Consider the following 40,450-nt stretch of genomic DNA (forward strand, 5'->3'; position numbering starts at 1 on the left):
TGAACCGGGTGCGAAACCATGACGACGTGCGAGGCGCCCTTCACCACCACGGTCTCGCGCGCGCCTGCCCGCTGCGCCATGAACTGCATGGCGGCCGGGGGAATGTTCCGGTCGGCATCGCCATAGACGAACCACGACGGCACATGCTTCCACGCCGGAGCGGTCGAGGGCTCGGACAGCGCCTTATCCGCCACGGGACGCTGTCCCACCGCCATCAGCCGCGCCTGCGCTGCGGGCACGTCGGCCGCGAACTGGGCGGGGAAGAGTGCCTGCCGGATGTACAGGTCGTTTCCCCCGCCCGCCAGCGGGACCGGCGGGGCCAGCGTCGGGGCCAGCGTGCTGCCCGGGAACTTGCCGGTCAGGCCGAGCGCCGTCTCTCCCGCGTCGGGTGCGAAAGCGGCGACGTAAACCAGTGCGGTGACATTGCCCGCCCCTTCTGCCGCCTCGCTGATCACCGATCCGCCATAGGAATGGCCCACTAGCACGACCGGCCCGGCGATGGCTTTCACCACCCCGGCCACGACGTCGGCATCGGCACGCACGCCGCGCAAGGTGTCGGGCGCGGCGACGACGGTGTAGCCGTCGTGCTGAAGCGCGACGATGACGCCGTTCCAGCTTGAGGAGTCGGCAAAGGCGCCGTGGACCAGCACCACGGTGGGTTTCTGCGGCTCCAGTGAAGTCTGCACCTGCGCCTCAGCGCTCGGCGCAAGCAGCCCTGCGGAAAGCGCCAGTGCGCTTGCGATGATGGTTCTCATGGATGTTTCCTTTCGCTTCAGGCCGCCAGCGCCACGACGGTTTCGATGTTGCCCTTCACCGCCTTGGAATAAGGGCAGGTGCGATGTGCCGCCTCGATGATCTGGCGCGCGAGTTCGGGAGCGAGGCCCGGCACATGGACGTCGAGACGCGCGGCCAGCGCATAGCCTTCCGCGCTGTGACGCAGTTCCACGCGCGCGTCGATCGCCAGCGCCTCGGGAAGATCAATACCCTTCGCCTTGGCTGCGATCGCCATGGCTCCTTCGAAGCAGGCCGACCAGCCGGCCGCGAACAGCTGTTCGGGATTGGTGCCCGCGCCCGAAGTGCCAGGAGTGGACAGCTTGAGGTCGAGGCGTCCATCGGAGCTGCGCGCGGCACCTTCGCGCCCTCCGGTGACGTGGACGTGCGCGGTGTAGAGGGTCTTGCTCTCGGTCATGTGTCTTCTCCTTGGAAATGATGGGGTCAGCGCAGGGAACGGAAGGCGGCGCGCACTTCGCGGGCGAACAGCGCAGGCTGTTCCCAGGCGGCAAAATGGCCGCCGTCGCTCGCTTCGTTGAAATAGAACAGGTTGGTGTAGCATCGCTCCGCCCAGCTTCGGGGGGCACGGAAGATCTCGCCGGGGAACACGCTCACCGCCACCGGCAGGTCGATCACTCCGCGCGCATTGAAGTTGTTGGAGTGGTCTTCCCAGTAGATCCGGGCTGCCGACGCGCCCGTCCCGGTCAGCCAGTAAAGCGACATGTCGTCGAGGATTGCGTCGCGGCCGAGCACGCGCTCGGGCTGACCGTCGCTGTACGTCCACTGCGCGATCTTCTCGTACATCCACGCGGCCATGCCGACGGGCGAATCCACCAGCGAATAGCCGATGGTCTGAGGGCGCGTGTTCATCATCGCCGCGTACGCCGCATTGTCGCGATAGAACGCTTCCAGTTGATCGAAGGCGGCGCGCTCCTTGCCGGAAAGGCCGAGGGGGGGCGGATCGCCTGCGGCAAGGGTGCGCGCGATGTCGGCCGGCACCACCGCAGGCATGTTGAGGTGGATGCCCAGCAGTCCCGGCACTGTCTGCAAGGCCATACGCTGCGAGATCACCGATCCGCAGTCACCGCCCTGGCTGACATACCTGTCGTAGCCCAGCCGCAGCATCAGCGACGACCATGCCCGCCCGATGCGGTCCGATCCCCAGCCGGGCACTTTCGGCTTCGCGGAAAAGCCGAAGCCCGGTATCGAGGGAATGACGAGGTGAAACGCATCCTCCGCACTGCCGCCATGCGCGGCGGGATCGGTGAGCGGGGCGATGGCGTCAAGAAACTCCAGGATCGACCCCGGCCAGCCATGGGTCAGGATCATCGGCAAGGCATTCTCGTGGCGGGAGCGAACGTGAATGAAGTGAATGTCCTGCCCGTCGATCTCGGTCATGAACATCGGCAGGGCGTTGAGCCTGGCCTCCACCTTGCGCCAGTCGTAGCCATTCGCCCAATAGCTCATGAGCGGTTGCAGCGTCTGGCAGCGCACGCCCTGACCGTCGTCGCTCACCGGCTGGGGATCGGCCCAGCGGGTCTCGGCGATGCGGCGCTTCATGGCGGCGATGTCCGAGCCGGGAATGGCGATGCGGAACGGGCGTACGTTCCCGCTCGCCGTCGCTGCCCGCGCCATGCCGGGCACGGCGGCCATCGCTCCGGCCAGGGCGGTTGCAGCAACGAAGCTGCGCCGGGATGTGGAATGTCCTGCAAACATGAATCTGTCCTCCACCGATCATTCGATCCGATGGCGGCAGGATATGAGCGATGCCTGCGGGACGCCCGTTAGCTGGCGTAATGCCGTGTTAGCGCCTGACTGGTCGCGGTCCGGGCACCGCAGCTGTCAGGTGCTAACGCCGCCCGTCAGCATCTGGCGTGAAGCTTCGTACGGGGCGCCGTAGATTGCCTGCATTCGCAAGACGCAGAACCGAAAAAAGGCATCCGCCATGACTACGAACCGCTCCACAGGCTTCATCGCCGCCGCCCTGCTGGCAGCCGTCGGCACCACCGCCGCATGCTGCCGCGAAGCCTTTGCCACGACACTCGCCGGTGAGGACGCGATCACTTCCGCGGCCGCCGATGCCGCGCCCCGCCCGGTGCAGGTGCTCGAAGGCGCCAAACCCTGGCTGACGGGAAGCGCGCCGTCGCTGCGGGGCAAGGTGGTTCTCGTCAACTTCTGGACGTATTCCTGCATCAATTCGTTGCGGGCGCTGCCCTATCTGCGCGCGTGGAACGAACGGTACGGGGACAAGGGCCTCCAGATCGTCGGCGTCCACGCACCCGAGTTCACCTTCGAACGCGATCCGGCCAAAGTCCGCACGGCCACACGGGACCTGGGCGTCGATTATCCCAACCTCCAGGACAACGGCTATGCCGTCTGGCAGGCTTTCGGAAACGAAGGCTGGCCCGGTTTCTACTTCATCGACGCCGCGGGGCGGGTACGCGGCTACCGGGTCGGCGAAGGCAACTATGCCGAGGCGGAAGGGCTGATACGCAAGCTGCTGGCCGAAGCCGGCCATGACCTGTCGGCCGTTCCGCCTGCTTCGATCGCTTCGACCGGGGTGGAAGCACAGGCAGACTGGTCCCAGCTGCGCTCGCCCGAGACCTACATCGGCTATGCCAAGGCGCAGGGGTTCGCCGCTCCCGGCGGCACCGCGCGCGATGCCCCGCGCGTCTATCAGCCCGTGTCCTCGCTGTCCCTCAACCATTGGGACCTTGCCGGAAGCTGGACCGTGAAGCGTGAATTCGCGCGGCTAGACAAGGCGGACGGCGCCCTCCGTTTCCGCTTTCACGCACGCGATGCGCATGCAGTCCTTGGCGCGCCTGCCGATGGACAGCCGGTCCGCTTCCGGGTGACGATCGACGGCAAGGCGCCCGGCGCCGATCATGGCACCGACACCGACGCCGAGGGGTGGGGTGTGGTCCGTCAGGACCGTCTCTACCAGTTGGTGCGCCAGCACGGCCCCGTCATCGATCGCACGGTACGCTTGGAATTCGCCCGCCCGGGTGTGCAGGCCTATTCGCTAACCTTCGGGTGATCCGCCCCGGTTCTCGACCCACGATTGCCCCTCCCATGCCCGGCGGCCATCGTATAGATAGCCACATCTTGCCTCCTTGCGGCAGGATAGCGCGTGGCATTGGGGCAGATCGACATAGTGGCGGACTTTGAAAGTCAGGGACTCGGCGAACGGATCGCTTTCGGTCGTTTCTGCGTTCATCCCGGCAAACGCCTTCTCACGAAGGACTCCCGGCCCATGGAGATCGGCGGGCGCGCGTTCGATCTGCTCATGGCCCTGATCGAGCAACCCGGCCGCGTACTGTCCAAGCGCGAACTGCTCAAGCGCGTGTGGCCTGACGTCGTCGTGGAGGACGGCAGCCTGCGGTTCCATATGGCGGGCCTGCGCAAGCTGCTGGGCGAAGGTTCGGACGGCGGCGACGCCCGCTTCATCGCCACGCAGGTAGGGGTGGGCTATGCCTTCGTGGCTCCCGTCGAGCGGCTTGGACTGGAACCGCCACTGCCGGACCGTGCCGTCACCATGCCAGCGCCGCCCGAGGCGCAGGTCGGCGGGACTACCAATATCCCTCCGCCGCTACCGCACCTGATCGGCCGCGAAGGGGACCTCGATCTGCTGATCGCCCGCGTGGCCGACATTGCGCTGTTCACCGTCGTCGGCCCGGCCGGCGTCGGCAAGACCTCGCTCGTGATCGAGATCGGGCACCGGCTGACCGCGCGATTCAACGGGCGGGCCGTCTTCGTCGATTTCAGCATGCTGGAAAACCCGGCGCTCGTCCCGACGATGATCGCGGGAGCCATGGGCGTATCGGTGCAGAGCGGCGATCCGGCCGCGGCGATCATCGGCCATTGCGGCAGCGACCCGTTCCTGCTCCTGCTCGACAATTGCGAACATGTGATCGACGAAGCCGCCCGGATCGCCGAGCGCATCGTCGAACAGGCGCCGCACGTCCGCATCGTCGCGACTTCGCGCGAGCCGCTGCGGGTTCGCGGCGAGCACGTCCATCGGCTGGATGCACTCGATTATCCGCCGGACACGGACGCACTTACGCGCGAACAGCTGCTGGCCTATCCCGCGCTCCAGCTGTTCCACGAACGCGCGCGCGCTGCCGACAGCGCCTGGGAGATCGACGGGAACGAAGCCCGTCTGATCGCGGACATCTGCCAGCGACTGGACGGCATGGCCTTGCCGATCGAACTGGCCGCCGTGCGCGCCGCCACACACGGCATCGCCGCCACCGCCCGGCAAATCGGTGAGCGGTTCAGCCTTGCATGGTCGGGCCGCCGCACCGCGCAGCCGCGCCAGCAGACCCTGCGCGCGGCGCTGGACTGGAGCTACGATCTGCTCTCCTCGCAGGAGCGGGTCGTGCTCGACAGGCTGGCGGTCTTCGTCGGCCCGTTTTCGGTCGATGCCGCGCTGGAGGTGGTGTCCGACGCCGCGATCGGTTCGGACGAGGCTGCCATCGCGCTGGACGAACTTGCCGCCAAATCGCTCATCTCCGCCAATCGCGTTCGCGGCGCGGGCACGTACCGGCTACTGGAAATGACCCGTGCCTACGCGCGAGAGAAGCTGGCTGCACGCGGCGCCGACGATCATCGCACGGCCACTCGCCGCCATGCCCTGTTCTTCCTCTCGGAACTGGAAGCCCTGGCCGCGCAGGACAGCGCCGCATTCCAGGACGCCCGCGCCCTGCGCCCGCAACTCGGCAACATCCGCAGCGCGCTGGACTGGAGCTTCGGGCCGGCTGGCGACATCGGTCTCGCGGTGCGGCTTGCTGCGGCGAGCATGCCGGTGTTCCTCAATCTCTCGCACCTTGCCGAATGTCGCACCTGGGCGACCCGCGCGATCGCCGCGCTGGAACCGGCCCAGCGCGGCACGGTGGTCGAACTGGAATTGCAGGCCTCGCTGGGCATCGCCCTGATGTTCGCGCACAGCAACAGCCCCGAAGTGGGCAAGGCGCTGACCCGTGCGCTCGACGTCGCAGCCCTGATCGAAGACCATCGCAGCAGCCTGGGCATCCTGGCGCGGCTGCACATCTTCCATGAGCACGTCGGCGACTATGCCCGGACGATGGCTTGTGCCGAGCAAGCCATCGCCGTTGCCCAGGCGCTGGCCGACCCGGAGGCGCTCGCGATCGCCTACTCGCTTTCGGGCATCTCGCATTACCAGACAGGCGACCAGATCAGCGCCCGCCGCGATCTGGAACTGGCGCTGGAGAATAGTTCCGCCTCGCAGGGCGGCCGCTCGGTCGCCCACGGGTTCGACCATCGCAACCGCGCGAGCATCGCGCTGGCGCGCGTACTGTGCCTGTCGGGCGAGCCGGAGGCGGCGCGGCGCCTGGCGGAACGGACCGTGGCGGAGGCGGCCGCTCTCGACCATCCGGTCACGCATTGCATCGCGCTCATCTGTTCGATGTCGATCGACGTGTGGATGGGCGCGTTCACCCGCGCCCGCGAGACCTTGCCGGTCCTGCGCGATTGCGCAAGGGCCCATGCCCTGGCCCCGTATATCGCGGTGTCACAAGGCTTCGACGGCGAACTGGCACTGGAATTCGGACGTCACGCCGAGGCGGTGCAACTGCTGGAGGACAGCCTCCGGCAATTGCACGAAGCCCGATATGATCTGCTCACCACGCGCTTCTCGCTGGCGCTGGCGCGGGGTCTGGCCGCCGTGGGCAGGCTCACCGACGCGCGCCGGGTGGTGGACACATCGATCGCACGATGCATCGATACCGGCGAACGTGTCGCCCTGGCCGAACTGCTCAGGATCAAGGCCGCCGTCGCCAGCGCAGCGGGCGCCGTGGATGAGGCGCTTGCGCTGCTGGACGAGGCCGCGGCCATCGCCCGGTCGCAGGGCGCTCGCGCCTGGGAGATGCGCGTGGCCGCCGACCGGGCCGGGATGCCGGCCGGCGCGATCAGTCCGGGCGGTCCGGCAGCAGCGCGCTGAGCGCCTCGCCTTCGGGACCGCCGAAAACGGTCGCGCTGCTGACGTCCAGCCACCGCGCATGCGCAGCGCGGCGCTCGCCTTCCGCCTCGTCGAACGAAGCCAGCGCATCCGTGCCCAGCACCAGGTGGGCTGGCACATCCTCGCGCCTGGCCAGTTCGAGGATCACCTGCGCGATGCGGGCCGGGTCTCCCACCTCGTTGCCCGCGTAGGCCCTGATCCGCGAGAGCGTCGCGCCCACGCTGTCGGCGTAGTCGGGCAGCACTGCCGCGGCAGCGCCATGGCCAGCGGTCTGCGCCCAGTCCGTCCGCATCCCGCCCGGTTCGAGCGCCGTGATCCTGATGCCGAGATGGGCGACTTCGGCCCGCAGCACTTCGGTGAAGCCGCCGACCGCCCATTTCGCCGCCTGATAGGCCGACACGCCGGGCGTGCCTACCCGTCCGCCAACGGACGAGACGTTGAAGATGTATCCTTCGCGGCTGCGTCGCATGAACGGCAACACCGCGCGAGTCATGTTGACCACGCCGAACAAGTTGGTCTCCACTTCGGCGCGAAAATCGGCAGAGGACTTCTGCTCGAATGCCTCGAAGTGGCCATAGCCCGCGTTGTTCACCAGTACGTCGATACCGCCGAAGACCGCGACGGCAGCGGCAGCGGCCTCGGCAGTGCCCGTCTCGTCGGTTACATCGAGCGCGAAGGGCTCGAGGCGCTCGCCGTAAGTGATCTTGAGGTCAGCAAAGCTGGCCACATCGCGCGCGGTGGCGAGCACATTGCCGCCGCTTTCCAGCACAGCCGTCAGGACGGCGCGGCCAAGGCCGCGCCCGCTTCCGGTGATGATCCAAGTTTTTGTCATGTTATTTCCTTTTCGATGGCGGGGAATATTCAACGAGCAGGCTTCAGAATCGCGCGCGGTTCGAGGTACGCGTCGAGGCCATAGGCCCCGATCTCACGCCCGAGGCCGGATTGCCTGAAGCCGCCGAATGGTGCGTGGGGATCATGCGGCGCGCCGTTGATGACGACGCGTCCGGCCACCAGTTGCCGCGCGACCCGCATCGCGCGATCCTCGTCGGAAGACAGGACATAGGCCTGCAATCCGAAGTCGGAATCGTTGGCGATTGTCACGGCGTCGTCTTCGTCGTCATAGGCGATGACGCTCAGGACCGGGCCGAAGATCTCCTCTCGGGCGATACGCATGGTGTTCGTCACGTCGGTGAAGATCGTCGGCTTGGCGAACCAGCCTTTGCCCAGCCCCTCAGGTCGTCCCTCGCCGCCGGTCAGGAGCGTTGCGCCTTCTTCCTGCCCAAGCCGGATGTAGGACTGCACGCGCTCCCAATGCGCGGCGTTGGCCAGCGGACCGATGCGCACTTCCGGATCGGCCGGCGCGCCGACCTTGAGCCGTTCCGCTTCCACCTTCAGCCTTGCGGTGATCTCCGTCTCCCGAGAACGGGGCACGAGGATGCGCGAGCCTGCAACGCAGGCTTGTCCGCTGTTGGCGAAACCGCTCATCAATGCGGCGGGGATGGCGGCGTCCAGATCGGCATCGTCGAGTACGATGGTCGGGCCCTTGCCGCCCAGTTCCAGCACCAGCCGCTTCATCGTTTCGAGGGCGCTACGCTGGATGACCCTTGCCGCCGGGGTCGACCCGGTAAAGGTAATCAGCGCCACGTCGGGGTGCGCGGTCAGCGCCGCGCCGACCTCAGGCCCGGTGCCGTTCACGACATTGAGCACGCCCCTTGGCAGCCCCGCTTCGTGCAGGCATTCCAGCAGCACCTGCGTCTGGATCGCACTCTGCTCTGCTGGCTTGATCACGATGGTCGATCCCGAGCCGATCGCATGGGCCAGCTTGGTGGCAATGAAGCCGAAGTTGCTGTTCCACGGCGTGATCGCGCCGACGACGCCCAGCGGCAACATCGTTACCACGCTGGAACCTGCCGTCCGCTCGAAGGCATAGTTTTCGACCGAAGCGGCCATCACTTCGAAGATGGCGGCAGTGTTCTGCACCGAGAAGCCGGTGAAATAGGCCGGCGCGCCGTATTCCTCCGTCATTGCGGCGACAAGGTCGGCAGCGCGGGCCTTCACCGCGTCGCGCAGGCGGTGGAGCATGGCGATCCGCTGCGCCTTCGAAGTGCGGGACATGGCCGGAAACGCCCGCTTGGCCGCCGCCACCGCAATGCGCAGATCCTCCGCGTCTCCCAGTCGCACCGTGCCTATCCGCGCTTCGGTGGCCGGGTTGAAAAGGTCGAGGCATCGGGTGCCGTGCGGCGGCACGAAGGCGCCGTCGATGTAGATCCTGTCAATAGTGCGCATTGTCGTCTCCATTCGTCATCGACGATATGGCGCACGCCTCATGATCCGATTAGAAGCGCAATCGTAGACAGGCTGATGAGAGATATTGCGCAATGCCGAAAGCCAGTCTTGCCGAGCTGGAAGCCTTCGCCACGGTCGCACGCAGGGGCGGCTTTCGCGCCGCCGCGCGCGAGTTGGAGGTTTCCTCCTCCGGCCTGAGCCACGCGATCGCCGCGCTGGAAGAGCGCATGAACGTGCGGCTGTTCAACCGCACCACCCGCAGCGTCGTGCTGACCGCAGCAGGTGCGCAGTTCCTGGAGGAAATCCTCCCAGCCCTTGCTGCGATCGACGGCGCGATCGAAAATGCCGGAGAGCACGTCGGCGAGCCGTCCGGCGTGCTGCGGCTGAACATGGCCGCTGGCGCTGGACATTTCGTAATGGAGCCGTTGATCCAGGAGTACCTGAAGCGTTTCGCCCGGATGCAGGTGGAGATCGTCACCGAAGCCGCTCTGGTCGATGTCATCGGCAAGGGCTTCGATGCAGGTGTCAGGCTGCTGAATGCCATTCCGCCGGACATGATCGCGGTTCCCATCATACCGGACCTTCGCTTGGTTGTGGTCGGCGCGCCGGCCTATCTGCAGGGCCGTGCACCGCCCCTCGTCCCGCGCGACCTGCTGTCGCATGACTGCATCCGCTACCGTCTGGGCAGCGGGCGCATCTACCATTGGGAATTCGTACGAGACGGCGAGCGGATCGAACTGGATGTGCCCGGTCGCCTCATCGTCGATGACAGCGGCCTGATGCTCGACGCAGCCCTGAACGGCATGGGACTGGCCTACCTAGCGGAGCAAACCGTAGCGCCGCACGTCGAGGAAGGACGGCTGACCCGGCTTCTGGCAGACTGGATGCCAGCGGAACCGCCCTTGTGCCTCTACTATTCGGGGCGCCGCCAAGTCCCCGCCAAACTGCGCTTTTTCATCGATCTTGTCCGCAGCCATGCCAGGGAACTGAGACGTGCCTGACAGCGGCCTCGTTGCATCCTTTCGGTGATACTTGACTGATCGTTCCATAACCCCTATCTCGCACAGCATGGCAAGACCAAGGGAATTCGATCAGGACAAAGCGCTGAGCGCGGCCATGGCGGTATTCCGTGAATATGGCTTTGAAGGGACGTCGGCCGGGATGCTGGTCGAAGCGATGGGCATCGGGCGGCAAAGCCTTTACAACACGTTCGGCGACAAATGGCAGCTCTACCAGATGGCCCTGCGCCGTTATGCTGCCGATGAAACGGGCGAGCATATCGCCATGCTGCAAAGCAAGCCACGTGCTCTCGATGGCATAGTGTCGATGGTAGATCGCGTCGTCGCCAATGCCCGGGATGCCTGCTTGGGGGTCGGCTCGATTTGCGAGTTCGGCCGCAGCCGCCCAGAACTGGTGGCAATCCGCGACACGGCTGACCGTGCCATGCGGACGGTCCTGACCGCTACCATAGCGCGGGCGCAGGCCGAGGGTGACGTGGCTCCGGATTTGGCGCCCGATACCATAGCCTCGTTCATCGTTATGAGCTTCTCGGGTTTGCGGATTGCCGCGCGCGCCGGCGCAAGTAACGAAGACTTGCGTACGCTTGGCGATCTGGCCTTGCGCGCCTTGCGATAGGCGCGGGCGCGCCTTTTTATTTGCCTTATTATGGAACGCTCATTCAACAAAGGAAACTGGCATGCAAGCGATTATGATGACCGGAACGGGAAGCGCGGAAGCGCTCGAACTCGTGGATGTACCAGAACCGCATCCGGCGCCCGGTCCGGGCGAGGTTCTCGTTCGGATTGCCGCTGCGGGCGTCAATTTCATGGATATCGGCGTCCGCCAGGGCATGGCCTGGACGGAGATGCCCAACCCCAAGATCTTGGGTGTGGAAGGCGCGGGACACATCATCGCGGTAGGACCCGACGTTTTTATGGCGGTGGGCCAGCGTGTCGCTTGGGTCTACGCGCCGGGCAGCTATTCAGAGAAGATCATACTGCCCGAAGCGGCACTCGTGACGATCCCTGATGAGGTGGACGACAGAACCGCGGCCGCGGTCATGATGCAGGGGCTCACGGCAAGCCATTTCGCCACCGATTTCCACCCGATGCAAGCGGGTGAAATCGCCCTCGTTCATGCGGCGGCAGGGGGAGTCGGGCTGCTGCTGACACAGATCATCAAGATGCACGGAGGGAGCGTCATCGGCCGGGTGTCGAGCGCCGACAAAGTAGCAATCGCGATGGAAGCGGGCGCGGACCATGTGATCGTGGACACCAAAGGCGATTTCGCTTCGCAGGTGCTGGCACTGACCGGCGGCGAAGGCGTGCATGTCGTTTACGACGGATCTGGGCCAACGACGTTTCAGGGATCGATCGATTCCCTGCGCCGCAGCGGTACGTTCTGCTGGTACGGCCCCGTCCTGGGCGGCCCGGGCCCACTCGACATCATGAGCCTGCCGCGAAGCATCAAGCTCGGCTACGCGACTTTCTTCGACCATATCCATAGCCCCGAACTGCTTCGCGAGCAGGCCGCGCGCCTGTTCGATTGGGTCGTGCGCGGAGATCTTAAGGTCCGGATCGGCGGCATCTATCCACTGGCGGATGCCTCTCGCGCGCACCGCGACATGGAAAGCCGGGGGACCACCGGCAAGCTGCTGCTGATCCCCTGATTTTCCCAAGCATCATTTTCCAGAAAGGAACTGCCATGAATATCGAACCCAATACCAAGACGGCTCTTGTCTTCGGCGGATCACGAGGCATCGGAGCCGCTGCCGTCAAGAGGCTGGCGCAGGACGGCTATGTCGTCGGCTTCACATATGCCAATAGCAAAGAGCAGGCCACGGCACTGGTCGAGGCTATCGCGTCCAAAGGGGGCGAAGCCCTGGCGGTCCGCGCCGACAGTGCGGACGCTAGCGCGATATCCGCAGCGGTGGTGCAGTTCATCGACCGTTTCGGAAAGATCGACCTCGTGCTCGTCAACGCAGGCCTGTTTCGCATGAATACGATCGATGCAGTCGGGCTGGATGAACTGGACAGCATGCTCGCCGTGAACGTTCGAGGCGTCTATCTCTCGATCCAGGCCGCCGCACCGCACATTGTCGATGGCGGCCGCATCGTCACGATCGGCAGCAATGTGGCGATCCGAACCGGCTTTCCCGGATCGAGCGTGTACCAGATGACGAAAGGCGCGGTCGCCGCCATGGTCAAGGGCGTGGCGCTGGATCTGGCGCCTCGCCGGATCACGGTCAACAATATCCAACCGGGTCCTACCGACACCGACATCAATGCGGACTCCATCGACATGCTGTCCCAGATGAGCCCGCTAAAACGTGTGGCAAAGCCGGACGAAATCGCTGGATTGGTGTCTTATCTGGCCCGCGAGGAAGCAGGATATCTGACTGGCGCCAGCCTGACAATCGATGGCGGCTTTACGTTGTAAGTGGCGTTTATCGGCCGCTTCGCACCCGTGCCTCAAGAAATGTGCCGGGCGTCAGCACCCGGCACTCACATTCCAAACATTTGCACGCATGAGTGCCCGCTCAAATCCGAGACACGCTGTTTTCGAAGTGTTCGCAAACGACCATTTTTCCTAAGCCCAGCCCATCACAGCCGACCCTTTGTGGCCGTTCAGCCATCGAATTTGCGTTCCCAGGTGCGGTCGGTCTGCTTACCCTGCTTGGACGCCCACGATGTGGTCGAGGAGAGACTGACAGGTTTACGTCGGATGGCCCAATGTGGCTACCGCTATAAGAAACACCTGATTTTCGTGCTGTGTCGCAATGACGCGCAATTTTCAGCTGTCCTATCTCTCGCGATGGCACTTTACAGATGATCCCAGAGTGCCCGCGTGGGTCGCCGACCCGTCGGGCGCGAACTGAGCCCCGCCCGGCGTAAGGTGCCATCGTTGCGCGGTCGGGCCAGATCAGCCTTCGGGTGGGGGCGATGCCTCGAGGGCGACACGGGCCGCCGCCCCTGTAAGATCGTGGCCGGACATGCCTTCGGCCACGAACTTGTCGAGCGCCGCCCACATGGCGGGCATCAGCGTGATCGCTTGCCCGCCACGACCGGACAACATCAAGAGGCCCATCGCCTGGGCATCGCGCAGCATCTGACGCACATGCGTGCGCGAGATGGCAAAGCGGCGCGAAAGGCCCTCGAACGAGGTCGGCCGCCCATCTTCGCTATCGAGCACAAGCTGGGCCAGTACCAAAAATCCCGCGTCGCGTGTGGCGAACAGTAGGATGGCCGGATTGCCCAGCAGCACCGTGGCCGAACGCGGGATGAAGGCAAAGGCAATGCGTCGCTGCGCCAGCTGAAAGGCACGGTCACGCGCAAGCGGGCGGCTATGGTCGTCTTGCGGATAAAGCAGGGCGAGCGGCCGATAATGAGCCAGCAGCCAGGCTTCGTCGTGGGCGAGCATGGCGGGCGAAGGGGTTAGCAGGCGCACACGCGCGTCGCCGGTCAGCGCGTTCTTCTCAACGAATCCCACTGACGCAAGCCGGGCAACAAGCTGCTCGATCTTGCGGTCGCTCGACTGGCCAAAGGGCTTGAGCACGCGTTTGAGGTTGGCAAGCGTGGGCCAGGTCGTGCGGTCGGCCGTATCGTACGCGGCCAGCAGGCAGATCAGTGCCCCGAACACCACCTGCCGCGCCCCTTCGAGCAGCAGTTTGTTGAGAAAGGCATCCTCGCCGTATAGCGCCAGGAGGCTTTCGAGATAGAGCCGGCGCGCCTGGGCGAAGTCGGGATGGGCCAGGATCGCTTGGGCGGTGCGATAGGGCACGCCGAATTCGGCATCATGAATGTGGTCGAGAGCAGGCTGACGGGTCATGCATGACTTTCTTTTCAAGACCGGCGTGTCAATTGCGGCCGCGCAGATGCACGCAATAATCTCCATTTCGCCCAGTGGTAAAGACGATTAGCAATATCGGGACACACGGCGCTTGAGCCTGCGCGCCTCGTGGGGGAATAGTCATGAATGTCCATGAAATAGCGCCGACCCAGGCAGGGCGGCGAATAGATACGCTCGACCTTTTGCGGGGTTTCGCCATCTGCGGCATCCTTCTGATGAATATTCCCGTCATGGGGGGTATCGGCTTTTCGCAAGGGTTGCCCAGGCCCATGCACTGGAATGCCGACTGGATTGCCATGGTTCTCCAGTTGCTGTTCTTCGAAGGGACGATGCGTGGGCTGTTTACGGTGCTGTTTGGCGCTGCGATGCTCCTGATGCTGCGTGGCGCCAATGGTGCAGGTTCCGACGGTGAGGAGCCGGAGGCCAGGCGCTTCGATGTCTGGGCGCGCCGCTGCCTGGCGTTGATGCTGATGGGTGTCGTGCAGTGGGCGGTGTTCCTGTGGCCCGGTGAGATCTTGTGGAACTATGGCCTTTGCGGCCTGTTACTGCTGGGTTTCCGGACTCTGCGGGTGCGTGCGTTGCTGGTCTGGGCCGGGGTGTTCCTGGCAGGCCTGTCTCTGGTGACCGCCGTTACGCGCTATGAGCAGGCCGATCTTCAGCGTACCAGCCTTGTCGCACAGGAAGCCAAGGCCGCCGGCCATGCCCTGAGCGAAGAGCAGAGCGAAGCGATCAAGCAAGTCGCAGCGATGCGTGCGATGATCCATCCCGATGCGGCAGCGGCCAAGGCCGAAGTCGTCCAGCGCACCAGTCTGCCGGGGGGCTGCGCTGGTCGCTGAACATGTGGGCTGAATTCAATCTTTCGGCGAAAGGCTGGGAGACGGTGGCCGAAAGCCTGGGCTTCATGTTGCTGGGCATGGCGTTGTTGCGCACCGGCACCCTGAGCGGCCAGGCGCGACCGGAGCTGTATTGGCGACTGGTGGCGATCGGTTATCCGCTAGGGCTAAGCTTGCGCGCGGTGGGACTGGCTTATTCGGCGCGCATGGGATTCGATATCGAGCCGGAGATGGCAATCCCCCTAGCCAACGCGCTCAGGGGCGGCTTTTATGAAGTTGCGCGTCTGGCGATCATGTTCGGGCACCTGGGGCTGATCGTTGGGCTTTATCAACGCGGCATGCTAGGCTTGGCTTGGCCGGTGCGTGCGATGGGGCGCATGGCGCTCACGATCTATTCGCTCCAGTCGATCCTGACCTCGCTGCTGTTCTACGGGTTCGGGCAGGTCGGTCATTTCGGCTTTGCCGCTATGGTGGGCATCGCGGTGGCCATCTGGCTGGTTACTTGCGCCTTTGCCGTATGGTGGCTTTCGTTCAACGCCATGGGGCCGGCAGAATATGTGCTGCGCCGCCTGGCCTACGGCGCGCGGCTCGGCCGCGGGCGCCAACTGACGGGGAGAGGCATGGAACCGGTCCATGCCGCCTAGAGCGGGCCAGGCCTGACAGGCTAATTAGTTGCGGAGATGGTTCCCACACACCTCAATGGCCATGACCCCTGAATGCACGAGATAGTTTCTACCAGCTTGCTTACTTGACAATAGATAAACTGCCACTCTGTACACATGAGAATAGGGGGATATTCATGCAGACCGATCGCCGAACCTTTCTGATGGCCGGTGGAGCAGCCCTTGCCATTTCGACGACCGGCCGGTTGATGGCGATGCCGGTCGCAACCAAGCCCATGGTCGCGCGCATCGAGCCGGCAACCGACAATTATTGGGGTACCAAGGTCACCGACAATTACCGTTGGATGGAAAACTCCAAAGACCGCGACTGGCTGCCTTTCCTGCGAACGCAGAATGATCATACCCGCGCGATGATCGATGCCATTCCCGGCCGCAAGGCGCTGGGCGAGCGCATCTCGGCCCTGTCCGGCGATGCCGCCACTACGTCGAAGGTCGTGCCAGCGGGCGACTGGCTCTTCTACGAGCAGCGCCCCGTGGGTGCGGACAATTTCAAGCTGTTCCTACGAGGCCCCGACGGCAACGTCCGCACTCTGATCGATCCCACCGTCATGAAGGTCGGCGACGCCCATGTCTCCCTCGACTGGTGGGAGCCTTCGTTCGATGGCAAACATCTGGCCTATGGCCTTTCTCCCGCCGGCTCCGAAGCGTCTGTGCTGCACATCATGGAGGTGGCGACCGGCACCATCCTGCCCGAACGGATCGAAAAGACCGATTGGGGCGTCACTGGCTGGCTGCCCGATGGCAGCGGCTTTTTCTACATCGCGTTCGTCAATGAGCGCGGCACGCCGCAATTCTACCTCAATGGCGAAAACCGGCTCCACATTCTGGGCACGGACCCCAAGACCGACAAGCTGATGGTGAAGCGCGGTCAGTGGCCGCAAATCCCGATGGAGGAGACACAGGCCGCCTTCATTGCAACAACCGAAGGCTCATCCTCAGTTCTGATCGCTGTGTTCGATAGTCGCACCGAAAAAGCACTGTGGACAGCGGACCTCGCTGATTTCATCAGCGGGAAGGGCTTGGTGAAGCCGGTCTGCGGCTTTGCTGACCTGATCGTCGCCCAGGCGGTCGACAAGGACGACCTCTATTTGTTGTCGAACAAGAGCAATGACCGTGGCCGCCTGCTCCGAACCTCGGCCAAGGCACCCGACCTCACCACCGCACATGAAGTGGTACCAGAGGGCGCGGCGGTGCTGGAAGACGTCCATGTGGCGCGCGACGGGCTATTCCTGTCTTTCATGGATGGCGGTATTCAGAGCCTGTCGCGTCTATCGGGGAATAAGGTGACGCCCATCGCCATGCCCTTTGATGGGGCGATCGACGGCGTGTTCACCAGTTCGGCGTTGGACGGCGCCTATCTCCGTCTGGCGGGCTGGCTGGAACCCAGCGGCATCTGGCGCATCGACACAGCGGGCAAGGTCACCGACACCGGCATCACGCCCCGGCCGCCCATCGACACCAGCCCTTATGAAGCAAAGCGCTCTTTCGCGACCGCAAAGGATGGGGTGAAGATTCCTTACACGCTCATCTATCGCAAGGGTATGAAGCGCAGCGGCGCCAATCCGGTGCTGGCGACCGGCTATGGTGCCTATCAATATTCGGCAACGCCGCGCTTCGGGGCCAGCCTGCTGCCTTTCCTCGATGCGGGCGGCGTCTATTGCAATGCCAATGTGCGCGGCGGCGGCGAATATGGGCGGGACTGGCACAAGGCGGGACAAAAGGCGACCAAAGCCAACACCTGGCGGGATCTGATCGCGGTGTGCGAAACGCTGATCGCCGACAAGGTCACCAGCCCAAAACATCTGGCAATCAGCGGCACGTCGGCTGGCGGGATCACCGTGGGCCGCGCGCTGACCGAACGACCGGAGCTGTTTGCGGCGGCGATTTCGGACGTGGGGTGGACCAACCCGATCCGCTATGTCGCGGAACAGAATATTTTTGACATCGACGAATGGGGGCCGATGGTGGACGCCGCCAGCTTCAAGATCATGTACGACATGGACGCCTATCAGGCGATAAAGCCCGGCACGCCTTATCCGGCGGTGCTATGCGTAACCGGCGCCACCGACCCCCGTGTAGCCCCTTGGCACGTCGCCAAGTTCGCCGCCCGTCTGCAGGCCGCAACATCCAGCCGCAACCCGGTGCTGCTGCGCGTCGATTTCGATGCCGGACATGGCGTGGGATCGACCCGCACCCAGCGTGATGCACTGGCCGCGGATATCTATTCCTTCGTGCTGTGGCGCGCAGGGATCAAAGCGTTCCAGCCGGTCTGAGGGAAGCCACGGGGACGACCGCGCCAACACTTCCACGGCTCCCAAAACTGATAACATTCCCGTTGAAACGACCCTTGTCGGTCGCTCGGGTGCCGATCTTAAATCCTTAGGTGCAGACAGTCCGCTATTCTACGTCGTCAACTTCGTTCGCTTTTTTTGCGGCGATCTTAGCGCTCTCGGCCTTTAGCGGGCGCGAAACGGGGCATACTTCCTGCGCGTAAGTGTTGAGCGTGTTGAGCAGATTGTCTGGCACCAGCCGGTAGAACACGAACTGCCCCCGCTTCTCGCTGCTGACCAGTCCGGCATTTTCCAGCACGGCGAGGTGCTGGGATACCGCAGGCTTGGACATTTCGAAGCGCGAAGCGATATCGCCGGCGCTGAGCTCGGCATGGCTCAGGTACGCCAGAATCTTGCGGCGCGGGGTGGAGGCCAGAGCTTCGAACACTTTCTGCATGAGGCGTATTTAAGGAATGAGCTAATCACTTGACAAGGCCTCTCGATTAATTAAGCAATGAGTTAATTACCTCGGAGATTGCAATGCCCGATGTGTCCCCCAGCCAAGCCCCATCCGCTTCTTCCGAAACGACGGTGAATAGCCTGACCGAAATCGCCGGCTGCAGCCCGGTCGAAGGGACGGTGCGATGGGATCCGGTCCATTCGATCTGGAACGGGGGCATGCTGATCATATCGCTCGTCCTGGCCCCGATTTTTATCAGTTGGTCGGCCTTGGCCGTATTCCTTGTGCTGACGGGGGCATCGCTTCTGCTGGGGCACAGCATCGGCTTCCATCGTCTTTTGATCCATCGCAGCTTTGCCTGCCCGCTCTGGCTGGAGAGAGTGCTGGTGTGGATCGGCACGCTGGTCGGCATGAGCGGGCCGTTCTGGATGATCCGCACGCATGACCTGAGGGACTGGGCGCAGCGGCAGTACGATTGCCACGATTACCTCGCGCATCGGCGCCCAATGCTGATCGACGCGTGGTGGCAGCTCCATTGCCGTCTGGAACTGGTGGCCCCTCCGGCGTTCGACCTCGGGCGGGCCGGGAAGGACCGCGTCTACCGTTTCCTTGAGCAGACCTGGATGGTTCAGCAGCTTCCGGTGGGCATGGCGCTGTATCTCGCCGGAGGCATGCCGTGGGTGATATGGGGTGTGTGCGTTCGGGTCAGCGTTTGCGTCTCCGGCCACTGGTTCGTAGGGCACGTCGCCCACCGGCGAGGGCCGCAGTCATGGCTCGTGGAAACCGCGGGCGTGCAGGCCCACGATGTGCCCTGGGCGGCAATACCAACCATGGGCGAGGCCTGGCACAATAATCACCATGCCTTCCCGGGCTCTGCGCGGATCGGCCTTTACCCCGGGCAAAGCGATTGGGGCTATCGGGTGATCGAAGGGTTGGTGAGGATGGGCCTCGTCTGGGACGTCGTCACGCCCGAAATTATGGCCGAGCGCAAGGAACTGCGGCCGGCGGTATCACAAGGCCGGCCCGAAAGACGGCTTTCGCAAGCTGCGACGGCCTGAGCCATGCGCAAGCTGCTCTCCTTCGACGGGCGTATCGCACCGCTGGCCTATGTGCTGGCGGCGCCGATCCTGCTGCTCTTGCAAAACCTGATGGTCGCGCTCTGCTATCGCTGGCAAGGCGCGGCGCTGAATGCTGATGCTTGGTTCTGGCTTCTTCCGCTGCGTCGTCTGGCACAGATGCCAGGTGTCACCGCCACGCAGGCCGCGACGGTATTCGCGCTGGCATTCGTGATCGCCTGGGCATTGGCGGCCCTTTCGGTTCGCCGCGCGAACTGGTCCGGGCGCGGGTACAGGCTGAGCCTGTTCGCCATCTTTCCCGTGTTTCAGATCATCGTCGTCACAATCCTCTGCGCGATGCCACGGCTGTCCGAAACTTCGGAGAAGCAACAAGGCGATGAGGTTGATCGGGCGCTGGTCCTGCAAGGCGTTCTGGCGGGCGTAGCGATCATCGTCGTCGCCGTCCTGATCTCGGCACTGACGCTTGGGGCCTACGGGTGGGGCCTCTTTGTTGCGACGCCCTTCGTGGTCGGAATGACGACCGGCTATATCGTGAACCGCCGGGTCCCGCAGACCGGAGCGCGGACCATGGCGCACGTCCTAGCGGCTGGTGCCCTGGGCGGGCTTGCCTTGCTCATGTTCGCCTTGGAAGGGTTCATGTGCATCGTCCTGGTCGCACCGCTCGGCTTGGCTGCGGCAGCGCTAGGCGGCGCTGTTGGCCGGGCGATCGCTTTGCTCGGACATGACGGCAGCAGGCCCGTGATGTCCGTCGCGATACTTCCAGCCCTGTTCGCGCTTGAAGCAAGCATGCCGCCCGCGGTGCCCATCGAAACGATCGAGAGCATAGATATCGCGGCATCGCCGGACGCGGTGTGGCATGCGATCACCAGCGAAGCGCCCATCGGCATGTCGCCGGGCCTGCCCGGAGTTGCGGGGCTGGCCTACCCTGTCCGCAGCAGTCTTATGGGCGAAGGCGTAGGCGCCACGCGCCTTGGCGTGTTTTCGACAGGGACTGCCGTGGAACGTGTGACCGAATGGAAGACGGGCCGCGTGCTGGCCTTTACCGTCCTTTCACAGCCTCCGGCCATGGAAGAGATGAGCCCCTATCGCCATCTGCATACCCCGCACCTGACGGGGTATGTCGTCACCGGAGACACCAAGTACGTCCTCTTGCCCCTCCGCAACGGCGGCACGAGACTTACGCTGGAGGCGCAGACCGTGCTGCGTATCGACCCGATCGCCTATTGGGAGCCGATCGCCCGTATCGCCTTCCATTTGAACGTTCGGCGGGTGCTCAAGAGCGCCAAAGTAGAGGCCGAGCGGCCAATTATCGAATGAACGAAAAGCCGTTGCCGGGGTAGGCCGGTTCGAGACGTGATCGATGGTATCGGCGGCCCGCGACCCTTGTCGGTCGCTCAGCGCTCCAGTTTCGCCCCCCAACAACGGACCGGCCGCTTACCCATCGTCCTACCGAGAGGATGGCCGTGAAGAGACCTCCGGTTTCGGGCGCTTCGCACTAGTCAGGGGCTGTCTTTCTGGTCAGGAATCCCTGCATAGAAAGCCACGCGATGAATTCGTCTAGCACGAGCGTGGTCGTGGTGTTTGGCTTTCCGAGCCCGAAACCATGGCTCCCCTGCTGGTAGCCATGAATTTCTACCGGCCGCTTGGCTGCGAGCCAGGCCTGCGCAATCGGAAAGCCCATGGAGGGAAACAGGGGATCGTCGAGAGCGATTGCATCGAACATCGGCGATGCGTCTCTCGGAACGTCGATCTTTGCCTGCGGGCCATAGATGTACCCGAAGAAAGCAGGTCGTTCGCCCGACTTCGCGGCAAGGACGATCTGGAGCGAGGTCATGGCGCCAGCCGAAAAACCGATCATGCCGACGCGGGCGGGGTCGACGCCCCATTTGGCGGCATGTTCGCGCACCATCTTCAGCGCGGCAAGGCCATCTTCAGTCGCCTGCGGATTGGTCAACACCGGTTGCTTGGTCGGATCGGGAATGCCCTCCATCATCTTGGCCCAAACATATTTGCCGGCTTCGGCTTCGTCCTTGGGGGTTGGCAGGAGGCGATATTTAAGAACGAACGCGGCAATACCGCGGTCTGCAAGGGCCTGAGCTACATCCCAGCCCTCGTGCGACATGGAAAGCGCCATGAAAGCGCCGCCGGGCGCCACGATCACAGCGGCGCCGGTCGCTTTGGCGGGATCGGGAAGAACAGGGGTCAAGGTGGGCCGAGTGACATTGCGGACCGCATAATCCTTACCGAAGTATCGGGCCCAGTTCTCGTTGGCGGCAGATCCGGGCGTCTTGGCGCCATAGAGCGGGATGGCGCCTGTCTCGACCGGCGCGCTTGCCGGAGCGGGGGCAGGATAGTCGGCGGGCTGCGCAGCAGCACTCCCTGCTGCTGTTACGCATACGGTTGCCATAACAAAATATGCGGATTTGCCAGTTGCCATCCACGATCTCCCCTGTTGTTTGGGAGGTGAATGACATCTAGAAACGTAAAAGGTCAAATACGCTTTTTTTGCAATTCCATAGTAATTTCCTATACCTTCGGGCCTTGCACAGATGCTCGCCGGTCGGCTGTGCCAACACTGCGTCGTCAAACTTCGCCAGGCATCACCAAGCTACGACGCGGCAGAGCTGCATTGTAGATTTCCCGCTTCGTTACACAGTAACTATTCGGGGGTCGCCATATGAAGAACGACCCTTTAAAGACGCTCAGCCGCCGATTTTTCGTTCCCAGATGCAGTCGTTCTACTTCCCCCTCTGTATTCCGAAAAGTGGCCGTAATGGACCGGAGGATGCCCGGATGCTAACTCCGGATCGTCCTCATTCGCTTGGGTTTAGCCCACCTCGCGAGTGATCGTCATCTTCTAGGTGATGAGCGCGAAGCGCGATCTGTAAGAGCCGTAACCGAATTCCGGCCCCCGCCACGCTGGGGGATCCGGATGGCCTCGACTCTTCTCCAAGCCAATCAGGCTGCAGTCTGCAGCCCGGATTGGTCGTCCAGTTTCGCGCCCCGCATGGCCGCCGGGCGGTTTCGGCAACGCTCGACATAGGCATCAAGCGTATCGTCGGCCGGAAAGGCGTGACGACCGAAGGCAAGCGCGCTGCCGATGAGCACGTCAGCCACAGTGAAATCGGCGCCCATCACATAGGGCCCTTGCGTCAGTACGGTGCGCAACCGCGCTAGCACGGCGTCACGATTGCGCTGCGGCTCCGGCGCTCCTTGGAGAGTGCCTGAAAGGCCCGCGAACAGCGCCTGCTCGAACTCTGTCGCATACCAAGCGATCCAGCCAAGATACTCGCCGCGGCGCAGATCACCGATTGCCGGCGCGAGTGCCGCCTGCACAAACGCGTCGGCTAGGTAGAGCGCTATCGCCACGGATTCCGTGATCAGCGCGCCGTCATGAAGGATCGCGGGCACGCGCTTGTCGGGATGTGGGTTCGCTGGATCGGGCTGCCCTTCACCGGTCATGGGCCGGAAGATTGTGACCGGCCGGATCTCGTAGGCGGTCCCCAATTCCTCCAGCAGCCAGATGATCCGGGAAGACCGCGATTGCGGAGCGTGGAATAGAGTAATCATAGATATCTCCTCAACGAGCATTCGCCCCGACGACCAGCGCGTTGAGGCATTTCCACTTGTACGGCAGCCCTGCTGCCAGCATTCTGTCAGCAGGAGACCGACCCCGTGCGCAGAGCAGACAGATTGTTCCAGATCATTCAGATATTGCGCCGCTCTACCCGGCCGGTAACGTCGGGCGAGATCGCCCAAGAACTGGAAGTTTCACAGCGCACGGTCTACCGCGACATCGCGGATCTGATCGCGCAGCGCGTGCCGGTGCGAGGTGAGGCCGGTTTCGGCTACATTCTGGACGACGCCTTCGACATGCCACCGCTTATGCTGACGCCGGACGAAATCGAGGCCGCAGTGCTGGGCGCACAGTGGGTCGCCGGGCGCGGCGATCCCGCGCTGGCGAACGCAGCGCGCGATCTGATCGCCAAAATCACCAGCGTCGTGCCCGAACGGCTCCGCCCGATCATCGCCCATCCCGCGATCGGAACACGGCCCATTACAGCCCCGGCATCGGACCGCATCGATCTGGCGCAAACCCGCTTATGGATCAGAGACGGCCGCAAGATCGAGATCGACTACCTCGACCAGCACGGCGTCAACACCGTGCGCATGATCTGGCCAATCATCCTGGGCTTTCTTGACGACACCCGCATGCTCGCAGCTTGGTGCGAACTGCGTCAGGATTTCCGTCACTTTCGCGCTGATCGAATAGTGGCGGCCAGATTTGTCGATGAACTCTACGACAGTCGGCCGGGAACGCTCCGCCAGCGTTGGAAACGGGATATGGAGAAGAGGCGAAATCTCGAGGGCAAAAGTCGAGCCGCAAGCGCTGCAGAACGCTCCGCCAGAACGTATTAACCCAAGTCAATTCTACCTGAGCGCACCTTGCACCCGTCAGACTGCAACCCACCTATTGTGCAGCGCAACATAAATGGGCGCAGTTGCACCGGAACAGCGGCCCTGACCCGAAGGAATTGGCATGCGGAAGATTTCCGACACGATCAACAGGCTCGCAGCTCTGCGCTTGGCTGGAACCGCAAATGGTTTTTCCGCAGTGAGCAGCCGCCTGACGCCATTGTCGGATTTCGGCTCGAATCCCGGCGCATTGAACGGACACGTCTACATCCCCCAAACGCTGGCACCGAACTCGGCGCTCATCGTCGTCCTGCATGGCTGTACCCAGAATGCAGGAAGCTACGACATCGGCGCGGGATGGTCGGATATGGCGGACCAGCACGGGTTTGCCCTGCTTTTCCCGGAGCAGCAGCGCCAGAACAACCCCAATCTATGCTTCAACTGGTTCTCGCCGGGAGACAACCGGCGCGATGCGGGCGAGGCGCTCTCGATACGGCAGATGGTCGCCGCCGTTACTGCTCGGCACGAGTTGGACCCCGCTCGCGTTTTCGTGACTGGCCTGTCGGCAGGCGGTGCGATGACGTCGGTCATGCTTGCGGCCTATCCGGAGATCTTCGCAGGCGGCGCGATCATCGCTGGTTTGCCCTACGGATGCGCCAGTACAGTCCCGCAGGCGTTCGACCGAATGCGCGGGCACGGTATGCCGAGCACTTCGCAGCTGTCGGCGCTGGTTCGTGCGGCTTCGGACTACAAAGGAACGTGGCCCACCCTCTCGATCTGGCATGGAACCGCCGATGCGACCGTGAGCTACGGCAATGCGCAGGCCATCATCGACCAGTGGCGGCCGTTGCACCGCACGCGCGCGGCGCCCGACCATGTCGAGGTTATCGGCGGCCATGGGCGCCGCGCCTGGACCGATGCATCCGGTCGCGAAGTGATCGAGGAATACACCATCCAGGGCATGGGCCACGGAGTCCCGCTCGACACCCTGAGCGAAGATGGTTTCGGAATGAGCGGTGCCTACATGCTGGAGGCGAACATTTCCTCGACGCTGCACATCTGCCGCTTCTGGGGACTGGTTCAAGCGAATGGCAAAGGGGCTGCCAGGATTGTAACGAAGCCTGCGCCCGCCCCGCGCGAGCAGGCAGTGGCTTATGACGCGATCAGCAATGCAATGCCGCCGATTTTTGCACGTGGCACCTTCACCCATGGCCGAGATACCCATCGCGCCGGCGGCGTGCGCAAAATCATCGAAGACGCACTGCGGAGCGCAGGATTGATGCGATGATGGTCGGTGACCTGATAAACGCGTTCCCCCGAAGCGATTGATCAGGTCCAACGCGATCAACCCATCCACGGAATCAGAGCAAGGGCCCCAAAATCCGTAATGTCGGCGACTTCAAGCTATGGGATCAGTCGGCTGTCACGATCGAATGTTCAAGTCGCATGTCGTCGAGCAGATGTTCGATCGCAGCGCGCTGCGCATCTGTGCCGCTGGGCCTGAACTCCCAATTGCAATGGGGATGGGTCTTCGTATCTCGCACGATGACCTTTCCAAGCGCATGCCGCCATGTCTGCGAGGTACCCCCCCTTTCCCGGATAAGGCGAGCTACAAGCAGGTGTTCAAGATCGGATGCCGTCATACCGACCGCTTAGCCGCTGTAGGCGGCTAATCAACCAGGGCTTTTCACGCGGACTTGACGGATCAACTGCAGGCATCGAGGACAAACTGCGGAACCGCAAACGTCGGTCCGGTCGGCGGTACCGTCACCGCAATTGGCTATCTTTACTGCCTCGTCGGTTGATGCGGGAATGGACGACAGTCTTATCGCGTAGCCCTTGGCAGGCTACGCAGGTCCGTGCGCCCGGCAGGGCCTCGCGCCGACGAGCTGGGATGCTTTCCCCACAGTCTTCGCAATGCTCCAGCCCCTCACCAGCGGGCATTCGCGCGCGGGCGCTGAGGACCGCGTCACTTACGGTGTCATCAATCTGATCTTGCACGGCGCCATCGCGCGACCATCCACCGGCCATAACCGTTTCCATTCATTTTCTTGGCCTGACGTGGGAACCCAAAGCGTGTGGTTCAATGCTGGCTCGTCATTGCGCTCCAGCTACCGGGTCATGGCGATGGCAAGCGGTGGCCTCTTCGGCAACAACCGCCGTCAGGTTTTTCTGCAACGCTGCCGCGCTTATCCGGTGTGGATTGGCGGCACGCACAGTTCTAAAATCGTATTGATCAAAGTTAATTTCGGCGGTTCCGTCGCTTCGCTTCTCTTCTCCCGGAGTTACCTCAATGTCCGGACGATAGTCGTTCCGACTTTTCGACAGGAATGACCATGAACGAGACCTCTCACGATATTTCGACGCTCAACACGCTGATCGCGACCACCATCGACAGCGTCGAGGGATACACTGAAGCAGCCAAGGACAGCGACAGCGGGCGGTTTGGTTCTATCTTCACGAGCCGCGCGAGCGAGCGGCGCGAAGTCGCGTCTCGGCTGCAGCAGGAGGTTGTCCGCCTGGGCGGCCGGGCGGAAGACGACGGTACGATGCTGGCAGGTGCGCATCGCATGTTCCTCAACCTCAAGGCCTCGATGACCGGGCACGACGACAAGGCGATCGTCAACGAGGTCGAGGCTGGCGAAGACCACATCAAGGCCAAGTTCGAGGATGCCCTCGGCGACCGTCAACTGTCGCCCGAAGTTCGCCAGTTGATCGAGGCCTGCTATGCTTCGGTCAAGGCGGGGCATGACGAGATGCGCGACATCAAGCACGCGATGCAGCGTTGAATGAAGGTGGGCCGACGAGCAAGTCCCGTCGGCCTACACCTTTTCGTGGGCGTTTTCAGACAGCCATGCGCGCCTGAGCGATCTCGGCAACAGTCGGATCCCTGAACACGTGGATCGAGCCAGCCGTCACCGCAATCAGTCCCATCTGTTCGAAATCGGCAAGCCAACCGCACATGGGCCACTGCCTCCATCTCGCCCGGAATATCCGCGCATTGCGGATGATGTCTTGAAAATGCTGCAGCGGTGGATCGAACGTATCGTGAAATTGATGGAAAGCACCCGGACCACCCATGAAGACCAGCGGTAGATCCGCCTCGCGTGCGCGGAACCCGAAATCGGTATCCTCCGCTCCGTAACCGGCGAATGCTTCGTCAAACCCTTCAAGGGCCATGAAAGTATCTCGCCGAATCCCGAACACCAGCGACCAGAACAGTCCCGCGTCAGACACGTTACGCAATCCACTCTCGGGGAAGCAGCGCGCAGGATGGTCTGATGATCGCCGCAGCAGATCGGCCTCCTGCCACGGCGATCGGGTATCGCCGGGGCCAAGATAGCGAACATGCCCGCAGATGAGAGCATCGAGCTCCTCAATGCTCTTGGCCATCGCTTCCACAAGCCCCCGCATTGGAATGCAATCAACATCCAGGAACAGCAGCCCATCACCGCTTGCGGCTTGAGCCGCAGCATTTCGTGCGGCTGCCAGCGGCAGCCCGCTCCCTTCACGCCGCAGGACCTGCACTGGTAATGGTAAATCCGCGACATCGACCGGCGCCGTGCTTCCCATGTCGACGACGATCAGTTCCTTCGGTGCGATGCCGCTTCGCCGCAGCCCCACCACCAGCTCAGCCAGATGCGCCGGCCTATCCTTGACGATCGTCAAGACGCTGAGTGTCATGACCGGCGTCGCCACAGGTTTAGCCGATACAGCGGCATGCGCTCGTCAGTGAGCACCACCACTCCATCACCAAGCATGGTCCGCAGCTTTTCTACAGCGTCGTCCCCGCTCTGAGGATAGTCGGTCGCCCCGGTCCAATGGACCAGCAAGATGTCGCCTCCGGAGCGAACGTGCGAGCCCAGCCATGCGGACACACGCTTCAAATCTTCATCTGCCCAGTAATAAGCAACTTCGGACAGGATCACGAGATCGAACGAGCGGGCCGGCATCAGTCGGGGAACCGCCATATTGGCGAACGAGACGTGCTCGAGCGGCACGCACCGCGCGCGCGCCGCGCGCAAGGCGATGGTGCTGACGTCAACCGCAAGAAGGTCGCGGCAGGAAGGCGCGAGCTGTTGCGTCAGAATGCCTTTGGCACACCCTATCTCGAATGCGTTCATGTAAATCCGCCCTCCGAGAGCACGGACGGTATCGGCATATTTGGCGCGCTCGTAGTCGCTCGATTCCAGATCCCAGGGATCTTCGGTGTGCTCGAACATCTCCTCGAAATACATCGGGGCAAGGCTCTTCAGTGGACGCATCATCGTGATCTCCGCAGGAACAGAGTGTCGCTGGCTGGCATGCGCTGGCGATCTGCCGGCAGACGGAAGCCCGGGCCACAGGATGTGGTAAGCTGGCTGCGATGCGCACTCAGCGCCTGCCGCCGCCTGCCGGCAGACATGGGGGAAGTCTTCAACCGGATATGGCTGCGCTCGGACGGCGGCGCCGACCAGACGCAGTACTCGACCAACCGCAGACGCCCCCTGGCGTTCGCCTGGATCGCATGTGCGAGGCGCGCGGCGGCGGAATGATCACAATGAGGTTCGTGGGACGCGGTCACTGCAATCGCACCGACATGAAGCCGGCGGCACAAGCTATCCAAGACGGCGACGGAGCGGACAAATTCCGAACTCGCCGGAATTCCTGGATGGGCGTCTTTCCAGTCTAAATGGATGGGTCGTGGCAGGCGGCGACCCGTCAGCCGGAACAAGGCCAACGCCGCTTCCCGGCGGCGCACGGCCGTCAATCCTCTGACATTCTCATGAGAGCCTGAGCCGTCAGTAAGGTACACGAGAGCCCCAAGTCGGCCAAAGCAGGCAGCCTGATGGATGAGCGCTCCTGCTCCCAATGTCTCGTCATCCGGATGAGGGGCGAGAACCAGCCAGCGGACATGTCGCCACGGCCGTTCAGTGAGCGAGCGCATTACCACAAGCGATCCCCCTCGCCCCACGCATCGTGGTCGAGCCACGCCAGAGCGGCCTGATCGCGCGCGTAATCAGGACCGGCCTGACGCAGGTAAAGCGCAAGGTCGCGGATGATCTTGTCGATGCGCTCGCCATTCATGGCGCTGCGGGTGCCGACGATGCGGGACGACAGTTCCATCACGTCGAGCGCGGCGCGCTCGACCACGCCGCGCGTCAAGCGGGCGAATGCGGGTCCGTCCGGGTCATCGCGCGCCGCACGCAAGGCGCATTCGCGGACCCAAAGATACGCGGTACGGGTTGCCACGACGCAATCGGCGAACTTGGCCCGGTTCAAGGGATCGCCACGGGCCGCCTCCGACATTGCCAGGCGTGTCTCCGCGAGAAGCGCCTCGATGCCGCCGAGTTGGACCGCGGTGAAACGCCACGCCCCGGTCGTGAAACGGGGATCGCGATCGTAGTCGCCCGGCATCCCGAGAAGATCGATGTCTTCGACGACAATTCCGGTAAGATCATAAAGGCCGCTGTTGGTCGCCCTCATCCCCCGTACCCGCCATTCCGAAACGTCGGCACGGTGGCCATCATTGGCAGGCACGACAACGAGACGGCGTGCACCTTTCGCCGGTTGCGCGGTCACGAGTGCGAAGGCCAGCCCACCTGCGCCGCTGGCGAAGCACTTGCCTCCATCAAGAGTGCTCGGCCCATCCGCCGCGACTGAGAGGACGGTCCCCGGCGACGGTTCGGTCGCCCACACGCCGTAGAACGCTCCTCGATCCAGTTCGTACTTAAGCCGAGCATTCTGCTCCGACGACCCGTACCACTCGAAAAGCATGAGGGCGTTCACGTGGCCTTCGTAAAGTCTTCCGACGCTGAGATCGGCGCGGCCGACGATGCGAAGGACGTCCATCAGGACGCGGTATCGGCCTACTTCATCGCAAAACGTCTGTCCGCCACTGGAGACGGGCGCGAAAGCGCGGTGCAGACCGGCGGCGGCAAGGCAGCGCATGCTGTCGATCGGAAAGACCGGCGCGGCATCATAGCGCGCGCCCAGGTCCGCAAGTCGAGCGGCGATTGCGCCGGCGACCGCTACCGGACCGTCCTGATCGGAGCCGGGGCTGGCGGAAGGCGTCATGCAAGAGGCTCCTGCGCCACCAGACCGTCGGCCAGCTCCGCAAGCCACGAGGCCGCATTCTGCACCCCGCGCGGATCATGCAGCGCATGCCCTCCATCCGATCCCAGCGCCATCGTCCGATCGATGAGCTCAGGCCATTTCTCCGCCTCCGGCCAAGTATCATGAACAACCGCCGCAGCTGCGGCATGAAGCCCCGCCGCCGTGGCGTTCTGCTCGCCGAAGGGCCGGCCTTCGGGAATACACAAAAACGGACGATCGGCAGCCAGCACCATGCCGACAAGCCCATCACCGGCAGCGCCGACGACCATCGAGGCGCGCGCGATCTCATGCACGGGTGCATCCACCCATCCCAGAAACGTGATGTTGCCGGGAGCATTCCGCGCAGCGCTGGCCGGGCCTATAATCCGCCACTCCCATTGCGGGCAGGCTCTCGCCGCAGCGGCCAATACGTCGCCGTCGCCTATTGGCCCACCGAGCCCGAAGACTACCAGTATCCGGTTATCGATACGCTTGTCCGTGGAAGGAGTAGCGGTAATGCCGGGAAAATAGCGTGTCTTCGTGCGAACCCAGTCCGGCGTCGAATCAGGTTCCAGCGCCGGATGGAATGGCGCCAGCAGCGCGGACGCACTGAGAAATGCTTCGAGGTGCGGGGGATCGCCGCGCTCTCCGTTGAGCCGGACATATACCGTTGGCACCGATGCCAGCCGGGCGAGCATCGCGACCTCCACCGATACGTCCACGACCATCAACGCGGGGCGCTCACGCGCTATCCAGCCGGCAATGCCGGCCACACGATCGCGGACGCCGACGTGGTCCAGCGGAGCGTAATGAAGCGCTCCTGGACGGCCGGGTGCATCATCGCGGCCGTCGAAGCGCAGCGAAAGGCAGCGATCGTCGGCAAGCTCTACGCCTGCGCTCGCCACGTCCGTCCCCAGCAGCACCACTGGCCGGGCGCATGCGGCGGCAATCACGCTGGCGCGGGTCCGGTGTCCTCCTCCATGATGATGAACATAGTATCCGATCGGGCGCACCGTCACAGGGCCATCTCCAGAACCATGTCATGGGGCATCGCGGGGAGATGCTGTTCGGCCTGCGCCACCAGCGCGTCACCTTCGGGACGTGCTCGAAGCTGGCGGCGCCATACCGCCCTTTCACGCCAGTGGTGAAAGCCGGGCACATACGGCGCCGCTTCGCGCGCTGCGCATGCGAACAGGGTTTGCATGGCTTGCGCCATACCCTGCTGTGCCCGTCCGTCCCGGCGGGGTGAGACAAAGGTAAAGACGTCCGCAGGGTGCGAAATCCGCCCTTCCTGCGCCAGCGCAGCCGTCACCAGCGCGCAGTCCTCGCCGGACGGAAGCGGAGGCACGCCGCCGCACCGGACGTATAGCCCCGCCCTGATCGCCAGCGACGCGCCCGTATGGTCACCGTGACGCGGGGCAGGATCCCAGGGCAGCGGGTCCAGTTCATCCTCGATCGCCCGTACCTCGTGCCAGTAACGGTCCCACGCCCGGCGCAATGCCAGGACGCTAGGCGGAAGCGGCTCGGCAGGTTCGATTTCTATCCGCCCGCCCACCATGTCCACTCCGCGCGACAGGGCATGGGCAATGTTCGACAGCCAGTCGGGTGGAGGGCGGGTGTCCGCATCAGTGCTGATGAGCACACCATTTTGACGGTTTGGCAGCAGCGCGAGACCGTTATCCATCGCCAATCGGCGAGCGGAACCGGCATGGGCGAGATCGGGCGGAAAGATGACGGATGCGGCGTGAAGCACCAGCCGTCCGAGATGACGGGTGCTTGCCTGCTTCACGACGGCGAGGCTGTCGTCGGTCGAATTGTTGATGACGACGATCACCAGGATCGGCTTGGACCAGTTCTGCTCGGCAAGTGCGTCAAGCACTATGGGCAACCTGTCCGCTTCGTTCCGCGCCGGGATGCATACGCACAGGTCCAGGCTCTGCCCGTGAATACCTGCGTCAGACATGAGCAATGGCATTTCCCGGGGTGCCGGCGGCCAATTCCAGAACGCCAGCGGAGGAGAATGAAGGAACATCCGCAGGCAGCAGGGCAATGCGGCGGCGATAGAGTTTTTCATACTCGTCCACCATCCGCCGCGCGTCGCAGATGCGCTCGGCTCTGCGGCGACAATCACTGCGATCAAGCGCTACCGCCGCCAAGCCCGCAGCGGCAAGCGCGGCCACGTCATCCGGCGCCGCCAGCACACCGCATCTCCGGTCGAGGATCTCAGGGATCGCGCCGCGCGCGAAAGCGGCAACGGGCACACCGCAGGCCAAGGCTTCCGCGACCACCAGCCCATAAGGTTCATCCCACATCGGCGTACACAGGAAGGCCCGTGCGCCGCCGACCAGCTGGGCCAGTTCGACATGGGCCAGGTGGCCGACGTGAATGGCATCGGGACCAAGCTTTGGCGCGATGCATGTCCGGAAATAGTCCGGATCGAGTATCGGCCCGGCAATGCGCAAGGGCAGGCCGATCAGCCGAGCCGCGTCGATGGCGAAATGCAGGCCCTTTTCAGGCACGATGCGCCCGTACCAGACGAGATAACCCGCATCGTCCGCCTTGGGACGGAAGGCGAAGTTCTCCAGATCGATGCCGTTCAGGATTACCTCGTCAACGTTGGTCACGTGGCTCCACAGCGCCGCGACGGACCGGGAAACGGCGGCGAAGGCGTGGTTACGCGCCGAGCACAGCCGCACGCCGCTTTCCATCCAGCAGAATGGTGGAGTATGTAGCGTCGTCACCACCGGCATCGGCAAGGAATCCGCAAGCGTTACCGGCAGGTAATGCAGCGAATTGTTATGGATGACGTCGAAGTCCCGATGCCGCAGCGCATTCATCAGGCTGAGGTAGGCGTGGTGTTCCTTGAAGAACGTCACATCGGTCGCTTCGGTTGTGCCCACCGCTGCCAGCGCGGTTTCCGAGCAGATCGCCTCGAGTCCCAGACGTTCTTCCGAATGCGATGACGCGAATACCGTAACCGCATGGCCGCGGTCACGAAGAGCCCTTGCCAGCAGGTGGGTATGCATTTCCAGCCCGCCGGCGAAGGGTTCCGCTATCGGGTGCCGCAGATGAGCGATAATGCCGATGCGCAATCGGGGCTCGAAAGGCTGGCCCCGGGACGGCAGCACGCCGGCCGGGGCGTAGGGTGTGAGCATGCCAGGCAGGTTAGACCGCGGACCGTGCATCCAGATCGACCTCCAATTCGCGGGGCCAGTGGCGCAGGGCATGACAGGCGGTCAGGAATGCCTGCGCATCCTCGGCACTGTCGAGCGGGAGACATGCTTCGTCGAGGTCGTCGATGATTCCGGCCCGTTCGAAGATTTCCTCAGCCTCGTCTGTCAGGGCGATGAACTTGCAATGCGCAAAGGCATCGGTGACGAAGTCCTTCGCGGCTGCATCGAGAGATAGCAGCCTTCCGCCTTCCTCCGACACCACGATCGCAATCGCATCGAACAGGACCGATGGCCCGCCGTCTACCTTGTGCTTTGCCGCCACCGTCGTTCCATCGGACAGCGTGACGCCGGCGATCTTGGGAGCAATCACTTCGTAGACAGCGCCTTCCGTCTCCACTGCCGCCAGCAGCGCCGTGAAGACCGCGGCGTCGGCACCGTCGCTGAGCAGGATACCCAGCTTGCGCCCCTTGAAGCTGTCAGGACCGTTACGGACAATGCTGAGCTTCTCGGAAGGCGCGAGATCGGCGATGGGCGTCCTTGCGGCTTTCGCGGCGTCGGGAAGTGGCAACCCCAGTCCATCGGCCACCGTGGCGGCTAGCCCCTCGTCAATGTTCAGAAGGTGCGAGACGACCCGCGAACGGATGTCCGCTCTTTCCACCTTCGACAGCTCGAAGACCAGAGCATCGCCGATATGCTTCTGTTCGATGGGTTCCTGGCTGGCGAAGAACTGGCGAGCCTGGCTGTAGTGATCCGCGAAGGTCTCGGAGCGAACGCGCTGCTTGGCCCCGTCGGCCTCCTCGGCGAAGCTGGTGAAGCCGCGTACCGGGTCTTCGCGCGGGCCACCCTCGGTCGGTCCCCAACTGTTCGGCTCGTAGTTCGCGCGCCCTTTTGGGTTGCGCATCGCCATGTGGCCGTCCTGCTGGAAATGCGCCATCGGGCACTTGGGTGCATTGATCGGGATATGGGTGAAGTTCGGCCCGCCGAGACGCTTCAGCTGCGTGTCGAGGTACGAGAAGTTGCGTCCCTGCAGCAGCGGATCGTTGGAGAAGTCGATGCCGGGCGGCACGTTTTGCGTACAGAAGGCGACCTGCTCCGTTTCCGCGAAAAAGTTGTCGACAACGCGGTCGAGCACCAGGCGCCCCACCACCCGGACCGGCACGAGCTCCTCAGGGATGAGCTTGGTCGCATCTAGCACGTCGAAGTCAAAGCTGTCGGCAAAGGCATCGTCGAACAGCTGGACGCCCATTTCCCATTCGGGGAAATCGCCCGAATTGATCGCATCCCACAAGTCGCGGCGATGGAAGTCAGGGTCGGCCCCGTTGATCTTAACCGCCTCGTTCCAGACCACCGACTGCAGCCCCTGCTTCGGTTTCCAGTGGAACTTGACGAACGTGGACTTGCCGTTCGCATCGACCAGTCGGAAAGTATGGACGCCGAAACCTTCCATCGTGCGCAGCGAGCGCGGAATGGCGCGGTCGGACATCGTCCACATGATCATGTGGAAGCTCTCCGGCGTCAGGCTGACGAAATCCCAGAAATTGTCATGCGCGGTCTGTGCCTGCGGGAAATCGCGGTCCGGCTCAGGCTTGGCGGCATGGATCAGGTCGGGGAACTTGATAGCATCCTGGATGAAGAACACCGGGATGTTGTTACCAACGATGTCCCAGTTGCCTTCCTGGGTGTAGAGCTTGACCGCAAAGCCGCGCACGTCGCGGGCGAGATCGGCCGATCCCTTCGATCCTGCCACGGTCGAGAACCGCACGAAGGCAGGCGTGCGCTCACCCACCCGCTGGAAGATGTCGGCGCGGCTGACGTCGGAAAGGCTGTCGGTCAGTTCGAAGAACCCGTGCGCACCGTACCCGCGGGCATGCACCACGCGTTCGGGTATGCGCTCGTGATCGAAGTGGAACATCTTTTCGCGGAAATGGAAATCTTCCAGCAGCGCCGGGCCGCGCTCGCCCTGCTTCAGGCTGTTCTGGCCGTCGGCGACCGGAATGCCCTGCTGCGTCGTAAGCGTCGCGACGTCTCCGCCGGCCGACTGGTGGGTCTCGCCGCTATCCGCCTGCGTATCGGCATAAGAGAAGGATATATCCGCGTCGGCGGGGATAGGCGACGTCTTGTGAGAAGACTCGCCGCCAACGTCCGCGCCAGCAATGTCATGCGGGGTATGCTTGTCGGAGGATCGTGCAGGGCGCGTGGTTGGCGTTTTGGCCATGGGAGTTCCTTCAGGTGAAAAGTCATGCGGCGCCGCCGGGCCAGCCTGAAGGCGGCACGCTAAGGCGACATCGAAGAAAGCTAGTGTGATCGTAACGGAAGCGGCGGCCCTTCAGTTGCGCTGGGGCCACGGATATTAACCTGTGTCAGCACGTTTCGGCCGACGATTGGTGCAACGCGCTGTCGCGCGATGGGTTATGCCGGGATCGAAGCACCTTCCGGCGCCACTTGAAGGACCCTCCCGTGTTCACCGACCGCTTCCTGCGATACAAACGGGGCGTCAGCCTGTTTCCCGACGAGCGCGTAAGGCTGGAAGCCTCGATCACGGAAGTTCAGACGATCGAGCCGCGCAAGATCGTGGTCCGGGCAGGCCACGAGTTGGATCACAGCACCCTTCTGATCGAAGGTATTCTATCGCGCTATATCGATGATCGACAGGGATTGAGGCAATTGGTCGCCATCCACGTGCCGGGCGACTTCGTCGACCTGCATGCCTATCCGCTCAAGGTTCTCGATCACGACGTGGCCACGATGACAGCCGCCACCATTGCGATCGTGCCGCATTCGGAACTGGATGCGGTTATCGCCGAGCGCCCGCAACTCGGCCGCAAGTTATGGTTCTCAACTCTGATCGACGCTGCGATCCACCGGGCCTGGCTGTTCCGCCTCGGCAGGCTCGACGCGATGGGGCGAGTGGCACACTTCCTGTGCGAAACGAACGCTCGCCTGCTATCGGCCGGGCTCAGTGATGGACATCGGTTCGCACTGGGCCTGACCCAGACCGATCTTGCCGAGATTTGCGGGCTCACCAATATTCACGTCAACCGGGTTCTGCGCCAGATGCGCGAGGACGGTCTGTGTGTCTTTCGCTCTTCACTTGTCGAGATACCCGATCCCGAGCGGCTGGCCGCGCGAGGGCAGTTCGATCCGGCCTATCTGTACATCGACGATACGCAGGAACTTCCCTCTGCAATTACGAAAGCTGTGTCATGACCGCACCATCATTTCCTAACCCGCCGCAACCGCATTCCGATGCTGGAATAGCCAGTGCAGAGGACGGCCTTGTGATGCTGGACGGACCCGACGGGATAGCAGTCACGATGACCGCAAAGGCGGCTGCTCAAACTGGCAGGAACCTGATAGATGCATCACTTGCCGCTGATCGACAACTCGCTGAACGAGACGGTTCCTGCTGCGTATGACTCACAATTCCGTGTGACCGCTCTCCCCGCCGTTCACGCGGCCTTGAATGGCGGTGCGCCAGACAAGCCGTCACAGTTGATTGACGTCAGGTTCGCTCAGTGGATTCGACCTCCGCAGCATAAACGTCGAACCGTTTCAGTTCCGCCTGCCCGAATGCGGTAGTCAGAGCAACGTCGGTAGCGTCCCGCCCACGCGCCATCAGAACGCGGCCGATGCGCGGCTTGTTGTGGCGCGCATCGTGCGTGTACCAGCTGCCGTCGATGTAGACATCGAACCAGGCGCTGAAGTCCATCGGCGCGTCGACCGGCGGCACCCCGATGTCGCCCAGATAACCCGTACAGTATCGCGCCGGAATGTTCATGCACCGGCACAAGGTAATCGCAAGGTGAGCGAAATCGCGGCACACACCCTGCCGTTCCTGGTAGCCGTTCCAGGCGGTCTTGTCCGGCCGGGCGTGGTGGTAGCCGAACTCGATGTGGTCATGGACGAAATCGACGATGGCATCCACACGGTCGCGGGCGGAGAGATAGTGCCCGAAATTGCTCCAGGCCACGTCCATCAGCCGGTCGGTTTCGCAGTAACGGCTGGCAAGGAGGAACGGCATGACAAAGTCGGGCAAATCTTCCACTGTCATTTGCGGCGCATTGCCAGGGCGCATGTCAGGCTCTCCATTGTCCTCGATGATGAAGTCGCATGACAGGGTTACGCCCCCCGGGGGTACGGTCAGGCGGGTTGCGATATTCCCGAAACCATCCTCGAAATGATAGAGCGGGATATCGGGTTCGGCCAGCAGGCGCTGCGGTGAACGCAGGTCCTGATGGCGAGAGGGATGCAGGCTCAGCATCGCCATCATCGCAGTTTTCGTCTCGGTCTCGAAGCTTATGTCATATCCGCAGCGGATCAGCATGAGGGTTACTTTCCTGAGGCGCCGGCAAGGCGGCTGTTGACGGCGCCATGGCCGCTTGAGGGAAACTGATCGGGGTCAGCACGGCGCACGTCGACGGTGACGTCCATGCCCAGAAAGCTCGCCGGAAGTCCGAACCACGTGCCGGACAATGGCAGAACCTGGTAGGGATCGCGGGCCACGGCAACGCGGATCAGGCCGCGATTGCCGATGATGCCGTTGGTGGGATCGAACTCCACCCATCCCGAGCCGGGGAGGAATATCCGCACCCAGGCATGGGTATTGCCGCCACCGACCACGCCCTCCGTGCGCGAGGGATTGTACACGTACCCCGAAACGAAGCGGGCCGCGAAACCAAGCGCGCGCACCGCCTCGATCATCAGCACCGCGAAGTCGCGGCAAGTACCCATGCGTTTCTTGAGGGTATCGATCGGAGATTGAGTCCCCTTCTCGTGCCGCGGCACGTAAGTGAAGTCGCGCTTGATGCTGGTCGCCATCTCGGTCAACAGGCCGATGGTCGTGGTATTGCCGTCATTGCTGACGAAGGCTCGCACCCAATTGTCGACAATGCGCTCGGGGTCGAGGTGCTGCCGCTCGATGGAGCGGAGCAGATCGGGCATGTCCTCGGCCGAGTAGGTGAAGGGAAACAGCCTGGCATAAGCCTCCACATCAACATGCTTCTGCGAGATCGGGGCGTGTTCCAGCGTCGCTTCACTTATAACAGTGAGCATGGCAGCCCTCCGCTCGAACGATGCGATCGCAACCGAATTGCCGAACACATCGTGTACCCAGCGCAGTTCTGCCGGATCCGGGTCGATCGTGAGACGGGCGGAGAGCAAACGCTGGTCAAAAGCCTCGCGCGGCCGCATCATGATACGATGTTCACCGAGCGAAACCGGCTGCTGGTAGCGATACGTGGTCACATGACGGATCGTCAGCAGCGGCATGGAAAAAGTTCCTGATGGCCGGACGCCCGGCGGACAGCTTGCTGGGGCCGGACGATCCCGTGCCGTTCGAAGTGTTCAACGCCGCAGGCAACTCGCCGTTCCTGCTGATCGGCGATCATGCAGGCGCGGCAGTACCCCGCACACTGGGAAATCTCGGGGTGGCGCCCAGGGAGATGGATCGTCACATCGCAATCGATATCGGCGTCCGGGAGATGGGAAAAGCCCTTGCCCGTCTGCTCGACGCGCCTTTCGTGCATCAGGTCTATTCACGGCTCGTCATTGACTGCAATCGCGCACCCGCCCGCGATGACGCAGTTCCCATCGTTTCAGACGGAACCTGCATTTCGCGCAACGAAAACCTGCCAGATGCGGCGCGAACCGCGCGGATTGAGGCGATACATACCCCCTACCACAGCGCTATCGCGGCGCTCATCGATGCCCGAGCAGCGGCAGACCGACCGACCATCCTGCTGTCGCTACACAGTTTTACGCCGAGAATCGACGGGATCGACCGACACTGGGACGTAGGAATACTACACTGGCTTGGAAACACCGCGTTTGCCCACGCACTGCGAGACGCGCTCACCGAGAATGACGACATCATCGTTGGAGATAATGTTCCCTATTGCATGGACGAGACCGATTATACGGTGCCATTTCATGCATTTGGACGCGGCATCGGATATGCTGAGATCGAAGTTCGCCAGGATCTCATCGGCGATCCTGATGGTCGGCATTCCTGGGCAGTCCGTTTGAGCCAGGCGGCCCGTCGAGCCTCAACGCAGTTGGACGGATTCTGACACGAGCATGATACCCAACCAGGCCACCTGAGTGGCTGGAGCGAAGCAATTCAACGACTGGGCGCATGCGATACGTGCGAAGTTATCTATGCGCAAATCCCCATTGATCGCATCGTCGGCATGACACATCATATAAATACAATGATTTTTCCAGAAAATTCAATGAAAATAGGATAAAATTGGCGACCTCATGCCTCGATTGATGATTCATACATTGAAATATCACTATCATTTCTTATATCTTAGAAATCTCTCGCATGACAAAATAAGCGCCAGGGACTGAGAGACCATAGTGCTCCCGCTTATGACAGGGAGCGATATCATGGATCTCAATCGCCAATATTTCGAACATCAGTTATCGCTTATGCGCGCCAGTGGCTCGGCGACTCGCCTTGCGAGGACGCGGCACCTTGCCGCCGCCGGGGTAACGGCGAATAAAATCAGCGAACATCAGTTGGGGATTGGAGCAGCCGCAGCTAACGGCTGGGTGAGCAGTTCGCAAAACCCTGTCTGGTTCCCTGATCGCAGTCTTGAGGTTGTGTCGTGAGCCGTCTGCTCAACATTGATCTTCCCCAGGCAGATGTGGAGCGGCAATGCGCCGAGCACCGGGTATCAATCAGTGCAATCGAGCCTCTCCCATGCGGCGGTACTCATCTTGTCTGTATAAGACTGGAGGGAGCCGAAGAAATGCGGCAGGTTTTTTCAGACAAGCTGATAGTCGGTATTGTCCGGCGATACCCCTTTTATCGCGCACGAGGCCCGTGGTGATGGTGAGCCGCCTTTCTGGCCCTCGACAAGTGCTCTCCCTTTGTACGGAGTTGAGCTCGCCATGACCCATCCAATATTACGATTTTCCCTGAGTTCCAATGGCGATCAGTGGTATCTGGCTCGTGCAGCCGGTCCCGAAAAGACAACTGTGATTCACGAAGCGAACCGTTCGTCAGGGGGCACCTCCACGAGAGTCTCGATCGAGGCCTTCCTGCGTGAAAATCCGGAAGCTCCAGAGCGGCAGGACTTCATGAGATTGATTGCCGACCTGCTTGGCAACGAGCTCGATGCCTGTAACGCGCACAAGGATGTCCTGCTCATACAACTTCGCGATGCCAGCGAGGAAGATGCGGCGAACGCCCTGATCGGCGCCAAAGTGAAACTGCCACTGACGACGCCTTACGAAGCTCTGGAATTTTTCAACTGCATGGTGGACGTATTGACCGGGCAGCGCGCGATCGAGGAGAGCGAAGACGCCCATCGCATTCGCGCTGGCTTTGGCAGTACTCACGCTTAGACTGGGCAAGCGGAGATAACCGACACCTACGCCGACAGAGGTGATGCAAAACGTGAGCAGCGTTGCCGCAAATCCCATCCGCTGCAGCCCAAAGTGTGGAGCGGCGTGCAAAACTGGGTCTGACTCAAATTCCGTGCAGATTTGACAAATTCGAAGGGTAGCCGCGAACTCCAGCTCACGGAAAGCGAGGAGTACTGGTCAATGGCCGTGAAAGCATGGGACAGCAGCC

40 protein-coding genes are annotated in these 40,450 nt (G+C 62.9%); 20 read left to right on the forward strand and 20 right to left on the reverse strand.

The window, feature by feature from the left end; translation table 11 throughout:
* The 3 genes from ACYPYD_RS08325 to ACYPYD_RS08335 all read right to left on the reverse strand — a co-directional run.
* Positions 1–755 (reverse strand): alpha/beta fold hydrolase (locus ACYPYD_RS08325; protein WP_459662770.1); only part of this gene is annotated, 755 nt, incomplete at its 3' end.
* A 17-nt stretch (positions 756–772) separates the two neighbouring features.
* Positions 773–1,189, reverse strand: a complete 417-nt coding sequence (locus tag ACYPYD_RS08330; RefSeq protein WP_459662771.1) for an organic hydroperoxide resistance protein — start codon at positions 1,187–1,189, stop codon at positions 773–775.
* A gap of 26 nt (positions 1,190–1,215) precedes the next feature.
* On the reverse strand, positions 1,216–2,487 hold the full coding sequence (locus tag ACYPYD_RS08335; protein ID WP_459662772.1) for an epoxide hydrolase family protein: 1,272 nt from the start codon (positions 2,485–2,487) through the stop codon (positions 1,216–1,218).
* Between the two features lie 229 nt (positions 2,488–2,716).
* Between ACYPYD_RS08335 and ACYPYD_RS08340 the strand changes: the two genes are divergently transcribed.
* Together ACYPYD_RS08340 and ACYPYD_RS08345 are read left to right on the forward strand one after the other, a co-directional pair.
* On the forward strand, positions 2,717–3,808 hold the full coding sequence (locus ACYPYD_RS08340) for a redoxin family protein (protein WP_459662773.1): 1,092 nt from the start codon (positions 2,717–2,719) through the stop codon (positions 3,806–3,808).
* 216 nt (positions 3,809–4,024) lie between these two features.
* Entirely contained in the window at positions 4,025–6,730 is a 2,706-nt protein-coding gene (locus tag ACYPYD_RS08345) for a winged helix-turn-helix domain-containing protein (RefSeq protein ID WP_459662774.1), read from the forward strand.
* Here the strand turns inward: ACYPYD_RS08345 and ACYPYD_RS08350 are convergent.
* Both ACYPYD_RS08350 and ACYPYD_RS08355 read right to left on the reverse strand, forming a co-directional pair.
* Complete coding sequence (locus tag ACYPYD_RS08350) at positions 6,699–7,580, reverse strand: SDR family NAD(P)-dependent oxidoreductase (RefSeq protein ID WP_459662775.1); 882 nt, start codon at positions 7,578–7,580, stop codon at positions 6,699–6,701. The genes ACYPYD_RS08345 and ACYPYD_RS08350 overlap by 32 nt on opposite strands.
* Before the next feature lie 29 nt (positions 7,581–7,609).
* Positions 7,610–9,034 carry an aldehyde dehydrogenase family protein gene (locus tag ACYPYD_RS08355; RefSeq protein ID WP_459662776.1) on the reverse strand — a complete coding sequence of 475 codons (1,425 nt, stop codon included), beginning with the start codon at positions 9,032–9,034 and terminating at the stop codon, positions 7,610–7,612.
* A 92-nt stretch (positions 9,035–9,126) separates the two neighbouring features.
* On the opposite strand from ACYPYD_RS08355, the gene ACYPYD_RS08360 reads away from it, so the two are divergent.
* The 4 genes from ACYPYD_RS08360 (at position 9,127) to ACYPYD_RS08375 (ending at position 12,472) form a co-directional block, all read left to right on the forward strand.
* A complete protein-coding gene (locus ACYPYD_RS08360) occupies positions 9,127–10,035 on the forward strand; it encodes a LysR family transcriptional regulator (protein WP_459662777.1) in 909 nt (302 codons plus the stop codon).
* 31 nt (positions 10,036–10,066) lie between these two features.
* Positions 10,067–10,669 carry a TetR/AcrR family transcriptional regulator gene (locus ACYPYD_RS08365; RefSeq protein ID WP_459662778.1) on the forward strand — a complete coding sequence of 201 codons (603 nt, stop codon included), beginning with the start codon at positions 10,067–10,069 and terminating at the stop codon, positions 10,667–10,669.
* Positions 10,670–10,730: 61 nt separating this feature from the next.
* Positions 10,731–11,702: a quinone oxidoreductase family protein gene (locus ACYPYD_RS08370; RefSeq protein WP_459662779.1), complete on the forward strand. Its 972-nt coding sequence runs from the start codon at positions 10,731–10,733 to the stop codon at positions 11,700–11,702.
* Between the two features lie 35 nt (positions 11,703–11,737).
* The gene (locus ACYPYD_RS08375) at positions 11,738–12,472 is read left to right on the forward strand and encodes an SDR family oxidoreductase (protein WP_459662780.1); all 735 of its coding nucleotides are present in this window, start codon (positions 11,738–11,740) and stop codon (positions 12,470–12,472) included.
* Between the two features lie 483 nt (positions 12,473–12,955).
* Here the strand turns inward: ACYPYD_RS08375 and ACYPYD_RS08380 are convergent, their stop codons facing one another.
* Complete coding sequence (locus ACYPYD_RS08380) at positions 12,956–13,861, reverse strand: hypothetical protein (protein WP_459662781.1); 906 nt, start codon at positions 13,859–13,861, stop codon at positions 12,956–12,958.
* 143 nt (positions 13,862–14,004) lie between these two features.
* On the opposite strand from ACYPYD_RS08380, the gene ACYPYD_RS08385 reads away from it, so the two are divergent.
* The 3 genes from ACYPYD_RS08385 (at position 14,005) to ACYPYD_RS08395 (ending at position 17,671) form a co-directional block, all read left to right on the forward strand.
* On the forward strand, positions 14,005–14,718 hold the full coding sequence (locus ACYPYD_RS08385; protein WP_459662782.1) for a DUF418 domain-containing protein: 714 nt from the start codon (positions 14,005–14,007) through the stop codon (positions 14,716–14,718).
* A 2-nt stretch (positions 14,719–14,720) separates the two neighbouring features.
* Positions 14,721–15,359, forward strand: coding sequence for a DUF418 domain-containing protein (locus ACYPYD_RS08390; RefSeq protein WP_459662783.1), 639 nt, complete (start codon positions 14,721–14,723; stop codon positions 15,357–15,359).
* A gap of 155 nt (positions 15,360–15,514) precedes the next feature.
* Positions 15,515–17,671: a prolyl oligopeptidase family serine peptidase gene (locus ACYPYD_RS08395; protein WP_459662784.1), complete on the forward strand. Its 2,157-nt coding sequence runs from the start codon at positions 15,515–15,517 to the stop codon at positions 17,669–17,671.
* A gap of 124 nt (positions 17,672–17,795) precedes the next feature.
* Here ACYPYD_RS08395 and ACYPYD_RS08400 read toward each other — a convergent pair whose 3' ends face one another.
* Positions 17,796–18,125: a metalloregulator ArsR/SmtB family transcription factor gene (locus tag ACYPYD_RS08400; protein ID WP_459662785.1), complete on the reverse strand. Its 330-nt coding sequence runs from the start codon at positions 18,123–18,125 to the stop codon at positions 17,796–17,798.
* 83 nt (positions 18,126–18,208) lie between these two features.
* Between ACYPYD_RS08400 and ACYPYD_RS08405 the strand changes: the two genes are divergently transcribed.
* Together ACYPYD_RS08405 and ACYPYD_RS08410 are read left to right on the forward strand one after the other, a co-directional pair.
* Positions 18,209–19,186, forward strand: coding sequence for an acyl-CoA desaturase (locus ACYPYD_RS08405; protein ID WP_459662786.1), 978 nt, complete (start codon positions 18,209–18,211; stop codon positions 19,184–19,186).
* Positions 19,187–19,189: 3 nt separating this feature from the next.
* On the forward strand, positions 19,190–20,521 hold the full coding sequence (locus tag ACYPYD_RS08410; protein WP_459662787.1) for an SRPBCC family protein: 1,332 nt from the start codon (positions 19,190–19,192) through the stop codon (positions 20,519–20,521).
* Positions 20,522–20,699: 178 nt separating this feature from the next.
* Here ACYPYD_RS08410 and ACYPYD_RS08415 read toward each other — a convergent pair whose 3' ends face one another.
* Together ACYPYD_RS08415 and ACYPYD_RS08420 are read right to left on the reverse strand one after the other, a co-directional pair.
* On the reverse strand, positions 20,700–21,641 hold the full coding sequence (locus ACYPYD_RS08415; RefSeq protein ID WP_459662788.1) for an alpha/beta hydrolase: 942 nt from the start codon (positions 21,639–21,641) through the stop codon (positions 20,700–20,702).
* 521 nt (positions 21,642–22,162) lie between these two features.
* Positions 22,163–22,774, reverse strand: coding sequence for a glutathione S-transferase family protein (locus tag ACYPYD_RS08420; protein ID WP_459662789.1), 612 nt, complete (start codon positions 22,772–22,774; stop codon positions 22,163–22,165).
* A 123-nt stretch (positions 22,775–22,897) separates the two neighbouring features.
* Between ACYPYD_RS08420 and ACYPYD_RS08425 the strand changes: the two genes are divergently transcribed.
* The 3 genes from ACYPYD_RS08425 to ACYPYD_RS08435 all read left to right on the forward strand — a co-directional run bounded on the left by ACYPYD_RS08425 (position 22,898) and on the right by ACYPYD_RS08435 (position 25,293).
* Complete coding sequence (locus ACYPYD_RS08425) at positions 22,898–23,623, forward strand: helix-turn-helix transcriptional regulator (protein WP_459662790.1); 726 nt, start codon at positions 22,898–22,900, stop codon at positions 23,621–23,623.
* 121 nt (positions 23,624–23,744) lie between these two features.
* A complete protein-coding gene (locus tag ACYPYD_RS08430) occupies positions 23,745–24,908 on the forward strand; it encodes an extracellular catalytic domain type 1 short-chain-length polyhydroxyalkanoate depolymerase (protein ID WP_459662791.1) in 1,164 nt (387 codons plus the stop codon).
* Between the two features lie 145 nt (positions 24,909–25,053).
* Entirely contained in the window at positions 25,054–25,293 is a 240-nt protein-coding gene (locus ACYPYD_RS08435) for a hypothetical protein (RefSeq protein ID WP_459662792.1), read from the forward strand.
* Positions 25,294–25,387: 94 nt separating this feature from the next.
* On the opposite strand, the gene ACYPYD_RS08440 is transcribed toward ACYPYD_RS08435, so the two are convergent.
* The gene (locus ACYPYD_RS08440; RefSeq protein WP_459662807.1) at positions 25,388–25,651 is read right to left on the reverse strand and encodes a DksA/TraR family C4-type zinc finger protein; all 264 of its coding nucleotides are present in this window, start codon (positions 25,649–25,651) and stop codon (positions 25,388–25,390) included.
* Here ACYPYD_RS08440 and ACYPYD_RS08445 point away from each other — a divergent pair.
* Positions 25,538–25,954, forward strand: coding sequence for a hypothetical protein (locus ACYPYD_RS08445; RefSeq protein WP_459662809.1), 417 nt, complete (start codon positions 25,538–25,540; stop codon positions 25,952–25,954). The genes ACYPYD_RS08440 and ACYPYD_RS08445 overlap by 114 nt on opposite strands.
* A 2-nt stretch (positions 25,955–25,956) precedes the next feature.
* Positions 25,957–26,409: a PA2169 family four-helix-bundle protein gene (locus tag ACYPYD_RS08450; RefSeq protein WP_330705673.1), complete on the forward strand. Its 453-nt coding sequence runs from the start codon at positions 25,957–25,959 to the stop codon at positions 26,407–26,409.
* A 55-nt stretch (positions 26,410–26,464) separates the two neighbouring features.
* On the opposite strand, the gene ACYPYD_RS08455 is transcribed toward ACYPYD_RS08450, so the two are convergent.
* From ACYPYD_RS08455 to ACYPYD_RS08490, 8 genes are all read right to left on the reverse strand, one after another.
* On the reverse strand, positions 26,465–27,304 hold the full coding sequence (locus tag ACYPYD_RS08455; RefSeq protein WP_459662793.1) for a glycosyltransferase family 2 protein: 840 nt from the start codon (positions 27,302–27,304) through the stop codon (positions 26,465–26,467).
* Positions 27,301–27,888 carry an SAM-dependent methyltransferase gene (locus tag ACYPYD_RS08460; RefSeq protein ID WP_459662794.1) on the reverse strand — a complete coding sequence of 196 codons (588 nt, stop codon included), beginning with the start codon at positions 27,886–27,888 and terminating at the stop codon, positions 27,301–27,303. Before ACYPYD_RS08460 ends, ACYPYD_RS08455 begins: the two co-directional genes overlap by 4 nt.
* Entirely contained in the window at positions 27,885–28,547 is a 663-nt protein-coding gene (locus ACYPYD_RS08465) for a PIG-L deacetylase family protein (protein WP_459662795.1), read from the reverse strand. Before ACYPYD_RS08465 ends, ACYPYD_RS08460 begins: the two co-directional genes overlap by 4 nt.
* On the reverse strand, positions 28,547–29,677 hold the full coding sequence (locus ACYPYD_RS08470) for an acyl-CoA dehydrogenase family protein (protein WP_459662796.1): 1,131 nt from the start codon (positions 29,675–29,677) through the stop codon (positions 28,547–28,549). The genes ACYPYD_RS08465 and ACYPYD_RS08470 overlap by 1 nt, the downstream gene beginning before the upstream one ends.
* Entirely contained in the window at positions 29,674–30,648 is a 975-nt protein-coding gene (locus tag ACYPYD_RS08475; protein ID WP_459662797.1) for a glycosyltransferase, read from the reverse strand. The genes ACYPYD_RS08470 and ACYPYD_RS08475 overlap by 4 nt, the downstream gene beginning before the upstream one ends.
* Positions 30,649–30,710: 62 nt before the next feature.
* Positions 30,711–31,658, reverse strand: a complete 948-nt coding sequence (locus ACYPYD_RS08480) for a glycosyltransferase family 2 protein (protein WP_459662798.1) — start codon at positions 31,656–31,658, stop codon at positions 30,711–30,713.
* Positions 31,651–32,787, reverse strand: a complete 1,137-nt coding sequence (locus tag ACYPYD_RS08485) for a glycosyltransferase (protein ID WP_330705675.1) — start codon at positions 32,785–32,787, stop codon at positions 31,651–31,653. The genes ACYPYD_RS08480 and ACYPYD_RS08485 overlap by 8 nt, the downstream gene beginning before the upstream one ends.
* 73 nt (positions 32,788–32,860) lie before the next feature.
* On the reverse strand, positions 32,861–35,083 hold the full coding sequence (locus ACYPYD_RS08490) for a catalase (protein ID WP_330705666.1): 2,223 nt from the start codon (positions 35,081–35,083) through the stop codon (positions 32,861–32,863).
* A 242-nt stretch (positions 35,084–35,325) separates the two neighbouring features.
* Between ACYPYD_RS08490 and ACYPYD_RS08495 the strand changes: the two genes are divergently transcribed.
* Complete coding sequence (locus ACYPYD_RS08495) at positions 35,326–36,075, forward strand: Crp/Fnr family transcriptional regulator (RefSeq protein WP_459662799.1); 750 nt, start codon at positions 35,326–35,328, stop codon at positions 36,073–36,075.
* A 295-nt stretch (positions 36,076–36,370) separates the two neighbouring features.
* Here the strand turns inward: ACYPYD_RS08495 and ACYPYD_RS08500 are convergent, their stop codons facing one another.
* The gene (locus ACYPYD_RS08500) at positions 36,371–37,192 is read right to left on the reverse strand and encodes a transglutaminase-like domain-containing protein (protein WP_459662800.1); all 822 of its coding nucleotides are present in this window, start codon (positions 37,190–37,192) and stop codon (positions 36,371–36,373) included.
* A 5-nt stretch (positions 37,193–37,197) separates the two neighbouring features.
* Complete coding sequence (locus ACYPYD_RS08505) at positions 37,198–38,136, reverse strand: transglutaminase family protein (protein WP_459662801.1); 939 nt, start codon at positions 38,134–38,136, stop codon at positions 37,198–37,200.
* A gap of 14 nt (positions 38,137–38,150) precedes the next feature.
* Here ACYPYD_RS08505 and ACYPYD_RS08510 point away from each other — a divergent pair, with 14 nt between their 5' ends.
* From ACYPYD_RS08510 to ACYPYD_RS08520, 3 genes are all read left to right on the forward strand, one after another.
* Positions 38,151–38,936: an N-formylglutamate amidohydrolase gene (locus tag ACYPYD_RS08510; protein ID WP_459662802.1), complete on the forward strand. Its 786-nt coding sequence runs from the start codon at positions 38,151–38,153 to the stop codon at positions 38,934–38,936.
* A gap of 322 nt (positions 38,937–39,258) precedes the next feature.
* Complete coding sequence (locus ACYPYD_RS08515) at positions 39,259–39,483, forward strand: hypothetical protein (RefSeq protein WP_459662803.1); 225 nt, start codon at positions 39,259–39,261, stop codon at positions 39,481–39,483.
* Positions 39,484–39,765: 282 nt separating this feature from the next.
* On the forward strand, positions 39,766–40,221 hold the full coding sequence (locus ACYPYD_RS08520) for a hypothetical protein (protein ID WP_459662804.1): 456 nt from the start codon (positions 39,766–39,768) through the stop codon (positions 40,219–40,221).
* The last annotated feature ends 229 nt before the right edge of the window (positions 40,222–40,450 follow it).

It is taken from the genome of Novosphingobium sp. 11B (assembly GCF_054589055.1).

Coding starts and splice junctions, on each gene's coding strand:
- ACYPYD_RS08400 (WP_459662785.1), bottom strand. CDS start 18,125: ATGCAGAAAGTGTTCGAAGCTCTGGCCTCCACCCCGCGCCGCAAGATT.
- ACYPYD_RS08415 (WP_459662788.1), bottom strand. CDS start 21,641: ATGGCAACTGGCAAATCCGCATATTTTGTTATGGCAACCGTATGCGTA.
- ACYPYD_RS08405 (WP_459662786.1), top strand. CDS start 18,209: ATGCCCGATGTGTCCCCCAGCCAAGCCCCATCCGCTTCTTCCGAAACG.
- ACYPYD_RS08385 (WP_459662782.1), top strand. CDS start 14,005: ATGAATGTCCATGAAATAGCGCCGACCCAGGCAGGGCGGCGAATAGAT.
- ACYPYD_RS08420 (WP_459662789.1), bottom strand. CDS start 22,774: ATGATTACTCTATTCCACGCTCCGCAATCGCGGTCTTCCCGGATCATC.
- ACYPYD_RS08450 (WP_330705673.1), top strand. CDS start 25,957: ATGAACGAGACCTCTCACGATATTTCGACGCTCAACACGCTGATCGCG.
- ACYPYD_RS08340 (WP_459662773.1), top strand. CDS start 2,717: ATGACTACGAACCGCTCCACAGGCTTCATCGCCGCCGCCCTGCTGGCA.
- ACYPYD_RS08480 (WP_459662798.1), bottom strand. CDS start 31,658: ATGTCTGACGCAGGTATTCACGGGCAGAGCCTGGACCTGTGCGTATGC.
- ACYPYD_RS08375 (WP_459662780.1), top strand. CDS start 11,738: ATGAATATCGAACCCAATACCAAGACGGCTCTTGTCTTCGGCGGATCA.
- ACYPYD_RS08445 (WP_459662809.1), top strand. CDS start 25,538: ATGCTCCAGCCCCTCACCAGCGGGCATTCGCGCGCGGGCGCTGAGGAC.
- ACYPYD_RS08435 (WP_459662792.1), top strand. CDS start 25,054: ATGTTCAAGTCGCATGTCGTCGAGCAGATGTTCGATCGCAGCGCGCTG.
- ACYPYD_RS08380 (WP_459662781.1), bottom strand. CDS start 13,861: ATGACCCGTCAGCCTGCTCTCGACCACATTCATGATGCCGAATTCGGC.
- ACYPYD_RS08345 (WP_459662774.1), top strand. CDS start 4,025: ATGGAGATCGGCGGGCGCGCGTTCGATCTGCTCATGGCCCTGATCGAG.
- ACYPYD_RS08470 (WP_459662796.1), bottom strand. CDS start 29,677: ATGACGCCTTCCGCCAGCCCCGGCTCCGATCAGGACGGTCCGGTAGCG.
- ACYPYD_RS08520 (WP_459662804.1), top strand. CDS start 39,766: ATGACCCATCCAATATTACGATTTTCCCTGAGTTCCAATGGCGATCAG.
- ACYPYD_RS08395 (WP_459662784.1), top strand. CDS start 15,515: ATGCAGACCGATCGCCGAACCTTTCTGATGGCCGGTGGAGCAGCCCTT.
- ACYPYD_RS08490 (WP_330705666.1), bottom strand. CDS start 35,083: ATGGCCAAAACGCCAACCACGCGCCCTGCACGATCCTCCGACAAGCAT.
- ACYPYD_RS08330 (WP_459662771.1), bottom strand. CDS start 1,189: ATGACCGAGAGCAAGACCCTCTACACCGCGCACGTCCACGTCACCGGA.
- ACYPYD_RS08460 (WP_459662794.1), bottom strand. CDS start 27,888: ATGATGCGTCCACTGAAGAGCCTTGCCCCGATGTATTTCGAGGAGATG.
- ACYPYD_RS08335 (WP_459662772.1), bottom strand. CDS start 2,487: ATGTTTGCAGGACATTCCACATCCCGGCGCAGCTTCGTTGCTGCAACC.
- ACYPYD_RS08390 (WP_459662783.1), top strand. CDS start 14,721: ATGTGGGCTGAATTCAATCTTTCGGCGAAAGGCTGGGAGACGGTGGCC.
- ACYPYD_RS08370 (WP_459662779.1), top strand. CDS start 10,731: ATGCAAGCGATTATGATGACCGGAACGGGAAGCGCGGAAGCGCTCGAA.
- ACYPYD_RS08440 (WP_459662807.1), bottom strand. CDS start 25,651: ATGGCCGGTGGATGGTCGCGCGATGGCGCCGTGCAAGATCAGATTGAT.
- ACYPYD_RS08500 (WP_459662800.1), bottom strand. CDS start 37,192: ATGCTGATCCGCTGCGGATATGACATAAGCTTCGAGACCGAGACGAAA.
- ACYPYD_RS08455 (WP_459662793.1), bottom strand. CDS start 27,304: ATGACACTCAGCGTCTTGACGATCGTCAAGGATAGGCCGGCGCATCTG.
- ACYPYD_RS08430 (WP_459662791.1), top strand. CDS start 23,745: ATGCGGAAGATTTCCGACACGATCAACAGGCTCGCAGCTCTGCGCTTG.
- ACYPYD_RS08360 (WP_459662777.1), top strand. CDS start 9,127: ATGCCGAAAGCCAGTCTTGCCGAGCTGGAAGCCTTCGCCACGGTCGCA.
- ACYPYD_RS08410 (WP_459662787.1), top strand. CDS start 19,190: ATGCGCAAGCTGCTCTCCTTCGACGGGCGTATCGCACCGCTGGCCTAT.
- ACYPYD_RS08355 (WP_459662776.1), bottom strand. CDS start 9,034: ATGCGCACTATTGACAGGATCTACATCGACGGCGCCTTCGTGCCGCCG.
- ACYPYD_RS08515 (WP_459662803.1), top strand. CDS start 39,259: ATGGATCTCAATCGCCAATATTTCGAACATCAGTTATCGCTTATGCGC.
- ACYPYD_RS08505 (WP_459662801.1), bottom strand. CDS start 38,136: ATGCCGCTGCTGACGATCCGTCATGTGACCACGTATCGCTACCAGCAG.
- ACYPYD_RS08510 (WP_459662802.1), top strand. CDS start 38,151: ATGGCCGGACGCCCGGCGGACAGCTTGCTGGGGCCGGACGATCCCGTG.
- ACYPYD_RS08350 (WP_459662775.1), bottom strand. CDS start 7,580: ATGACAAAAACTTGGATCATCACCGGAAGCGGGCGCGGCCTTGGCCGC.
- ACYPYD_RS08465 (WP_459662795.1), bottom strand. CDS start 28,547: ATGCGCTCGCTCACTGAACGGCCGTGGCGACATGTCCGCTGGCTGGTT.